Source organism: Streptomyces noursei (genome assembly GCF_001646665.1).
GTDB lineage: Bacteria > Actinomycetota > Actinomycetes > Streptomycetales > Streptomycetaceae > Streptomyces > Streptomyces lavendulocolor.
Genome location: NZ_LWBU01000405.1, coordinates 112,789 through 169,490, shown reverse-complemented (window position 1 = coordinate 169,490; position 56,702 = coordinate 112,789). Strand labels below are relative to the sequence as shown.

Below are 56,702 nucleotides of genomic sequence, written 5' to 3'. Positions count from 1 at the left end.
CCCAGTCGGAGATCGGCGAGGAGCTCAACATCTCGCAGATGCACGTCTCCCGTCTGCTCTCGCGCACCCTGGCCAAGCTCCGCAAGGGCCTGACCCTGGACGAATGACCGGCCGCGCCACCGCCCGCCGAAGGGCCCGTCCCATGAGGGGACGGGCCCTTCGGGCATCCGGGGCCGGCCGGGGGCGAAGGGGGCGGCTCCCTGCCGGGTACGGGGGCGGGGCGGGCCGCCGACCGGGGCAGGGCGGGGCGGGGCTTGGGCGCCGGGCCGGGGTACGGGGCGGGTCGTCATGCCGCCAGCCGGACGCGGGGGCGGGCGAAGGGGGGTGGTGCCGCGCCGGGGTACGGGGGCGGGGGCACCGGAGCCGCTCGTACCGCTCCCCCGGCCGCACCCGGCGACGCGTACGGCACGCGACTCCCGCACCCCGGCGCCCCGTTGCGCCGCCGCGCGCGTCAGCCGGCGGCCAGCGCGGCCGTGACGGCGGCCTCGGCGTGCAGCCGGGTGGTGGGGAACACCGGCACGGGGCTGTCCTCCTGGCCGATCAGCAGCTCGATCTCGGTGCAGCCCAGCACGACGCCCTCCGCGCCGTCCGCCACCAACTGGTCGACGACCCGCTGGTAGACGGCGCGGGAGCCGTCGTCGACGATCCCGAGGCACAGCTCCTCGTAGATGATCCGGTGCACCTCCGCACGCCCCTCCGCCTCGGGGACCAGGACGGTCAGACCGTGCCCGGCGAGCCGGTCCCGGTAGAAGTCCTGCTCCATGGTGAACGCGGTGCCGAGCAGCCCGACCGTGCGCAGGCCCGCCGCGCGGACGGCGTCGGCGGTGGCGTCGCCGAGGTGCAGCAGCGGCACGGGCACCGCGTCCTGCACCTGGCCCGCGACCTTGTGCATGGTGTTGGTGCAGATCAGCAGCAGGTCCGCCCCGGCGGCCGCCAGTCCCCGCCCCGCCTCGGCGAGCACCTCACCGGCCTGCTCCCACTCGCCGGAGACCTGGAGCCGCTCGATCTCCGCGAAGTCGACCGAGTGCAGGATGCACCGCGCGGAGTGCAGCCCGCCGAGACGCTCGCGTACGAGTTCGTTGAGGAGCCGGTAGTACTCCGCGCTGGATTCCCAGCTCATGCCGCCGATCAGCCCGATGGTCTTCATCGGGACAGGTTGCCATGATCGTCCCGGCGCCGCCCCCGCCCGGGGTCCCGCTCCGGGGCGATCAGGGCCGCGTGCCCCGCGCTCCACAGGTCCTCCTCGCCCTCCGGGAGGAGCAGCACCCGTCCGGGCCGCAGCGCCTCGACGGCTCCGGCGTCGTGGGTGACCATCACGATGGCGCCCGGGTAGCCGGACACCGCGGCGAGGACCTCGTCGCGGGAGGCGGGGTCGAGGTTGTTCGTCGGCTCGTCCAGGAGCAGGACGTTGGCGCCGGAGTGGACCAGGCGGGCGAGGGCGAGCCGGGTCTTCTCGCCGCCGGAGAGCACGCCGGCCGGTTTGTCGGCGTCGTCGCCGCCGAACAGGAAGGCCCCGAGGACCCGGCGCACCTCGCCGTCCGTCAGGTGCGGTGCGGCGGCCGCCAGGTTCTCGCGGACCGTGCGGGTGCGGTCCAGGGTCTCGTGCTCCTGGTCGAAGTAGCCGAGGCGCAGCCCGTGTCCGCGCACCACCCGTCCCGCGTCGGGCGTCTCCCGCCCGGCGAGGATCCTCATGAGGGTGGACTTGCCCGCGCCGTTGTGGCCGAGGACCACCAGGCGGCTGCCCCGGTCGACGGCCAGGTCGACGCCGGTGAGGACCTGATGGGTGCCGTACGCCTTGGTGAGGGAGATCGCGCCGAGCGGCGTCCGCCCGCAGGGCGCCGGTTCGGGCAGCCGGATGCGGGCGACCCTGCCGGTGCGGCGGCCGGGTTCGGTGCCTGCCAGCATCCGGTCGGCGCGCCGCGCCATGTTCCTGGCGGCCGTGGCGGTGGCGACGTTGGCGCGCATCCGGTCGGCCTGGGTGCGCAGCGCGGCCGCCTTGCGTTCGGCGTTGGCCCGCTCGCGGGCGCGGCGCCGGTCGTCGGCGGCGCGCTGGGCGAGATAGGCGTGCCAGCCGGTGTTGTGCACGTCGAGGGCGGCGCGGTGCGGGTCGAGGTGGAAGACCCGGTTGACGGTGGCGGCGAGCAGGTCGGTGTCGTGGCTGATGAGGACGAGGCCGCCCGGGTGACCGGCCAGGAAGCCGCGCAGCCAGCCGACGGAGTCGGCGTCGAGGTGGTTGGTCGGCTCGTCGAGGAGCAGGGTGTCGTGGCGGGAGAAGAGGATGCGGGCGAGTTCGACCCGGCGCCGCTGCCCGCCGGACAGTTCGCCGACCGGCCGGTCCAGCACCCGGCCGGGCAGCCCGAGTCCGGCGGCGACCCGCGCGGCCTCGGCCTCGGCGGCGTAACCGCCGCGGGTCTGGAACGCGGCCTCGGCGCGGGCGTAGGCGGCCATGGCGCGGTCCAGTCGCCGGGCCGGGGCCTCGGCCATGGCGGCCTCGGCGGCCCGCAGGTCCCGCACCGCCCGGTCCAGGCCGCGGGCGGCCAGGATGCGGTCGGTGACGGTGGTGGCGGGGTCGGCGGCGCGCGGGTCCTGGGCGAGGTGGCCGACCGAGCCGGTGACGGTCCAGGTCCCGGCGGCCGGGCGCTCCTGGCCGGCCAGGACCTTCATGAGGGTGGACTTTCCGGCGCCGTTGCGGCCGACCAGGCCGATACGGTCGCCGGGGGCGATGTGGAAGGAGATGCCGGCCAGCAGCAGCCGGGCGCCGACGCGCACATCGGCACCACGAACGGTAAGCATGGGTTGACGCTCCGGATAAGCGAGAGGGCACACGGGTGGCGTGGGGCGTGTGTCCTGAGCTAGGAGATCCGGGGCGTCGACATACCGGCCAGGGTACGAACCGCCCCGGCCGGCCGCACCTCAATATGTGCCACGTACCTGCCGGGCCAGCTCCGCGAGGTGGGTCAGGGAGGCGTCGGTGGACGGGTCGGGCATGGCGACGATGACGTGGTCGATGCCCTGTTCCGCGAGTTCGCCGCAGAGCTGGACGCTCTCGTCCACCGACCGGCCGTCGGGCACGCGCATGTGGAGTGTCTTCTCGATCGCCTCGTAGGGCCGCCGTTCCGCCTCGCAGTGCGCGCGCAGCACGGCGAGCTTGTGGCGGACGTCGGCGCCGTGGAAGAGGTTGCAGGCGTCGCCGTACCGGGCGACGAGCCGCAGGGTCCTCTTCTCGCCGCTGCCGCCGATGAGGATGGGCGGGTGGGGCCGGGTCAGGGACTGCGGGGAGTTGAGGGTGCGGGCCAGGCGGTAGTGCTTCCCCTCGTACGGGGTGTCCTCGGCGCTCCACATCCGCTTGGCGATCCGCAGCGTCTCCTCCAGCCGTTCGAACCGCTCGGCGACCGGCGGCAGCCGGAACCCGAGCCCCCGGTGCTCCTCCTCGTGGAACCCGGCGCCGATCCCGAGCACAGCCCGGCCGCCCGAGAGGACGTCCAGGGTGGTCACCTGCTTCAGCAGCAGGCCCGGCTGACGGTACGTCACGCACGTCACGAGCGTCCCGAGGGTCACGCGCCGGGTGAGGGCGGCCGCGTAGGACAGGACGCTGTACGCCTCCGGCATCGGGTCCTCGGCGGCGCCGAAGTTCGGTATCTGGAAGAGGTGGTCCATCACCCAGAAGCTGTCCACCCCGGCGTCCTCCGCGCCGCGTACGACGTCGGCGAACCGTGCCGCGATGGCGGCGTCGCCGCCGGGCCAGACGAACCGGGGGCAGGTGAGACCGAGCTTCATGAACGCCTCCAGGGCAGACGAAAACAGCCTGCCGGGGGCCGGCAGGCTGTGGGTGTGTGCGGGATCAGCGGGAGTCTACGACGAGCGCGCCGTCGGGAGCGAGGCCGACACGCGTGCCGAAGCGGCGGCTGACGCGGTCCAGGGTGCCGCGCAGCCACTCGCGGTCGTCGTGCGAGGCGTGGTGCAGGCGCATGCGGCGGGCCCGCATGGGGACGATCCGTACGTCCGGGGGCCGGCCGGCTCCCGGTTCGACCGTGACGAGGTACAGCGGCCGGAGGTCGTCCCGGAAGTGCTCGTAGCCGGTGATGCCCTCGTAGTCGTCGACGAGGTCGCCGCAGCCGTGGAGGACGAGCCCGTGCCGGTACAGCTCCAGGGGGCGGGGGTGGTGCGAGGAGTGGCCGTGCACGACGTCGACGCCGCCGTCGACCAGCGCGTGCGCGAACCGGACCTGGTCGCGCCCGACGGCGTACCCCCAGTTGGAGCCCCAGTGGACGCTGGCGACCACCGTGTCACCGGGCCGCCGGACCTCCCGTACCCGCCCGATGATCGCGTCGGCGGCCTCGTCCGTCGGCTCCGGTACGAAGGCGACTCCGGGGCGGTCGCCGGTGGCGGCCCAGTCGGGCGGGATGCCGCTGGACTCCGTCCCGAAGGCGATCACCACGACCCGGCGGGCGCCCAGGTCGACGATCGCGGGCCGCCACGCCTCGTCCGCGCTCCGCCCCGCCCCCGCGGCCCGCAGTCCCGCCCCGGCGAGGGCGTCGAGGGTCTCCTCCAGTCCGCGGCGGCCGAAGTCCAGCACGTGGTTGTTGGCGAGCACGCACACGTCGGGGCGGGCGGCGGCCAGGCAGGGCAGGTTCGCCGGATGCATCCGGTAGTGCACTTCCTTCCCGGTCGCGAACTCCCCGTCGCCCGTGACGCTCGTCTCCAGGTTCACCACCCGCACGTCGGGCCGCACCGCGTCGAGCAGCGGCAGGGCGTCCCCCCACGGCCACTCGGGCCCCACCGGCCTCGGCACGGCCCCGTTCACCGCCTCGGCCAACTCCACGTACGCCCGCGCGTCCCGGATGTACGACTCCCGGAGGGCCGGGTCCCCGGGGTGCGGCAGGATCTGGTCGACCCCGCGGCCGAGCATCACGTCGCCGCAGAGGAACAGCGTCACCGCGTTCCCGGTCATACCTCCAGGCTAGGGCGGGAGTGGCGTGATTGCAGATTGCATCCGTGACGACCGGCTTGATAGGCATGTCGTACACATGATCCATTCGTCAGGCGTGTCGTGACCTGCCGAAGGGCCGCGGGGGGATGAAGAGTTGAGCAACGACGCACCGGTCGACCCGGCCGAAGTACCGGAGTTCACCGGCGACGAAGCGGTACTCGCCGAGAAGGTGAAGGCGCTGTCCGGAGCCGGGGTGAAGATCTCCACCGCCGCCGGTGACGTCCACACCTCCTTCGGCGGCCTGCGCGCCTTCTACAGGGCGCCGGAGGCGGAACAGCTTTTCGCCACGACCCGGCCCGTCCAGGACAGGGCGCTCGAGGTCGGCTCGGACCTGTGCGTCATCGCGGGTGCGCTCGGGACGTACGCCCACGACATCGGCCCGCTGGTGAAGCGGCTGGACGAACTCCGCCGAGCCGCCGCCGACTTCCGCGCGAAGGTCGCCGACGACGACAAGTGGCGCGAGGACGGCGACCTGACGGACGAGAACCTCGCCCGGCGCAACGAGATAGCGGAGGTCTGGGCCCGGTTCCAGGAAGCGGAGCGGACCTGCCACGACAAGATCGTCGCCTTGGTCGGCGGCTCTCCGCTCACGGTCGACGACGGATCCCACAAGCCGGGCATGTACGGCTACGACGCCGAGATGCTCAAGCAGGCCGAGAGCCTGCCCTGGGGGGACGCGGTCGCCGAGTCGACCCCGGCATGGCAGATCTGGGAACACGGCGCCGACTTCGCCACGGGCTTCTTCGTCGACGGCGTCGTCGGCACGGTCAAGAGTCTGGGAATCCTCGTAGGCACGGACGGCTGGGACGCGGCCGGGGAGGCGTGGAAGGGGCTTGGCCTGCTGTCGACCGGCGTGTTGATCAGTACCACCCCGGCGGCGGCATTGTTCTGGGCTCCCGACGACAAGGACATGCCGCCGTTGCTGCGGGACTCCCGTACGGCGATGAAAGAGACCGGCAAGGCGCTGATCGCCTACGACAAGTGGGACGAGAACCCCGCCCGCGCCGGCGGCCTCACCACCTTCAACGTGCTCAGCATCCTCGCCACGCGGGGTGCCGGGAGCGCGGCGTCCGGCGCGGGCAGGTCGGGCGCGGCCGCCAAGGCGCTCTCCTTCGCCGGCAAGGCGGGCCAAGCCGTCGACCCGACGACGTACCTCCTCACGGGTGCCACGGCGAGCATGCGGAAGATCGGTGACGTCATGACCGGCCTGCGGGGCATGGGCCATGTCGACGTCAGCCTCCCGGTCGGCACTATCGAACTTCCGCCCGGCGCCTCAGTGCTCCCGGACGGCACCCTGCACCTCCCCAACGGCGCGGCGGTCCCGCCGGGCGTCGTCGAGCTCCCTCCGGGCACGGTCCGCCTCCCTGACGGCACCCCCGCCCCGCCGGGCTCCATCGACTTCGGCGACGGCGTGGTCCACCTGCCCGCCGACGCCTCTCCCCCGTCCGGGGCGATACCCGTCCCGGAAGGCACCCTCAAGGTCACCGACGGCACCATCGCCCTCCCGCAGGGCACCGTCAGGCTCACCGACCCGACGGGCGCAACGGTCTACGCCGACCCCAAGGGCAATCTCTACAACGCCGACGGCACCCTCCTCCAGCGCGCCGAGGACGCCAAGAAGGAAACGCCCCCTCCCGCGGCGACGGGCGCCGACAACCCTCGGGTGGGCACCCCGGCCAAGCAGCCCGCCCTGGTCGGCGCGGACGCCACAGCTTCGGACGACGTGCTGCGGGTGGGCGACAGCCTGAACGGCAGCCCGGGCGACCTGGGCCGCCTCAACGGCAACCCGTCCTGGTCCGGCTCGGCCACCGTGGACAGCGCCTCAGGCGGTACCGGTAGAGGTGACCACTCCCTGAACAACAGCCTGGACCGCCCCTCGGCAGGCGGCGACCACACGTCCGGTGCCGGCGGGCACGGTGACACCGCACCCGGCGGCGTGCATCAGGCGGACAGTTCAGCGTCCTACGAGGGAAGCAGCCGGGCCGATGGAGAGGCACGGCCGCCACATGGCAGTCACGGCGACACCTCCGGGGGGAGCGGTGGCTCCGCTCATGACGGCATCCCGCCCAGCAACAAGTCACGCAAGCCCGAGGAGAGTTGGCCCGCAGGAGAAGAGATCCGGGGGAGCGCCAGAGGGAAGAACCTGCTGTACCCCCACGCCCGGCACAACCTCTCCGGCGTGAAGCACGGGGAGCCGGACACCGACAACACCATCATCCTGCCCGAGGTGAAGGACGCGGTACGGGCGGACATCGCAGAAATCGCCGCCGGAAGGGCTGAATTCGATGCTCACACTCAGCGATACACTGTGAACGGGCGAAGCTATGCGATTGAACCAAACGGTCGCACCTTCCCTGTTTCAGGGCCCGGATTCATCAACCTGAATCGGGTTGAATATGCGGCACTCAAAGCCATCATGAAGGCCGGCGGGGACATGACCAAGGTGCAAGTCATGTTCACAAGGGCACCGAAATTCGCGGAGAACCCGCACTACGTCCGGCGGGCGATCGATCTGTATCGGGAGTACTACTCGTGATGTACAACTTCTTGGTGGCTGGGAACGCGAATCCTCGAACTCTCAGCGCCTTCCTGGCCCGGGCGTTCGCCGTGAGCCCCGATCACGTGGACGTCTCCCCCGAGGACGAACTGGAAGCTCGCAACTGGGACGCCACGGTCACCTGCGAGTATCAGGCCCTGACAGGCGACCTCAACCATGCTCTGACCGTGTACGGCGCTGCGGAGGTCCAGAGCCAGCCTGCCGATGACGAACTCGCGGAGTCTCTTGCCCGGGCTTTGGACGCGCCCGTTCTCACGCCATGGGGAACGTTGCCGTGGATCCGTAAGGTGTACACACCGCGAGGAACGGCGACTTTCGCACGGGTTGAGCAACTCGAAGGTGATGTCGCCGGATTTACCGTGTACGGCCTGGAAATCCCGATGACGGAGTTTCCTCACGCACGGGTCGAACCTTTCCCTGAGGTCGCCCGAGATTATCCCTTGCCCACACCGGAGACTGATCGCGCATTTTCATCCGAGTCCGGTGTAACGCACTCCGGCACCCAGGCCCTTCTGCGGGAATGGGAGAAGCTTTGTTCCCGGATGGCTGCCCATTGGCCACCTTCGCATTGGTATTCGGCAGAGATGTACCAGGAAGACCTGGAGAATCGCAGTCGGCTCAGCGATGCCATCGAGTTCCTGACCAGCGAAGAGCGGGAAAGGGTGGGCGACGCACTCACTGCGGTGGACGCCCGGTTCCGTGCCCTCACGGTGGACGACGGCGGCCAGGCCCTGACGTCCGCCCTGAGGACGGAGAAGGAGGACACCCGGTCACTGCCCTGGTACTGGCAACGCCGCCCCATCAAGCTGCCGTGGGAACAGACCACGAACTGACCGGCCCCGGAGCCGAATAGACGACCGTCCCTGCGCGTCCGGCGGACTTCCCCCGGTGCGGGAAGCCTGCGAGGGAGGGGGTGGTACGAGGGGTGGAAGGAGGGCTCGGGCAGTGAACACAGCAGCGTCCGCAATGGCGCGGCGGTTGACAGAGGTCAGGTGGGCGGACCGGGGTGCCGCCGACGACCACGCGGGGTCGCGTGCCGCGCTCCTGCGTGAGTTTCTGCGCCGTTCTGCTGTCTGGGCACGGGAGCTGAAGGTGCCCGGCCTGTGGCCCTTCTTCGACATCGGCGCTCACATAGATGCCTCCGTGAGAGCGCCGTCCCGTCTTGTCGACGAACTCGACCAGTTCGCCGCCGAGCACGTACCCGTCCTGCGCGCACGGAGCCTCTGCCGGTTCGCACTGCACTGGGCGGCCCTGCACGATGCGGACGTCGAGGCCGCCCGGCGTCATGCGGACCCCTTTCAGCCCCTGCTCCTGCTCTTCGAGCGGGGTGGTGCGTTTCCTGTCGAGAACGGGGTCGTGGACCTGGTTGTGTTCGGGATCCCGCTCGGCACCTGGCAGTCCCATGTGGACGGGCATCCGTTGGCACACCTGGACCCGATGACCCTCGACAGCCTCGACAGCCGGGGGACGAAGTCCGAACCGCCGGCGAGGTCCGTGGTACGGATCGACATCGATGATCCGGATGTCGACATGGATGTCAGCGGTTGCTTGTTCTACGGCGGTACTCCTTTCACCGGAGAAGTGGCCGAGTACCGGAACGGATACCTGATCAGCCTGGACGAGTACGCGGATGGCCTCCTCCACGGACTGTCCCGTGAGTGGTACCAGGACGGGACCCCGCGATCCGAGGGAGTGGCCCGGGGCGGCTGCGCGGTGGGCGAGTGGAAGGAGTGGCACCCCAACGGCACGCTCATGCAGCGGCAGTTGTTCGACAGCTCCGGTTACTCGCTCCACGAGCGGGACACGTGGGACGAGAACGGCGACCAGTTGACCTCGTGGCGCCGCGGCGACGGTGAACGGAGCGGATCATGACCAGCGGCACCTCGGGTCCACCGGCGTATGACCAGCCGCCGTCCGTCGTGCGATGGCGGCACGTGAGCCGGTGCGGATGTGCGTGCGCTGTGCCCGCGCAGGCTCGGCGCACTGGACCTTCTCAGGTCCGAGACCGTACAACCGGAGTCGCCGGCTGTACGGCCTCGGGCCGGGCTGCATCGGTCGGCTAGGGAAGTTGCTTCTTCTCGGCGTAGTAGGCGTAGGCGAATCCGCCGTCGGCAGAGCCACCGACGGCGGCTTGGAAGCCAAGGGGACCCCGCTTGGGCACATCGACGCTGCGCTGGAAAATGGTGCCGTCACACACCTGGCTGCCCGCAGCTGTCGGCACCTCCTTGCCGCCGACGGTGAACTTCAGCGAGACCTCCCCCTTGCCCGTGCACGTGAACGCGAATGTCACGCTGAGCACGCCCTCAGGGGTGGCGGGATGAGTGTTTCCGAACTGGGGGTCCAGTCGGCCGGATCCGCCGCCGAGCGATTCCCTGGCGACGAAAGCTCGTTCCAGTACAGCCTTGAGGTCAGCGGCATCGTCCGGTGTCGCGGCGGTGGGCGCCCCGGTCGCGCTGGGGCTCTGTGCAGATGGGCCGGACCGTTCGCTCGGGGTGCACGCCGCCGCGGAGAGCACCGCGGTGGTCACGAGGCAGAGCGCTGCCCTCCGGTTCGCCCGCCTGCCCCGACTCATGAATTCTGCCGTCCGATCGACATGTCCCCTTTGCGCGGAGCCAGGACGACAATGGTCTTCTTCTTGAGCGTGCAAGGCGGAGCGATCCACGTCTTCGTACCCGTGAGCTTCCACCCGACCTGGCCGAGTACGGCCCGGTAGCCCTTGGACGTGGTGTTGGTGTCGGTGACGGTCTGGGTCCCGGTCCACGTCCAGGCGTTGCTGATCTTGGTGTCGACGCTGACCTTGGCCTTGGCCAGGATGGCGCCCGCTTCCGCCTCGGCGCTGGCACCGATGTCCCACGTGAAGGTGTGGCTGCCGGTCACCGTCCACGACACCGTCTGGCGCGGCAGCAGCCACGTCGATTGCGGCTTCTTCTTGTCCGGCAGGAAGTGGGGGGAGCCCTTGACGGTGTATTTCGGCCGGTCGTTCACCTCTGGGCAGGCCATGGCGCTCATGTCGCCCTTGGCGGGCTTCGGTTCCACCGCCTTCTCGTCCCCCTCGAACGAGAAATCGACCGTGTCATTGACGCCGATGATGCGCCCGTCATTCATGACGATCTTCGCGTCATCGGCCGGAAGCGGCTCCTCCGCCGGAGAAGCGACACTGACACCCGCCCCTGAAAGCAGCAAGGCGCCGGTAACGAAAAGAGGTATTGCAGTGCGCACGACAGCGCGATCCATTGTGCCCCGTTTCGATGCAGTTGTGAGGTGACTCTTGGTCAAGGAGTCACAAGCAGGCCACCTTGGACTTATCCATTGGGTGGCGCGTGCACGACATATCTATCGGAGTGCGAGCATGCGCCACAACAGGGGGTGACGTGGATCACAGGGAATGAATTGATTTCCCATCACCAGGGGCCCAATTACTCAAAGAAAGCTCAAATTCCGAGCAGGGGCGGGAGACCGGCGCGGTAGTGGTCGGTCGAAAATTCCTTACGAGGTACGGCTGTTGGCCGGTGCGGAGCCCGCGGGCCACGCCCCCGGGGCTCCGCGGAGGCGGGCCGCTCAGAGGACGCGCTCGCCGCGCTGCCAGACCGCCGTCACCAGGGGGACGCCCGGGCGGTAGGCGAGGTGGACGTGGGAGGGGGCGTCCAGGAGGGTCAGGTCGGCGCGGGCGCCGGGGGTGAGGCGGCCGATGTCGGTGCGGCGGAGGGCGGCGGCGCCGCCGGCCGTGGCGGACCAGACGGCCTCGTCGGGGGTCATGCCCATGTCGCGGACCGCGAGCGCGATGCAGAACGGCATGGAGGACGTGAACGAGGAGCCCGGGTTGCAGTCGGTGGAGAGGGCCACGGTGACCCCGGCGTCGAGGAGGCGGCGGGCGTCCGGCCACTCGGCGCGGGTGGAGAACTCGGCGCCGGGCAGGAGCGTGGCGACGGTGCGGCCGGCGGCGAGGGCGTCCACGTCGGCCTGGGTGAGGTGCGTGCAGTGGTCGGCCGACGCCGCGTCCAGTTCGACGGCGAGCAGGACGCCGGGGCCGTACGAGAGCTGGTTGGCGTGGATGCGCGGGTGGAGGCCGCGCGCCTTGCCGGCCGTGAGGATCGCGCGGGCCTGGTCGCCGTCGAAGGCGCCCTTCTCGCAGAACACGTCGATCCAGCGGGCGTGCGGGGCGCAGGCGTCGAGCATCTCGCCGGTGACCAGGGCGACGTAGGAGGCCGGGTCACCGGCGAAGTCGGGGGAGACGATGTGCGCGCCGAGGTAGGTGACCTCGTCGGTGTGGCGGGCGGCGATCCGCAGCGCGCGGGACTCGTCCTCGACGGTGAGGCCGTAGCCGGACTTGGTCTCGAAGGTGGTGGTGCCCTGGCGCAGCGCCTCGCGCAGGTAGCGGGTGACGTTGGCTTCGAGGGCCTCGTCGGTGGCGGCGCGGGTCGCGGCGACGGTGGTGCGGATGCCGCCGGCGGCGTACGGCTGCCCGGACATCCGGGCGTTGAACTCGGCGGTGCGGTCGCCCGCGAAGACGAGGTGGGAGTGGGAGTCGACGAAGCCGGGGACGACGGCCCGGCCGTCCGCGTCGACCTGGTTGTCAGTGGCGGGTGCTTTGCTTGATTCACCGATCCAGACCACGCGGTCGCCGTCGATGACGACGGCCGCGTCCCGGATCAGGCCGAGGGGGGATCCATCACCGAGAAGGGGGTCGTTGGTGACCAGGCTGGCGATGTTGGTGATGACGGTGGCCGTCGCCGCGACCGCGCTGTTCGCGGTCGCGGGGGCGGCAGTCGCCGGGGGGTTGTTCGTCGTGTCGGGGCCGCTGTTCATGCTGTTCATGGTCAGGGGTGTCTCCTTCAGCGGTGCAGCGCGGCGATCGAGTCCGTCAGGGCCCGGGGCACATCGTGGACCAGGGCGTGGGCCCCGTCCCGTACGACATGACGGCCGCCCACGACCGTGTGGCGCACGTCCGCTGCCGACGCGGCGAATACCGCTGTCTCAGCTGCCAGACGCGGTACCGGTCCCGCTGTCCTGACGGTGTCGAGGGCGATCGTCGTGAAGTCGGCGAGTGCCCCGGTCTCGAGGCGGCCGGCGTCGGGCCATCCGAGGGCGGCGTGCCCTTCGGCGGTGGCGGCGTGGAGCAGCGCGGCGGCCGTCCAGTGGCCGCGGGTGCGGGAGCGGAGGCGCTCGTCGAGCTCCATCGCCCGCGCCTCCTCCAGGAGGTCGATGACCGCGTGGCTGTCGCTGCCCAGGGACAGGGGCGATCCGGCCCGCTGGAGGGCGCCGGCCGGGCCGATGCCGTCGGCGAGGTCGCGTTCCGTCGTGGGGCACATGCAGGTGCCGGTGCCGGTCCCACCGAGCAGGGCGATGTCCTCGTCGGTGAGGTGGGTGTTGTGGACGCCCGTGGTGCGGGGGCCGAGCACGCCGTGGTCGGCGAGCAGCCGGGTCGGGGTGCAGCCGTGGGCGGCCAGGCAGGCGTCGTTCTCCGCGGTCTGCTCGGAGAGGTGGACGTGGAGCGGGGCCCCGCGGTCGGCGGCCCACCGGGCGACCGTGGAGAGCTGGTCGGCGGGGACGGCGCGTACGGAGTGGATGGCCGCGCCGATGCGGACGCCGTCCCGGTCCTTGAGGAAGGAGGCCCGCTCGGCCCACGCGTCCGCCGTGCCGTCGGAGAAGCGCTGCTGGTGCCGGTCGGGGGCGGCGCCGAAGCCGGAGGAGAGGTAGGCCGTGTCGAGCAGGGTGATGCGGATGCCCGCCTCGCCGGCCGCCGCGATCAGCGCCTCGCCCATGGCGTTGGGGTCGGCGTACGGGGTCCCTCCGGGCGCGTGGTGGAGGTAGTGGAACTCGCCGACGACCGTGATGCCGGCCAGTGCCATCTCCGCGTACACGGCGCGGGCCAGTGCGAAGTAGCTGTCGGGCGTGAGGCGGGAGGCGACCTGGTACATGACCTCGCGCCAGGTCCAGAAGGTGCCGGAGCCGACCTGGACGGTGCCGCGCAGCGCCCGGTGGAAGGCGTGGCTGTGGGCGTTGGCCAGGCCGGGGAGGGTCAGGCCGCGCAGGGTGACGGCGCCGGGCGGCGGGGTGTCGGTGCCGGTGCGTACGGCGGTGAGGCGGCCGTCGGTCACCTCGAGGGTGACGCCCGGCTCGACGTGGGTGCCGAGCCAGGCGTGTTCGCACCAGTAGGTCAGCGGCACGCCAGTCCCTCCAGTACGTCGGCGAGGGCGAGGACGCCGGCCACGCAGTCGTCCTCGGCCGCGTGTTCGGCCGGGGAGTGGGAGATGCCCGTGGGGTTGCGGACGAACAGCATGGCGGTGGGGACGGACTCGGACAGGATGCCGGCGTCGTGTCCGGCTCCGGTGCCGAGGACCGGGACCCGGCCGCCGAGGATCTTGGCGAGTTCGTCCCGGAGGGCGTGCTCGAACTCGACGACGGGGGTGAAGGACTCGCGGACGACCGTGAGGTCGACGCCCTGGCGGGCGGCGGCCTCGTGGGCGGCCGCCTCGATGCCCGAGACCACCGTGTCGAGCGTGGCCTGGTCGGCCGCGCGGGAGTCGAGCCAGCCGCGTACGAGGGAGGGGATGGCGTTGACGCCGTTGGGTTCGACCGCGATCTTGCCGAAGGTGGCGACGGCGCCGGCCAGCTCGGCCTCGCGGCGGGCCGCCAGGACGGTCTCGGCGTACGTGAGCATCGGGTCGCGCCGGTCGGCGAGCCGGGTGGTGCCGGCGTGGTTGGCCTCGCCGTGGAAGTCGTACCGCCAGCGGCCGTGCGGCCAGATCGCGGAGGCGATGCCGACCGCGTCGCCGGTCAGGTCGAGGGCGCGGCCCTGCTCGACGTGGAGTTCGACGAACGCGCCGATCCGGGCGAGGCGTCCGGGGTCGGGGCCGATGGCCTCCGGGTCGTATCCGGCGGCCTCCATGGCCTGCGGGAGGGTGATGCCGTCGGCGTCGCGCAGCGCGTACGCGGCCTCCTTCGTCAGCCGGCCGGCCGTGAGGCGGGAACCGACGCAGGCGAGGCCGAAGCGGGCGCCTTCCTCGTCGCCGAAGTTGGTGATGGCCACCGGGCGGCGGAACTGGGCGCCTCTGCGGCGGAGTTCGTCGAGCGCGGCGAAGGAGGAGACGACGCCCAGCGGGCCGTCGAAGGCGCCGCCGTCGGGGACGGAGTCGAGGTGGGAGCCGGTGACGACGGCGTCCTCGCCGAGGGGGTCGCCGAGCCAGGCCCACTGGTTGCCGTTGTGGTCGGTCTCGTAGGTGAGTCCGCGGGCCTCGGCCTGCTCCTGGAACCAGGTGCGGCAGTCGGCGTCGGCGCCGGTCCAGGCGTGGCGGCGGTAGCCGCCGCTCGCGGCGTGGCGACCGATGGGGGCGAGGTCGGCCCACATGGTGTGGAAGGAGGGGGGTCGCCCGCCGGGGGGCGGGGTGGTGCCCGCCCCCGGCGTCACGGTGGGGGCGGGGCCGTCGGTGGTGCCGGTCATGCTCCGTCGCCCTCCCGCATGGGGACGCGGACGCCACGCTCGTCGGCGATCTCGTCGGCGCGGTCGTAACCGGCGTCGACGTGGCGGATGACGCCCATGCCCGGGTCGTTGGTGAGGACGCGGCGGATCTTCTCGCCGGCGAGCGGGGTGCCGTCGGCGACGGTGACCTGGCCGGCGTGGATGGAGCGGCCCATGCCGACGCCGCCGCCGTGGTGGATGGAGACCCAGGAGGCGCCGGAGGCGACGTTCACCATGGCGTTGAGGAGCGGCCAGTCGGCGATGGCGTCGGAGCCGTCCAGCATGGCCTCGGTCTCCCGGTAGGGGGAGGCGACGGAGCCACAGTCGAGGTGGTCGCGGCCGATGGCGAGGGGGGCGGACAGCTCGCCGGCGGCCACCATGTCGTTGAAGCGCTCGCCGGCGCGGTCGCGTTCGCCGTAACCCAGCCAGCAGATGCGGGCGGGCAGGCCCTGGAAGTGGACGCGTTCGCCGGCCATCTTGATCCAGCGGGCCAGCGACTCGTTCTCGGGGAAGAGGTCGAGGATGGCCTTGTCGGTCTTGTGGATGTCGGCGGCGTCGCCGGACAGGGCGGCCCAGCGGAAGGGGCCCTTGCCCTCGCAGAACAGGGGGCGGATGTAGGCGGGGACGAAGCCGGGGAAGGCGAACGCCCGGTCGTAGCCGGCGAGCCGGGCCTCGCCGCGGATGGAGTTGCCGTAGTCGAAGACCTCGGCGCCCGCGTCCATGAAGCCGACCATGGCTTCGACGTGCCGGGCCATGGACTCGCGGGCGCGGGTGGTGAACCCGGCCGGGTCCTTGGCCGCGTAGGCGGCCATGTCGTCGAAGTCGACGCCGACCGGCAGGTAGGAGAGCGGGTCGTGGGCGGAGGTCTGGTCGGTGACGATGTCGACGGGGGCGCCCTCGGCGAGCATGCGGGGCAGCAGTTCGGCGGCGTTGCCGAGGAGGCCGATGGAGAGCGGGCGGCGGGCGTCGCGCGCCTCGACGGCGAGCTGGAGGGCGTGCTCCAGGGAGTCGGCCCGCACGTCGAGGTAGCGGTGCTCGATGCGGCGCTCGATGGCGCGCGGGTCGCAGTCGATGCAGATGGCGACGCCGTCGTTCATGGTGACGGCGAGCGGCTGGGCGCCGCCCATGCCGCCGAGGCCGGCGGTGAGGGTGATCGTCCCGGCGAGGGTGCCGCCGAACTTCTTGGCGGCGACGGCGGCGAAGGTCTCGTAGGTGCCCTGGAGGATGCCCTGGGTGCCGATGTAGATCCACGACCCGGCGGTCATCTGGCCGTACATGGTCAGGCCGAGCTGCTCCAGGCGCCGGAACTCCTCCCAGTTGGCCCAGTCGCCGACCAGGTTGGAGTTGGCGATGAGGACGCGGGGCGCCCATTCGTGGGTCTGCATGACGCCGACGGGGCGGCCGGACTGGACGAGCATCGTCTCGTCCTGCTTGAGCGTCCGCAGCGTGCGGACCATCGCGTCGAAGGAGCGCCAGTCGCGGGCGGCCTTGCCGGTGCCGCCGTAGACGACGAGCTTGTCGGGGTGCTCGGCGACCTCGGGGTCGAGGTTGTTCTGCAGCATCCGCAGGGCGGCCTCCTGCTGCCATCCCAGGGCGCTCAGTTCCGTACCGCGCGGGGCCCGTACGGGGCGGGGTCCTGACATGGGGATGCCTCCTCGGTCGCAGATGGACGGCTGCGGTTGCAGAATCAGTTATTCACATCTTGTCTTGATGAATAGATGTAGTCAACGGCTGCGGTGCGCGGCACCGGATGATTGGCTGGGGAACATGCGGAACATGGCCCCGGACCGTCGCGATCGAGCCGTACGGGCAGCGGTCGACCAAGCCCTCCTCACCCCGGCCGCCCCGGTCGCCGCCCTCCTCGACGTCTCCGGGGTGCGCGCCTCCGCCGCGGCCCTGCGCGCCGCCTTCGCGGCCGTGACCGACGCGCCCGTCCTGCACGCCTTCGCCGTCAAGGCCTCCCCCCTGGTCCCGGTCCTGCGCCTGCTGCACGAGGAGGGGCTCGGCGCCGAGGTCGCCAGCCCCGGCGAGCTGGCCCTGGCCCGCGCGGCGGGCGTCACGGCGGACCGGATCGTCCTGGACTCCCCCGCCAAGACCCCGGCCGAGCTGCGGGAGGCCCTGGACCTCGGCATCGCCGTCAACGCCGACAACCCGCAGGAGCTGGCCCGGCTCGACGCCCTCGTCCGGGAGGCGCCCACCCGCTCCCCGCTCGGGCTGCGCGTCAACCCGCAGATCGGCGGCGGCGCCATCGACGCCCTGTCCACCGCCACGGCCACCTCCAAGTTCGGCATCGCCCTGCGCGACGAGGGCGCGCGCGCCGGTGTCGTACGGGCGTACCTCGACCGGCCCTGGCTGACCCGGCTGCACACCCACTCCGGCTCGCAGGGGCTGCCGCTGTCCCTCCTCGTCACCGGCGTCCGGGAGGTGTACGAACTGGCCGAGGAGATCAACGCGGCCGCCGGGTGCCGCCGCGTCGACACCATCGACATCGGCGGCGGCCTGCCGGTGAACTTCACCTCCGACGAGGAGACGCCGACGTACGCCGAGTACGCCGCGCTGCTCGCCCGCGAGGTGCCGGGGCTGTTCGACGGGCGCTACGGCCTGGTCACGGAGTTCGGCCGGTCGCTGCTGGCCAAGCACGGCACGGTCCTCGCCCGCGTCGAGTACACCAAGACGTCCGGATCCCGTCCCATCGCCGTCACGCACGCGGGCGTGCAGGTCGCCACCAGGACCGTGTACGACCCCGTCTCCTGGCCGCTGCGGATCACCGTGTACGACGCCGGGGGACGGCCCAGGACGGGCGGCCCGTTCGTCGAGCAGGACGTGGCGGGACCGGCCTGCTTCGCCGGTGACCTGCTCGCCGTGCAGCGCGCGCTGCCGCGCATCGGACCGGGCGACATCGTGGCCGCGCTGGACACCGGGGCGTACTACTTCGCCCACCACTACGCGTACAACTCCCTCACCCGGCCGGGGGTGTACGGCTACGTCACGGGGGAGGACGGGGCCGTCCGCTTCGCGACCGTGCGCCCGCCGCAGACCGTCGCCGAGATCGTCGCGGAGGGAGGCGGCGGCCACGCGGACGCGCTGCTCGCGCGGTGACGGGAATCCCGCCGCGGCCGGAGGGCAGAACCTTCCCATGACCACCACCGAACAGGCCGTGGGCGCCCACGAGGAGCCGGCCCTCAAACGGGTCATCGGACCGAAACTGCTCATCCTCTTCGTCATCGGCGACATCCTGGGCACCGGCATCTACGCCACCACCGGCAAGGTGGCGGGCAAGGTCGGGGGCGCCCTCTGGCTCCCCTTCCTCATCGGCTTCGCCGTCGCGATCCTGACGGCTGCGTCGTACGTCGAACTCGTCGGCAAGTACCCCAAGGCGGCCGGCGCCGCCCTGTACACCCAGAAGGCGTTCAAGGTCCCCTTCCTGACCTTCATCGTCGCCTTCATGGTCATGTGCTCGGGACTGTCCTCGGCGAGCGCGGCGGCCCGCGCCTTCAGCGGCGACTACCTCACCGAGTTCACCCGGGGCGCGGTGCCGCCCACCCTGGTCGCGATCCTCTTCCTCCTCGCCCTCGCCGCGCTCAACCTGCGGGGCGTGTCGGAGTCCGTGAAGACCAACGTCGTCCTCACCCTGGTGGAGCTGACCGGCCTGGCGGTCATCCTCGCCGTCGGCGCGTGGGCGGTGCTCACGGGCGGCGGGGAGCCCTCCCGGCTCGGCGAGTTCCAGGCGACCGGCACCGGGTACGCCCTCCTCACCAGCGTGCTGGGGGCCACCGCGCTCGGCTTCTTCGCGTTCGTCGGCTTCGAGGACTCCGTCAACATGGCCGAGGAGACGCGCGACCCGGTCCGCACCTTCCCGCGGGCGATCTTCACCGGCGTCGTGGTCACCGGCACCGTCTACGTGCTGGTGGCGCTGATCTCGTCGCTCCTGGTCGACCACCGCACCCTGGAGCAGTCCAGCGGACCGCTCCTGGAGGTCGTCAAGGCCGGCGGCCTCGACTTCCCGCCCAAGGCGTTCGCGCTGATCGCCCTGTTCGCCGTCACCAACTCGGCGCTCATCAACATCATGATGGCCTCGCGGCTCTGCTACGGCATGGCCAACGAGCGCATCCTGCCCCGCGCCATGGGCCGCGTCCTGCCGAAGCGCCGCACTCCGGTGGTCGGCATCGTCTTCGTGTCCCTTCTGGCCATCGGCCTGGTGACGACCGGTGAGATCGAGGGCCTCGGCGACACGACGGCCTTCCTGCTGCTGTGCGTCTTCGCCGTGGTCAACATCGCGGTCCTGGTACTGCGCCGCGACCCGGTCGATCACCCGCACTTCCGTACGCCGACGGTGCTGCCGGTCCTCGGCGCGATCACCGCGCTCGTCCTCGCGAGCCCCCTCGCCGACCGGGACGCGGACGTGTACATCCGGGCCGGTGTGCTGGTCGCCATCGGTGTGGCGCTGTGGGCGCTCAACAGGGTGGTGATGCGGGCGCGCGGAGAAGCGTAAACCGGCGACCCTACCCCCTCACGGGCACGTTCCTTCGGAAAATGCCAGAACTCCCACCAGGGGGGCGAACGTTGCGTAGCGTCGTCGTCACAGCCTTGATGCGCAACGGGGAACTGGGAGGGGAGCCCGCGTGCCCGGAATCGACGAGTGCCTGCGCGAAGTGATGAGCCTGCCGGGCGCGCTGGGTGCGGCACTCGTCGACTGGACCAGTGGGCTCGCACTCGGCACGGCCGGCCGGTCACCGGTGGGTGACCACGAGACGACGGCGGCGGAGACGGCGGAGCTCGCCCGGGCCGCCGCGGAGTACGAGTCGTTCGCCCCCGACGCGGCACCGGCGGCCCTGCCCCCGGCACCGGGCCCCGCGGCCGACCCGGCCGGCGGCCCCCCGCCCGACGCGGGGACGGTCGTGGCGGGCGGGGCCGGGAGCCTCGTACCCGGGGCGGTCGCGGGCTCCCGCCTCATACCCCGCGCGGGTGCCGGGGTCGGCGCGGGCTCCGGCCTCATACCCGACCTGACACCGGTACCGGCCCCCGGTCTGACGGCGCGGCCCGCGCACGGTTCCGCGGCCCCGGAGACGCGCGGCCGGCCGGGCGGCGCACCCGCCGGGACGCACGCCGCGGGCCCGCCCGCCCCGTCGCCGCAGGGCGCAGTGCCCACGGGCTCCCCGGCCTCCACGGCCGCCGCGGCGCTCCCCGCGCCCGGGACGCTGCCGGTCGGCGTGGACCCCAAGGCGCCGCCCGTCGAGGACGTCATCGTGACCACCCGTACCGGCTACCACGTCCTGCGGTTCGTCGAGACGACCTTCGACAGCAGCGTCTTCCTGCACCTGTGGCTGGACCGCTCCACCGGCAACCTGGCGCTGGCCCGGCTGCGCATGCGCGAACTGGCCGAGCGGCTGGTGCTGGTATGAGCACGCGGACCGCCCAGGCGGTGGTGTCGCCGATGCTGCTGCGGCTGGCCAAGGAGCGGGCCACCGGGGCACTGGTACGGGACCACGGGACGCTGTACCTGGTCGACGGGCGGGTCGCCCACGCGGAGAGCCCGGTCGCGCCCGGCCCGGACGTCCTGCTGTCGGCGGGCGGCCGGCAGCCGCGGCAGGGCCGGGTGTCGGCCGGCGAGCTGGAGATATGCCACCTGGGCGCCCTGTTCGACGCGGCGTTCTTCGCCCTCGCCCCCGGGCGCGGCCCGGCCCGCTTCCAGTACGGCACCCTCCACGGCACCCACGCCGCGCGCGCGGCCCGCCCCGTACCGGCGATCGACATCGAGCGGGAGACGCTGCGCCGCCGGGAACTGCTCGACCACGTGTGGCCCTACCCGGCGGTCGACGCCGCGCCGGTCGTGCCCCGGACCGCCGCTCCCGGCCAGACGGTCACCCCCCGCCAGCGCGCCCTGCTGGCCCAGGCCGACGGTCACCGCACGCCCGCACAACTCGCCTGGGCACTGGGCCGGCCGGCGTTCCACATCCTGCTGGAGATCAGGCGGCTGGCCGCGGCCGGGCTCGTGACGACGCCGCCGGAACCGGCCGTGCCCGACCCGGTCCCGCACGAGTCGCACGCGTACGCGCACCCCTGCGCCCAGCCGTACGCGCATCCGTACGCACGCGAGCCGATCCCCTACGACGGCCTTCCGTACGAGTCCGCCCCCTACGACCCCGCTGGCTTCGCATCCGAACCGGACATCGCCCTGCTCCGCCGGCTCCGTGACGCCCTGGAGGCCCATCTGTGACCGCCCGTACGCCCGGGACGCGCTCATGAGGCGCGCCTTGCGACAGCGCGCCGAGAGAAGCGAGAGGAGTGGAAGGAGTGAGAGGAGACAGTTGATGACGGCGGCCGAAGCCGAGGTGCTCGGCGAGCTCAGGCGCCTGCGGGCCCGGATCCCCCAGGTGACCGGGGCGCTCGCGGCCAGCACCGACGGCCTGGTCCTGGCCCGTGACACGGCGGACGCCGACGCCGCCGAGGGTGTCGCCGCCCTCACGGCGGCCGCGCTCGGCGTCGCGCTGCGGCTCACCGACGCCACCGGGCAGGGCGGTTTCCGCGAGCTGCTGGTCCGCGGCGAGCACGGCTACGTCGCGACGTACGCGGCGGGCGGCTCCGCCGTGCTGACGCTCCTCGCCGAGCCCCGCATCAACGTGGGCCGGCTCCACCTGGAAGCCCGCCGGTCCAGCGCCCGCATCGGCGAACTGGTCGACGGCGCCCTGCACCGGCGTACCCCGCAGAGCGAGCCGCGACCGGCGCCGGCGCCGTCCACGACGGCCGCGTCCCTGCCCACCCGACAAGCCATCCCGCCCCTGCCGTCCCACAAACCGAAGGAAGCGTGACACCCCATGGCCAACACCGAAACCGCCCTCAAGGAAGCCACCACCGTCATCGACGGTGCCCTGGGCGCCGCTCTCGTCGACTACAGCAGCGGCATGGCGCTCGGCACCATCGGCGGCGGCAAGGACCTGGACCTGACGGTCGCCGCCGCCGGCAACACCGACGTGGTGCGCGCCAAGGTGCGCACGATGGAGATGCTCGGGCTGAAGGAGGAGATCGAGGACATCCTCATCACCCTGGGCACGCAGTACCACCTGATCCGGCTCCTCAAGAGCCGGGGCTCCAACGGCCTGTTCCTCTACCTGGCGCTGGACAAGCAGCGGGCGAATCTGGCGATGGCCCGCCACCAGCTGAGGAAGATCGAGGCCGAGCTGGACGTCTGACGCGGGATCAGCGGCGCCGCGCCCCGCCCGGCGCGGCGTCGCCCGCCGCGACACCCGTCGACCGGTACGCCTCGACGGGCCCGCCGGCCGGCCCCTTGGCGAGCCGGTCGACGCGCACCCAGTACAGGGTCTCCCGGTCACGTTCCCGGCGCCCCAGCCACCGGGCCTTCAGCCACAGCCCGGCCCCCGCGCCGGCCAGGCAGAGCCCGCCCGCGCCCGGCACCGCGAAGGAGGAGGCCAGCGCGGCGACGAACGCGCCCGCCAGCCACCAACGGTGGGTGCGCCGCCGGAGCCGCACGGTCACAGCGCGGTCCTGGAGGAAGTCCCCCCGGGCCGCCCGGACGGCCCCCTCGGCCAGCAGCGTGTAGCGCCCGCGCCGCGCCAGGACCACCGCGGCGGCGGTCACCAGGAACAGCGCGGCGCCGGCCCACAGCCCGACGCGCCGCCCGGTGAGCCCCGCCGGCCACGCCCCGGCGCCGGCGGCCACGAGCCCCGCCCACCACAAGGGCGCGGCATTCGCCCGTACGACCACGGCGACCCGCGCCAGCGCGGCGGCCCGCCGCGCTCCCCCTGCCTTCTTCGGGGGGACCCCCATGTCCGCCTCCTCGTCCGCATGACCGATGGGTGCGGCGGGAGGGTAACTCCCGTTCCTTAACGTCTTCTGAGAGCGCCCGGCCGCGCGCGACGGCGTCCGCGCCCCCCGGCCGCGAAGGGCGGCAGGAGGGCGCGGAGACGGTCGGGCAGGAGGCCCGGGGGCCTTTCCCGGTGTCCGGCGGGGCCCGGTTACTTCGGGTCGCGGTTGAAGACGGACTTCGACCAGAAGTAGCCGAGGACGGTGAGGGCGAGGCACCAGGCGACCGCGATCCATCCGTTGTGGCCGATCTCGGTGCCCAGCAGCAGTCCGCGGAGGGTCTCGATGGCCGGGGTGAAGGGCTGGTACCGGGCGAAGGGCTGGAACCAGCCCGGCATGGCGTCGACCGGGACGAACGCGCTGGAGATCAGCGGCAGGATGACCAGCGGCAGCGCGTTGTTGCTGGCCGCCTCGGCGTTGGGGCTGACCATGCCCATGCCGACCGCGATCCAGGTCAGGGCCAGGGCGACCAGGGCCATCAGCCCGAACGCCGCCAGCCACTCCAGGGCGGTGGCGTCGGTGGCCCGGAACCCGATGGCCACCGCCACCGCGCCGACGAGGGTGACGCTGGCGACCGACTGCAGCACGCTGCCGGTGACGTGTCCGACGAGCACGGAGCCGCGGTGGATGGCCATCGTGCGGAACCGGGCGATGATGCCCTCGGTCATGTCGTTGGAGACCGACACCGCGGTCCCGACCACGGTGCCCCCGATCGTCATCATCAGGATGCCGGGCACCACGTAGGCGATGTAGGCGGCGCGGTCGGCTGCGCCGCCCATGCCCGCGCTCATCACGTCGCCGAAGACGTAGACGAACAGCAGCAGCATGATGATCGGGGTCAGCAGGAGGTTGAGGGTCAGGGACGGGTAGCGGCGCGCGTGCAGGAGGTTGCGGCGCAGCATCGTGGAGGAGTCGCGCAGGGCGAGGGACAGGGAGCTCATCGGAGCGTCTCCTTGGGCTGGTCGGTGCCGCCGGTCAGGGCGAAGAACACGTCGTCGAGGTCGGGGGTGTGGACGGTCAGTTCGTCGGCCTCGATGTCGGCCGCGTCCAGCCGGTCGAGGACCGAACGCAGGTCGCGCTGGCTGCCGTCGCTGGCGATCCGGAGCACCAGTGCCTCGTCGTCGGCGGTGGCCGCGGGCAGAGCGGCGGCCGCGCCGCGGTAGGCGGAGGGGTCGGCGAAGCGGAGCCTGACGTGGCCGCCGGGGATCATCCGCTTCAGCTGCTCGGCGGTGCCCTCGGCCGCGATCCGGCCGTCGTTGAGGACGGCGATGCGGTCGGCGAGCTGGTCGGCCTCCTCCAGGTACTGGGTGGTGAGGAAGACGGTGACGCCGCCGGTGACCAGTTCGCGGATGATCTGCCACATGTTGTGGCGCGACCGCGGGTCCAGACCGGTGGTCGGTTCGTCGAGGAAGATGATCCGCGGGCCGCCGACCAGCGTCATGGCGATGTCGAGGCGGCGCTTCATGCCGCCGGAGTACGTGGAGGCCGGCTTCTTCGCCGCGTCGACGAGGTCGAACCGCTCCAGCAGCTCCGCCGCGGTACGGCGGCCCTCCCGCTTGGAGAGGTGGTGCAGGTCCGCCATCAGCAGCATGTTCTCCTCGCCGGTGATCAGCCCGTCGACGGCCGAGAACTGTCCCGTCACCCCGATCGCGGCGCGCACCCCGTCCGGCGACGTGGTGATGTCGTGGCCCGCCACCTGCGCCTGGCCGCCGTCGGCGGAGATGAGGGTGGACAGGATCTTCACGGCGGTGGTCTTGCCGGCGCCGTTCGGCCCGAGCAGCGCGAACACGGATCCGGCCGGGATGTGCAGGTCGACGCCGTCGAGCACGGTCTTGTCGCCGTAGGACTTGCGCAGGCCGATGGCGGAGACGGCGGGGGGCGCCTGCGGACCGCTTCCCTGCTTGGACGTGGACATGACAGACGAAGGCATGGAGCCCTCCTGTTCGAGGGGTGATGGAGTGACGGGGGTGGGGGTGACGCGGCTGAGGTGCGCGGTGGCGCCGGAACGGGACCGGGCGCGGGGCGCGCGGAAGGCGTGCGGTGGTGCGGGGGGGCGGTGCGGGCAGGGGGCCCGGTGCGGGGGCCCGCGGGAGGTCAGACCCGGGCGCGGCGGACGTCGATGTTGCCGTACCGGGTGCGGGCGCGGACCTTGACGGTGTCCTCGACCTCCCCGGGGGCCCCGGACGCGGTGAGGGTGTTGCGCACCTGGCCGGAACCGGAGCTGACGTCGAGCCAGGCGGCCACGCCCTCGCGGACGCCGACCTCGATCGCGCCGTACGAGGTCTCCAGCTGGACCGTGCCGCGCGCCACTTCCCCGACGCGCAGGGTGCCGTGCGCGGTCGTGGCCGTCACCGAGTCCTCGGCGCGCCGGATCTCGATGTCACCGTTGGCGCCGCTCACCCGCAGTTCGCCGGTCGCGGCCCCGACGGTCGTGGTGCCGTGCGTGTTCTTCAGGACGACGGGGCCGTCCACCACGCCGACGCGCAGACTGCCGGAGCTGGTGGTGATCTCGGCCGGACCCTCGACCCGGTCCACGGTGATCGACCCGTGCGCCGCGGTCAGGTTCAGCGGGCCGGTCGTGTCGAACCGCACGTCGCCGGACGAGGTCTTCACCCGGACCTCGCCGAGCCGGCCCTCGCCGAGCACCTGGGCCCAGGCGCCGGTCACCTCCAGGCGGGAGCCGGCGGGGAGTTCGACGGTGACGTCGACCGTGCCGGTGCGGCCGAGGCCGAGCAGCGGGCCCTTGGGCGTTCTGACCGTCAGGGCGCCGTTGGCGTACGCGACCTCGGTCTGGCCCGTCGCCCGCACGTCCTGGTCCCGCTTGGGGTCGCGGGGCCGCACCTCGACGACGGTGTCGGGGCGGTCGCCCGCCGTGAACTGGATGGAACCGGCCTCCACATGGGCGGTGACCGAGATCGGTGCGGGAGTGTCGAAAGAAGGCATGGCTGTCCCGTCCTCTTGGGTCTACAGGGCGTCCCCGCTGGTGGGACGTGGTGTGAGGTGAAGTGGATGGGGCGGGCGCGGTCAGCGCACCCAGCCCGTGAAGCTCTGTCCGTGGGTCTGGGTCTTCTCCGCGGTACGGGGCCGGGCACCGCCCTCGACGGCGGACGCCACCGCGCGCACCAGCCACGCGTTGACCGACAGGCCCTCGCGGCCCGCGGCCTCCTCGGCACGCGCCTTGAGGTGGGCCGGCAGGCGCAGGTTGACCCGGGCGGTGCCGCCCTCCTCGCCCTCGGCGGGGACCGGGCTCCCGAGCGGCTCGACCCGGGCGGACGGTTCCGCCGTGGCACCACTGTCGGAGGGCGGTGGCGTCACCACGAAGTCGGGGTCGAGGCCGCGCAGCCGTACGTCGACCGAGCCGGGGGCGAGTTCGCGGGTGATCTCGGCCATGGCGGCGGAGAGCACGTTCAGCATGGTCAGCCGGGTCGCGGACTCCAGCGGAGCGGTGAGGCGCTCGGCCAGCGCGCGGGCTTCGTCGCCGCCGGCCTCGGCGGCCACCGCGAGTTCGCGGCGGAGGGTGTCGACGTAGGGGGTGAGGTCCATGACGTCATCATGGCACCACTATGGCGCCACGCGCAACCACCTATGGCGCCGCCGATGCCACTCCGACCGGCCACACGGCGGTGACCTGCGACAACGCTGGGAAATCCGTCCGCTCCGGGGTGGCGCCACCCGTATGACCGAGCCCGGCGGCACGGTTCCTGGTGCCGCGATGGCGCCATGTGGCGCCACCTGGCACCAAGGGGACGTCGCGTGGCGCCACCCGTGTCCGGCGGCACCCGCGTACCGCTACTCCACGAACAGGCCCCGCGCGGCCGCGGCCGTGTCGAACTGCTCCAGCCGCGCCTGCGCGTCCGGCAGCCCGTCGCACATCGCCTCCAGCAGCACCCGCCCCAGCAGCATCGGCGCGCACGCCGTGTCGAAGGCGAGACCGGTGCCGACCGCCGCCGGGATCAGCAGGTCGCTGTGCTTGGCCACCGGGGCGAACGCGGAGTCGGCGACCGTGACGACGGTCAGCCCCGCGTCGCGCGCGTACGCGAGGGCGTCCACGACCTCCCGGGGGTGCCGGGGCAGCGCGAAGCACAGCAGCACGGTCGCGCCCGCGCGCACGGCGGCGTCGATCCGGTCGGTGAGCATCGTGCCGCCCTCGTCGAGCAGCCGTACGTCCGGATGCACCTTGGCGGCGAAGTACGCGAAGCCCCGCGCCTGCGAGGAGGCGGCGCGCAGCCCCAGCACCGGCAGCGGCCGGGAGGAGGCGAGCAGGCGCCCGGCACGCTCCACCGGCTCGGGGTCGGCGAGCAGTTCGGCGAGGTGCCTCAGGTTCTCGATCTCGCCGAGCACCGCCTGCTGGTACTCGTTGTACGCGGACTCGTCCCGCGCCCCGGCGGCCGGCTCGGCGGGGGCCACCTCACGCAGGTGCTTGCGCAGCGCCGGGTAGCCGTCGAACCCGAGCGCCACGGCGAAGCGCGTCACGGACGGCTGGCTGACGCCGGCCAGTTCGGCCAGCTCCACGCTCGACAGGAACGGTACGTCGGCGGCGCGCCGCACCATCGAGTGGGCGATCCGGCGCTGCGTGGGCGTCAGCCGGTGCCCCTCGAAGAGCGCCTGCAACCGTGCGGCAGGGCTGTCGCTCATCCCGTCCCCCTCGTTCCCGACCTGGATATTCAGTCATCCATGACTCTGCATGACGATATGCAGCCGGGCAAGCGGCAGCGGTGATGTGGGGGTGTCCAGGGGGTCGAAGAGGGGGGTTAACCCCAGCGACGCGGCCGCGGCCGCTGCGTACCGTAAGGGCCATGGAAGCCCGTGACACGGAGCTCGCGAAGGAGCTCGACGCCACCCTCCACGCCCGCCGCGAACTGGGGACGGAGTACGAGCCGGCGCTCGTCGAGTCGTTCCTGGAGAAGCTGGAGCAGCGCCTGGACGCCACGGTCGACCGCCGCGTCCGCCGTCAGGTCGCCGAGCAGCGGATGGTCGTCGCCCGCGGCGGCCGGCCCGCCGCCGGTCCGGCCACGGGGGAGCACTTCGGCGAGCGCTTCGGCTTCGCCGTCATCTCACTGGTCCTCGCGATACCGCTCTCCGCGATCGGTGTGGCCAACGCGGGCCTCAAGGGCCTGGTCGTCACCTGGGCGGGCATCGTCGGCGTCAACGCGTTCCAAGCCGCGCGCAGCGCGCCCTGGCGTCACACCCGGCGCGCGGACGACGAGGACCGATAGGCGCCCGGCTTCTGCACGAGACTCTCACAACCCTCAATCCCCGGTGGAAATAGCCCCGCTATTCCGGCGTTTCCGGCGCAGGCGCGGGATGCGGCCGGTCCCCTCCCGTGGGACGCCGACATAGGATGCCGACACGAAATCGTGATCACCAGCATCGGGGGTTGGCGCCATGGGATTCGATGAGGAATGGGCCCAGTTGCGGGCCGAGGCCGCGAGCCGCCAGGAGACGTCCATGCGGCTCAACCAGTTGCCCGCCGAGCCGGGCGGCGGCGGTGCCGGTGGCGGCAAGGGCCTCGTGTCCACCCCCACCGAGAAGCGCGCGGCGGCCAACACCATCGAGACCGTCATCGTGCCGGACACGAAGAAGGCCACCGACTGGGCGGACGAGGCCACGACGGGCGCCGTCGGAGCGCTCAAGGGCTGGGAGACCGCCGCCGGCCTCAAGACGGTGCAGACGACGTGGGAGAAGCAGGTCAAGACCCTCACCGCCCGGCTGAACCGGGAGAAGGGCGCCCTGAGGGCCACCGTCACCACCCTGACCGGCGTCGACGTGGGCCGCGGCCAGGCCATCGCGAGCATCCCGTCGAACCTCAGCAAGTACTGAGCGCTCGCCGACCGCTGAGCGAGGACCGCCGAACGCCGACCGCCGTCGGCGCGTACGAGTCGCTGCCGATGCCCCGTCGCCCCTAGGGAAACAGAATGCTGACGTACCACGAAGTCATGTCCACCGACTTCGGGCCTCTCAACACCGCTGCCGACAAATGGCAGAAGATGGCCGACGAAATACACAAGGTGGAAGTCACCTACCGGGACAACGTCCAGAAGATAACCATGGGTCCGACGTGGCTCGGTGAGAGCGCGACCGCGGCACACACCAACTTCGCCGCTACGCGTTACGAGTACCAGGCCGCTCAGACCCAGGCCAAGGCGACCGCCACTCTGCTGCGCAACGCCCACCAGCAGTTCGTCGAGCTGAAGAAGCAGCTGGAGACCGCCCGCACGGACGCCATCGCGGCCGGCATGAAGGTCTCCGAACAGGGCAACGTCGCCTACGACTGGGACAAGCTGACCCCGGCCGAGCGCCAGGCGGCCCGCCACGACCCCGACCACGCCAGGACCGTGCGGGAGAGCGAGCAGTCCTGGGCCGAGTACATCAAGGCCTGCGTCAAGGCCGTCGACGACGCCGACAAGGACCTGAAGAAGGACCTGGAAGCGGTCGTCAAGGACGGCCAGGGCGGCAAGAACGACGAAACCCTGGGCACCGGGTTCAACGGTGACGCCGGGAAGGTCTCCGCCGCGGACGACCAGAAGAAGCAGGAGCGCATGGAGCTCAACGCGCTCAAGATGCGTGACGACGAGACCCTGGACGACTACCTGAAGCGCCTGCAGAAGGCGGGCATCGAGAACGTCACCGGCAGCAAGAGGGCCGCCGAACTGTTCGCCGCCGTGCAGAAGGGCACCCTCACCGCCGCCGCGTTCGCCACCGCGACGGGGACGACGCTGAAGGGCTCGTACAAGCTGTACAAGGCCCTCAAGCACGGCAAGGCGGTCACGGCGCCCGGCACCATGCTCGCGAACTTCATCAACAACCGGCTGCCCGGGGCACCGGGCAGCATGCTGAGCCGCGTTCCCCCCGGCCTGGTCACCGCCGTCACCGGCTCCGACGAAGCGGCGATGTTCGGCGGGTTCATGAAGAACAACGTCTTCCACATGCCGGCGGCCACGGAGGCCAACCTCATCAAGGTCGCCCAGAACGGCGGACTGGCGAACGCCGCCAAGGCCGCGGGCTGGATGCGCGGCGTGGGCGTGGTCGGAGGCGTGGCGGCGACGGGGTACGGCTTGGCGAACCTCGCCACGTACGACACGGAAATGATCAAGGCCAATCCCTCGAAGTTCGCCACCGACCTCACCGGCACGGCGTTCAGCGCGTCCATGACCGCCCTCACCGTGGCTCCCACCCCGGTGACGCTGGGCCTGGCCATCGGCACGGGCATCGCGTACGGCGGCGCGGTGATCTGGGAGAACCGCGAGGCCATCGGCGACGGACTCGAGAAGGCCGGAGACTGGGTCGGCGACAAGGCCTCGGACCTCGGGGACGGAATCGCCAGCGGGGCGAAGAAGCTGGGCAGCGCCCTCAACCCGTTCGACTAGCGAGGGAATCCATGCACACCATCATCAGCCCGTTCACGCTCACCCACTGGAGGGAGCGGAAGAAGGGCGAGCGGACCCAGTGGGGCTGGCAGGGCACCTCCCCGGAATTCGGCGACATCCGTGTGGTCTACCCGGCGCAGCCGCATCTCCAGGAGAAGGTCGTCACCGAGGTGAGCGGCGGCCTGATCCCCACGGCGACCTTCGAGGCGCGCGGGATCCACACGGAGGGCATGACCCGGCCCTCCCTGAACCGCGCGGTCCTCCGCCTGGGGGACGGGCACGTCCGGATGAGCCGGAACCGGTGGGGCATGACCCACCGGGGCCGGTCCCTGCACATGACCTACCTCGGGGACGGCTACCGGCTGACCGCCGTCGACCGCAACGCGTACACGCTGTCCCGGGCCGCCGACGCCGAGGACCCCGGTGTCGTCATCAGCGTGCGGCAGTCGGGCTGGGGCAAGGGCAAGCGCATGACGGTGCAGGCCGAGGGCCGGGTGCTGCACGCCGACATCGCCCTCGCGGCGCTCTTCTGCGGAGTCGACCGGTCCGTGCTCACCCGGCGGGGGGCCGTGCGGGCGGGCTTCGCCCGGGTCTTCAACCTCTGGGCCGAGTCCCAGTACTGACCGCCCGACGGCTCATGACCGGGCCCGGGGTGGGCTGCGGTGACTGACTACCAAGTGAGTGAGATATGCCTTCGTTCGACGTTTCCAGGTCACGTTTCCGGCTGGCCGACGAACACGTGGTCGTGCTGTCCGAGATGGCCGCCGGCCAGGAGGTGCCCGAGGAGTACGCGACGGCCCACAAGGAACTGGTCGAGTGCGGGCTGGTCCACCGGGACGGGAAGCTGTCCCAGCTGCTGCTGCCGCTGATGGAGACGATCCTGTCCCCCGTCGTGGTCATATCCCTGGAGGCGGGCGGGCGGCAGGGCAAGCTGCACCACGGGATGATGATCGGCCAGGACGACGTCGTCGCCCACGAGGCCTGGCCCGGACAGCCCGAGGCGGAGTACTCCCTCGTGGAGCCGAAGATGCTGGTCTGGAAGCTCGCCGACATGGTGAACCTCAAGCAGTCCCCCGCTGCCCGCGAGTCGGCGCTCCCGGCCGTCGGGACCACCGTCGGCACCGTCGAGGCGGGGCTCACCGGCCTGGAGAACCTGCCGCACGGCAGCACCGCCGAGCAGGAGCGCGAGCTCGTCGCCCGGGGCCTGGCAGCAGGCGGCGCCCTCGCCGGGCCGGAGCTGGCGCTGCTCACCGAGCTGATCTCCGAGCTGCGGTCGAGCTGGCGGATGACCGCCGCCTGGCAGTCCACGCGCGACGGCAGCCCGGGCGTCGCGGGGCGCGGCTTCGCCGTGTGGGACTGCGGGTCGCTGGGCTACTGGTTGCGGGAGCTGCCGGAGGAGCCGCTGCCCGCGGACCGGATCACGCCGGCGACCCCCTTCCGGCTCGTCCGCACGGACGCGAAGACCATCTGGACGAGGATCACCGCCCTCCTGCCCGGAGACGGCGAGATCCAGCACGCGGAAGCCCGCTAGCCGCCGGGCGACGGGCCCCCGCACCGCCCGGGGCCCCGCGGATGCCGGCACCTCGGCCCGCCCGGCTGCCCCGGGCTCAACAGGCCCGGCGGGGCGCATGCGTCCGCCCCGGCCCCGGCGGGCACAAGAGCCCGGCGGGCGGGTGGCGAGACACGGGCGCCCGCGTCTCGGGGCGGCGCGGCACGGGCGCCGCCCCGGCACAAAGGCCGGGCACCGGGAGCCGGGCACGCGGGCCCGGCGGGAGATGTGGCGCGGGGACCGCCGCACCCCCGTAGCCGGGGGGCGGGACGACGGCGGTCCCCGCGAGGGACACGGGCCCGGGTCAGGGCCGGTCTCCGCGTCCGCGGCGTAGCAGGAGGTCCGGGAGCCGCTCCGGAAGTCCGTGACGCCGACAGGGATGACAATGCCCGACGCGTGTTAAGCGCGTGCTGCCACCACATGTCGCGCTCGTACCGATTGCGCGAAGCGGCGTTCCCTCGTGGCTACTTGCCGTCCTTGGCCAGGAAGGCGAGCAGGTCCTGACGGCTCACCACACCGGTCGGCTTGCCCTCGACCAGCACGATCGCGGCGTCGGCCGAGCCCAGTACGGACATGAGGTCGGCGACCGGCTCGCCCGAGCCGACCTGGGGCAGCGGCGGGCTCATGTGCTTGTCGAGCGGGTCGTCGAGGGAGGCCCGCTTGGTGAACAGGGCGTCCAGCAGCTCGCGTTCGACGACCGAGCCGACGACCTCGGCGGCCATGACGTCGGGGTGGCCGGCGCCGGGCTTGACGATGGGCATCTGGGAGACGCCGTACTCGCGCAGGACGTCGATGGCCTCGCCGACCGTCTCCTCCGGGTGCATGTGGACGAGCTTGGGGATGTCGCCCTCCTTGTGGCGCAGGACGTCGCCCACGCTGGCGGACGGGCCGGCCTCCTCCAGGAAGCCGTAGTCCGCCATCCACTCGTCGTTGAAGATCTTCGACAGATAGCCCTTGCCGCTGTCCGGGAGGAGCACGACCACGACGTCGTCGGGGCCGAGTCCCTCGGCGACCCGGAGGGCCGCGACGACGGCCATGCCGCAGGAGCCGCCGACGAGGAGGCCCTCCTCCTTGGCGAGGCGGCGGGTCATCTGGAAGGAGTCCTTGTCCGACACGGCGACGATCTCGTCGGTGACGGTCCGGTCGTAGGCGCTGGGCCAGAAGTCCTCGCCGACGCCCTCGACCAGATAGGGGCGGCCGGAGCCGCCGGAGTAGACCGAGCCCTCGGGGTCGGCGCCGACGACGCGGACCTTGCCGCCGCTGACCTCCTTCAGGTAGCGGCCGGTGCCGGTGATGGTGCCGCCGGTGCCGACGCCCGCCACGAAGTGGGTGATCTTCCCGTCCGTCTGGTCCCACAGCTCGGGACCGGTGGTCTCGTAGTGCGAACGGGGGTTGTTCGGGTTGGAGTACTGGTCGGGCTTCCAGGCGCCCGGCGTCTCACGCACGAGGCGGTCGGAGACGTTGTAGTACGAGTCCGGGTGCTCCGGGTCCACGGCCGTGGGGCAGACGACGACCTCGGCGCCGTACGCGCGCAGCACGTTGATCTTGTCGGTCGACACCTTGTCGGGGCAGACGAAGATGCACTTGTAGCCCTTCTGCTGGGCCACGATGGCGAGGCCGACGCCCGTGTTGCCGGACGTGGGCTCGACGATCGTGCCGCCGGGCTTCAGGGCGCCGCTCTCCTCGGCCGCCTCGATCATGCGCAGGGCGATGCGGTCCTTGACCGAACCGCCGGGGTTGAAGTACTCGACCTTGGCCAGGACGGTGGCCTGCAGGCCCTCGGTCACACTGTTGAGCTTCACCAGCGGGGTATTGCCGACGAGGCTGATCATCGAGTCGTGGTATTGCACCGTAGTCTCCGGGGTCTCCGTAATGGTCCCGCCAGCGTATGCGTAGTCGGAGTCGAGTTCGGGGCAGTTAGCTCTTGTACCGAATCGAGGAGGTGGCTGTCCCTATGTCGAGGGCGAGGGTGGCCCGGCGGATTGCCGCCGGCGCGGCGTACGGGGGCGGCGGCATCGGCCTGCTGGGGGCAGCGACGGTCGGGGTGCTGCTGGCCGAGGTGCGGCTGGCGAAACGTTCGGTGGGCGGTGGGGTGGCGCCCCTCCCACCGGCGGCGGACGGGCTGTACGGCCGGGGGTACGGCGGCGGCGCCGAGGCCCTGCGGCTGGCCCTGCTGGGTGATTCGACGGCGGCGGGCCAGGGCGTGCGGCGGGCGGGCCAGACACCGGGCGCGCTGCTCGCCTCGGGGCTGGCCGCGGTCGCGGAGCGCCCGGTGGAGCTCCGGAACGTCGCGCTGCCCGGCGCCCGGTCGGACGACCTGGAGCGGCAGGTCACGCTGCTGCTGACCCATCCGGGGCGGATTCCCGACGTGTGCGTGATCATGATCGGGGCGAACGACGTGACGCACCGCATGTCCGCGACGCAGTCGGTGCGGTACCTGGCGACCGCCGTGCGCCGGCTCCGTACGGCGGGTGCGGAGGTGGTCGTGGGCACCTGCCCGGACCTGGGCACGATCGAGCCGGTGTACCAGCCGCTGCGGTGGCTGGCGCGGCGGGTGTCGCGGCAGCTGGCCGCCGCGCAGACGATCGTGGTCGTCGAGCAGGGCGGCCGGACGGTGTCGCTGGGCGACCTCCTGGGGCCGGAGTTCGCGGCGAACCCGCGGGAGATGTTCGGCGCCGACAACTACCACCCGTCGGCCGAGGGGTACGCGACGGCGGCGATGGCGGTGCTCCCGACCCTGTGCGCCGTCCTGGACCTGTGGCCGGAGCAGGACCGGCTGGAGGCGGACCGCCGGGAGGGCATGCTGCCGGTGGCCAAGGCGGCGGCCGAGGCGGTGGAGGAGGCCGGTACGGAGGTCACGGGCGCCCGCGCCCCGTGGGCGCTGCTCAAGCACCGGCGCCGTCGCCGGCTGCCCGCCGTGCAGGACCCGGCGCCCCTCCCGGACGGCCGTCCCTGACGGCCCCGCGCGGCCCCGCCGGTCCGTGGCGCCCGACGGGGTGCCCCGGGCCGGTACGCGGCCACGGGGGCGGGTCCCGGGGGCCGCGTACCGGCCCGGGGCCCGGCGGTGCCGCTGAAGCCGGCGGAGCGCCCTGTGCCGGCCCCGCGCGAGGCCGGAGGGGAGGGGTGAAACACCCCGCACCGGGAAGGAGCCGGGTGCGGGCCGGGGCCCGAGGCTGAGCGAGCGCTTAGAAATGCGGTCCGCATCACACGCCCGTCCCGATGACCTACGCGGTACGTAGGGGTAACTTCCCTCTCAGTCCTGCCCCTCGCCCCTCTGGAGCCGTGATGCCCGAAGCCGTGATCGTCTCAGCCGCCCGATCCCCCATCGGCCGGGCCTTCAAGGGCTCGCTGAAGGACCTGCGGCCGGACGACCTGACCGCCACGATCATTCAGGCCGCGCTCGCGAAGGTGCCCGAGCTCGACCCGCGCGACATCGACGACCTGATGCTCGGCTGCGGTCTGCCCGGCGGCGAGCAGGGCCACAACCTGGGCCGGATCGTCGCCGTGCAGATGGGCATGGACCACCTGCCCGGCTGCACCATCACCCGGTACTGCTCCTCGTCGCTCCAGACGTCCCGCATGGCGCTGCACGCCATCAAGGCGGGCGAGGGCGACGTCTTCATCTCCGCCGGTGTCGAGATGGTCTCCCGCTCCGTGAAGGGCACCAGCGACGGCCTGCCCGACACCCACAACCCGCTCTTCGCCGAGGCGGAGGCCCGCACCGCCGCCCGCGCGGAGCAGGAGGGCTCGGACTGGCACGACCCGCGCGAGGACGGGCAGATCCCGGACGCGTACATCGCCATGGGCCAGACCGCCGAGAACCTGGCGCGCCTCAAGGGCGTGACCCGCCAGGACATGGACGAGTTCGGCGTCCGGTCGCAGAACCTCGCCGAGGAGGCCATCAAGAACGGCTTCTGGGAGCGGGAGATCACCCCCGTCACCACGCCGGACGGCACCGTGGTGTCCAAGGACGACGGCCCGCGCGCGGGCGTGACGCTGGACGGCGTGCAGGGCCTGAAGCCGGTCTTCCGCCCCGACGGCCTGGTGACCGCCGCCAACTGCTGCCCGCTCAACGACGGCGCCGCCGCGCTGGTCATCATGAGCGACACCAAGGCGCGGGAGCTGGGTCTGACCCCGCTCGCGCGCATCGTGTCCACCGGCGTCTCGGGCCTGTCGCCCGAGATCATGGGCTACGGCCCGGTCGAGGCCAGCAAGCAGGCGCTCCGGCGCGCGGGCCTGACCATCGGCGACATCGACCTGGTCGAGATCAACGAGGCGTTCGCCGCCCAGGTCATCCCGTCCTACCGCGACCTGGACATCCCGCTGGAGAAGCTGAACGTCAACGGTGGCGCGATCGCCGTCGGCCACCCCTTCGGCATGACCGGTGCCCGCATCACCGGCACACTGATCAACAGCCTCCAGTTCCACGACAAGCAGTTCGGCCTGGAGACCATGTGCGTCGGCGGCGGCCAGGGCATGGCCATGGTCATCGAGCGGCTGAGCTGAGCCGCGCCTGCCCGCCGCGGTGGCGAAGCGGAACGCGAGCGACAGAGCGAGCGGCCGAGCTGAGCCGTAGCGGAACGTGAGCAGCAGGGGCGCGCGGCGGAGGCGAACCGTTCCGCGTCCCGGCCGTGACCGAATCTCCCCCAGGATGTGACCTATCTCCCGGGGGAGATTCGTTTTTGCAGGTCAGCCCGGAGATGGCGGTGCACCACGTGAAAAAAGACCTGTCCAATTCGTGACGTAATGCACTGACAGGGGGCGCGGGGGCACGACAAGCTGATGTAGGAAGTGCGGGGGATCGATTGAAACCGGGAGTAAGTCAGTGAGCGCCATGTCTCTCGCCCTGCTGCTGACCACGGCCACCGCCACGGCCGTGGGCGCCGCTGCCCTGCACGCCGCCCACGGGCTGCGCAAGCAGGTCACCGCGCTGCGCACGGAGCTCGCCGCGAACACCGCCGGACGCACGCCGTCCGTGCCCCATGCCCGCACCACCGAGGACATACGCACGGCCGTGGCCGAAGCCCTCGCCGAGGAGCGGGAGCGCGAGCTGGCCGAGGCGCGGGCCTTCTGGGCCGCGCAGGAGGCACGGGACGCCGGCGACGGCCCCGGCACCCTCCTCGGCGGACTCGGCGGGCTGTCCGGCCACCCGGCGCCCGGCACCGGTGAGGACGGGCCGTTCTTCGTGCCGCGCCAGGCGGACTTCGCGGGCCTGGAGGCGATGGACGCGATGGAGCTGGGCGCCGAGTACGCGGAGTACGGCGACGGGCTGGACGACCTCGACGCCCTCGCCGAGCTGCCCGACATTCCCGGCATCACCGACAACGCCCACCCCGAGGACTCCCCCGAGCTGGCCGCCGCCCGCCGCCGGCACCCCTCGCACCCCGACTTCGTCCCGGTCCAGACGCCCGTCGTCACCGACCACGAGCGCACCGTGGCCCGCCTGGAGGAGCTCGCCGAGACGCGCACGGCGCTCACCGACGTACGGCCCGGCCCCCTGGGCACGCTGGACGTGTACGTCTTCGCCGACGGCACCACCCTGTGCATGACCCCCGGCCACCGGGAGACCGCCGAGCGCCTCGCGGACGCGCTGCGCGACGGCAGGACCCCCGTCCTGCTGGGCGGTTCCGGGGTCTCCGGCGCGTACGCGCTGACGTTCTCGTGCGACAGCGGCGCCGACGCCGAGAACGTCTACATCCTGGCGGACCGCGTCATAGCGTCGCTGTAGCCGCCGCCCGCCGCACCGCCGCCACGGCCTCGTCCAGTTCCCGCTCCGGCAGGGAGCCGGCCGGGGCCGTCCGCAGGATCTCCGCCAAATCGTTGCCGGCCACCATCAGCTGGTCCGCGACCGAGAACACCCCGGCGTCCGGCATGGTCCGCGGCGGCGCGTCCGGGGCCTCCAGGCGCTGCGCCCGCACCGCCAAGTCCCTGGCCAGGGCCAGTCCCGCGGCCGCCGCACCCCGTTGCAGCCGGCTCTGCGGCGCGGCCCGCAGCCGGTCGGCGAGGCGGTCGACGGCGGCGGTCAGTTCTGTCGTATCGAGCACGCCGCGACCCTATGCGCCGGGGCGGGACTGTTGCCAACGGGCGAACGCTCAGGCACGGTGACGTGAAGCAGCACACGCGCAAAGCGTCCGGAGGCGCCGATGTCCCAAGTCTTCTCCGAAGAGACCCATCGCAACCTGCTCTCCCGCATTCCCCACTGCACGGGCCGGCAAGTGTCCGAGTGGCTCCGCACCGTCGAGGAAGGCCCCTCCCTCCTCCGCTTCGAGGAGAAGGTCAGCTGGCTCCGGGGCGAGCACGACCTCAGCTACGGACACGCCAAGGCGATCATCCACGAGTACGACCTGCGGCGGGCCGCCCGCAAGCTGCTCTGACCGCACCGGCGGGCCACGCCGAAGGGCCCGTCCGGCGGTCGCCGGACGGGCCCTTCGTACGCTCACGGCCGTGGGCTCGCGCCCGGGCGGCCGACGCGTCAGTCGTCGCCCTGGAGGATCGACAGCAGCCGCAGGAACTCCAGGTAGATCCACACCAGCGTCATGGTGAGACCGAAGGCCGCCAGCCACGACTCCTCGCGCGGAGCGCCGTAGGCGATGCCGTCCTCGACCTGCTTGAAGTCCAGGGCCAGGAAGCACGCGCCGAGGATGATGCCGATGACACCGAACAGGATGCCGAGGCCACCGCTGCGGAAGCCGAGGCCGTCACCGCCGCCGAACAGGGCGAACAGCGCGTTCACCGCCATCAGCAGGATGAAGCCCAGGGCGGCCGCCATCACGAAGCCGTAGAAACGGCGGGTGACGCGGATCCAGCGCATCTTGTAGGCGATCAGCACGCCGGCGAAGACCGCCATGGTGCCCAGCACCGCCTGCGGGACGACGCCGGGAGAGACGTACGTCGAGACGGCGTTGGAGATCACGCCGAGGAAGACGCCCTCGAACGCCGCGTACAGCAGGATCAGCGCCGGGGACGCCTTGCGCTTGAAGCTCTGGATCATGGCGAAGACGAAGGCCACGAGGGCCGCGCCGATGCCGATGCCGTACGACTTGTTGAGGTTCTCGGGGTCGACCGGCAGCAGGAACCAGGCGAGCGCGGCGGTGACGAAGACCGTGCCGAGCGTCATCGCGGTGCGGGACACCACGTCGTCGATGGTCATCGCGCCCGCGCGCACCGGGGCCTGCGTGGGCGCGCCGAGCTGTGCGTCCTGCGCGTACGGGTTGGTCGCGTACGGGTTCGTCGCGTACGGGGTGGTTCCAGCGGCGGGGCCCCCGGCCTGCGGCTGCTGCGCGTTGAAGCCCGCATAGCCGTTGTCGCGGCTGAACCCCCGTCGCGAGAAGACCGGGTTGCTGCTCCTCATCTCACTCCTCCATGGCCGCCGTGCGCGGCCTTGAGAACAAGAGTAATGGGCAAGCAAAAGAAACACCCTAGTGCTCGGGGAGGATCTTTCCCTCCTGTCACACTGGTCCGTGGCTGAATCCTGCCGGTCGTCCGGTTTTTTGTGGGACCGCTCCCGTGATGGGGGTCGGGAGTGCCCGGAACCGGACTCGAACCGGTACGGCCCGAAGGCCAGCGAGGTTTAAGCTCGCCGTGTCTGCATTCCACCATCCGGGCGTTACCCCGCGGCTCCGCGTTGGCACATGAGCCTATCGGGGCGCGTCCCCCGAACAGCGGAACGGTGGCCCGATGTTGTCTTATTTTATTGACGTCTGAGGGTGCGTCAGTGCTGGTGGGCGGTGTTCCCCGGCAGACTGCCGGGGGTCGCAGCCGCAAAAACGTACGCAAAGGAATGACGGAAAGTCGCTGCCCCGTGTCACCCGGTCGGTGACCCCGGGGCGGGAGTCAGGGGTCCCGTCATACCTCAGGAGGAGCCGGAGGCCTCCCGGTCCGACTCCAGGCGGCCCCGGGAACGGGCACCCGGAGGGACGCCCGGCGGGGTGGCGGGCCGTGACGATGGAGGGGTCCTCGAAGAACAGTCCTCGACAGGAGCCCCCTCGTGACCACCACCCCCACCGCTTACCGCTCCACCGCGGTAGCCGCTCGCGCCATGGATCTGTCCAAGGTCTACGGACAGGGCGAGACCCAGGTGGTCGCCCTCGACCAGGTCACCGTGGACTTCCACCAGGGAGAGTTCACGGCGATCATGGGCCCCTCGGGCTCCGGCAAGTCGACGCTGATGCACTGCGTCGCCGGGCTCGACACCTTCAGCGGCGGTTCGGTCCGCATCGGCGACACCGAGCTGGGCTCCCTCAAGGACAAGCAGCTCACCCAGCTGCGGCGGGACAAGATCGGGTTCATATTCCAGGCGTTCAACCTGCTCCCCACGCTGACCGCCCAGGAGAACATCACCCTCCCCATGGACATCGCGGGCCGCAAGCCCGACAAGGAGTGGGTGCGCAGGGTCATCGACATGGTGGGCCTGTCCGGCCGGCTGGGCCACCGGCCCGCGCAGCTCTCCGGCGGCCAGCAGCAGCGCGTCGCCGTGGCCCGCGCGCTGGCCTCCCGGCCCGAGATCATCTTCGGTGACGAGCCCACCGGGAACCTCGACTCCCGCTCCGGCGCCGAGGTGCTGGGCTTCCTGCGCAATTCCGTGCGCGAACTGGGCCAGACCGTCGTCATGGTCACCCACGACCCGGTGGCCGCCTCCTACGCCGACCGGGTGATCTTCCTGGCGGACGGCCGCATCGTCGACGAGATGCTGCGCCCGACGGCGGACGGCGTGCTCGACCGCATGAAGGAGTTCGACGCCAAGGGCCGCACGAGCTGACGCCCGCCGGGGCGGCCGCCCCGGCCCGACCCGGACTCCCCGGCCCGACCCGGACGCGCTCCGGCCCCCGCCGATCCCTCTTCACCCCAGGACTCACACCTCATGTTCCGTACCGCCTTGCGCAATGTGCTCGCGCACAAGGCCAGGCTGCTGATGACCGTGCTCGCCGTCATGCTCGGCGTCGCGTTCGTCTCCGGCACCCTGGTCTTCACCGACACCCTGTCCAGCGCCTTCCGCAACCAGTCGGCCAAGAGCTACGACAACGTCGCGGTCGCCGTCACCTCCTACGCCGACGCCGACGACGCCGAGCAGGAGCCCGGCCTCTCCCAGCGGACCGTCGACAGGATCGGGAAGCTGGACGGGGTCGCCTCCGTCACCGGACGGGTGGACGGCTTCGCCGGGGTCGCCGACCCCGACGGCAAGCTGATCGGCGTCGGCTGGTCCAACAAGGGCGCCAACTTCGCGCCCGGCAAGGACGGCAAGGACCCGGCCTACGTCTTCACCGAGGGCTCAGGCCCGGTGCGGGACGACCAGATCGCCCTCGACAAGGACACCGCCGCCAAGGGCCGGTACGAGGTCGGCGAGAAGGTCCGCGTCGCCACCAACGGGCCGGTCCGGGAGTTCACCCTGGCCGGTGTCTTCACCACCGACGACGGCGCCGTCAGCGCGGGCGGCAGCCTGGTGCTGTTCGACACCTCCGTCGCCCAGGCGCTGTACCTGAAGCCCGGGTACTACACGAACGTGACCGTCACCGCCGCGCCCGGCGCCGACGACACCCGGATCCTGGCCGCGGTGAAGCCGCTGATCCCGGAGAGCGCCCAGGCCCAGACCGGTGCCGCCCTCGCCGACGAGCAGGCGAAGTCGATCGAGGAGGCGATGAGCGGCCTCAACCAGATGCTGCTGGGCTTCGCCGGCATCGCGCTCTTCGTCGGCGTCTTCCTGATCTCCAACACCTTCACCATGCTGGTCGCCCAGCGCACCAAGGAACTCGCGCTGATGCGCGCCGTCGGCGCCTCCCGCAAGCAGATCACCCGCTCGGTGCTCGCCGAGGCCGGTGTGGTCGGCCTGATCGCCTCCGTGGTCGGCTTCGCCCTCGGCATCGGCCTGGCGGCCGGCCTGCGCTCCGGCATGGCGGCGTTCGGCATGAAGGTCCCCGAGGGGTCGCTCGTCATCGGCACGACCCCGCTGCTGGCCGCCCTGGGCGTCGGCGTCCTGATCACGATGTTCGCCGCCTGGCTGCCCGGCCGCCGCGCCGCGAAGATCCCGCCGGTCGCCGCGATGAGCAGCGTCCACGCGATCGCCACGACCAAGTCCCTGGTGGTCCGCAACTCCATCGGCGGCTTCCTCACCGCCGCCGGCGCCGCGCTGATCGTGGCCGGTGCCGCGGCCGGCTCCGACGGCCGGTGGACCATCGCCGGCGGCGCGTTCCTGGCCCTGGTCGGCGTGATCGTGCTGATCCCGCTGCTGTCCCGCCCGGTCATCGCCCTGGTGCGGCCACTGATCGTCCGTGCCTTCGGGGTCTCCGGCAAGCTGGCCGCCCAGAACGCGGTCCGCAACCCGCGCCGCACCGGCGCCACCGCCTCCGCGCTGGCCATCGGCCTGACGCTGGTCACCGGCCTGTCGGTGCTGGGCGTCACGGTCGGCACGGCGCTGGACAAGATGACCACCGACCAGATCAAGGCCGACTACATGGTCGTCATGGCCAGCGGCGGCGACCTCGACAAGTCCGCGCTGACCGCGCTGGAGAAGGCCCCGGGCGTCGCGGCGGTCTCGCCGCAGCAGGCCGCCTATTTCCAGCTCAAGGGCGAGTACGTCTCCGCCTCGGCCATCACGCCCGGCGACATCGAGCGGGTCCTCAAGGTCGAGGTGGTCAACGGCTCCCTGGACACGCTCGGCAAGGGGCGGATCGCCGTCGCCGAGAAGACCGCCGACAAGCAGGGCTGGAAGGTCGGGGACACCCTGCCGGTCGTCTTCGGTGACGAGAAGAAGGGCTCGCTGACGGTCGGCGCGGTCTACAAGGACACCGAGTTCCTCTCGCCGGTGCTGGTGGACACCGAGGTGGTCGCCCCGCACCAGGCGAAGCCGTTCATCCCGCAGATCTTCGTGACCATGGACGGCGGCCAGACCGCGGCCAACGAGAAGGCGCTGGTCGACGCCCTGGGCGACAACCCGGCGATCAACGTCATGGACAAGCAGGACATCCGCGACGAGTTCGGCGGCATGATCAACATGATGTTGAACATCATGTACGGCCTGCTGGCGATGGCCCTGATCATCGCGGTGCTCGGTGTCGTCAACACCCTGGCGATGTCGGTCTTCGAGCGGCAGCAGGAGATCGGCATGCTGCGGGCGATCGGCCTGGACCGGCGCCGGGTGAAGCGGATGGTGCGGCTGGAGGCCGTGGTCATCTCGGTCTTCGGCGCGGTGGTCGGCATCGGCCTCGGCTCGTTCCTGGGCTGGGCGATCGGCCAGACCATCAAGTCGGAGCTGCCCGGCTACGCGCTGGTCATCCCCTGGGACCGGATCGGGATCTTCCTGGTGCTCGCCGCCCTGGTGGGCGTCCTGGCCGCGATGTGGCCGGCGCGCAGCGCGGCGCGGCTGAACATGCTGAACGCCATCAAGGCCGAGTAGCCCCCCACGGAAGCGACAGGGCCGGGTTCCCGTACACCGGGAGCCCGGCCCCGTCGTGTCAGCCTTCGCCGCGCTCGTGCCACACCCTCGGCCGCAGCGGCAGGCCAGAGGCGCCGTCGTCGGGCGTCCGCACGGCGAGGACCTGGTTGACGCCGATGCGGTTGCGCTCGAAGGAGACGGCGGAGGCGGCCATGTACAGGCGCCACACCCTGACCCGGCCGGGGGAGGTGAGCCGCTCGGCCTCGGCCCGGTGGTCCTCCAGGTTGGCCACCCACCGCCGCAGGGTGAGGGCGTAGTGCTCGCGGATGGCCTCGACGTCGCGCACCTCGAACCCGGCGTCCTCCAGGGTGCCGACGGTGCGGCCGAGGGGCGCGAGCTCACCGTCGGGGAAGACGTACCGGTCGATGAAGTCGTCGACCCGGTAGGCGGCCTCGTCCTTCTCGGGGCGGCGGGAGATCTGGTGGTTCAGGAGCCGGCCGCCGGGCCCGAGCAGGGCGTGCAGGTGGTCGGCGTACTCGCGGTAGCGGACCCGGCCGACGTGCTCGGCCATCCCGACCGACGAAACGGCGTCGTACGGACCGTCCCTGACGTCCCGGTAGTCCTGGACCCGGATCTCGACCAGGTCGGTCAGGCCCTCGTCGGCGACCCGCTTGCGGGCGTAGGCGGCCTGCTCGGTGGAGAGGGTGACGCCGACGACCCGGGCGCCGTACGCGCGGGCGGCGTGGACGGCGAGGGAGCCCCAGCCGCAGCCCACGTCGAGCAGCCGGTCGCCCGCCCTCAGGGCGAGCTTGCGGCAGATGAGGTCGAGCTTGGCGGTCTGGGCCTCTTCGAGGGTGCCGTCCTCGGTCCAGTAGGCGCACGAGTAGACCATGGACGGCCCGAGGACCAGCTCGTAGAAGTCGTTGCCGACGTCGTAGTGGTGGCTGACGGCCGCCCTGTCGCGCCGCTTGGTGTGCAGCGGGCCGGTGCGGAGCCGGACCTCCTCGGCGGGCGGGCGGGGCGGCGGGAGGGGGCCGGCGAGCCGGAGCAGGGTGCGGGCGGCGGACCGCAGCCGCGGGTCGCCCGCGGCACGGGCGGCCCGCACGGCACGGGCCGCGGGCGTCGCGGCACCGTCGCCGCCCCGTTCCCAGAGGAGGCCGGCGAGCCGGTCGAGGGCGTCGTACAGGTCGCCCTCCACGTCGAGCTCCCCGGCGACCCACGCCCGGGCGAGCCCCAGCTCCCCCGGCTTCCACAGCAGCCGCCGCAGCGCCCTGCGGCTGCGCAGGACGAGGACGGGCGCACCCGGCGGCCCCGCCTCGCTGCCGTCCCAGGCGCGGATCGCGACCGGCAGCGGAACGCCCAGCAGGTCCTCGGCGAGCGCGGTGAGCCGCGACGCGGTGTCGGCCATGGTGCACACCTCCGTTATGAGGAGTACCGGAAAGGCTCAGCACCACGAAAACACCGGGAGCCGGTGGATGCAGTCCCGGGGCGGGGCAAGCCACGGCAAAAAACGCGCCGTCCCCCCGCGACGCGTCCTCTGACGCCCCGTCAGTCCGCCGGAGCCTCCCCGCCCCGCGGCCGCCCGGGCACGCGGAAGGGGCCGCCTGCACCACGGATGGCAGGCGGCCCCTCCACGAGGTGACCTCGAGGACGTGCCCGGGTCAGGAGGCCTTGGCCTTCTCCGGCTTCGACGCCGCGGGCGCGGCCGGGGCCGGCTTGGCGGCCTCGTAGAACTCCTCGCGCGGCGACTCGATGGCGCCGAGCGAGACGACCTCGCGCTTGAGGAACATCGCGAGCGTCCAGTCCGCGAAGACGCGGATCTTGCGGTTCCAGGTCGGCATCGCCATGCCGTGGTAGCCGCGGTGCATGTACCAGGCGAGACGGCCCTTGAGCTTGATCTTCACCTTGCCCATGACGATCATCGCGACGCCCTTGTGCAGGCCGAGACCGGCGACCGCACCCTTGTTGGCGTGGCTGTACTCCTTCTGCGGGAAGCCCCGCATGCCGGAGATCACGTTGTCGCCGAGGACCTTGGCCTGGCGCAGCGCGTGCTGGGCGTTCGGCGGGCACCAGGCGTTCGGGTTGCCGGCCTTGCGGCCGACCATGTCCGGGACCTGGGCGTTGTCGCCGGCGGCCCAGATGTAGTCGGTGCCGGTCACCTGGAGGGTGGCGTCACAGTCCACGTGGCCGCGCGGGCCCAGCGGCAGCCCGAAGCGGGCGAGCGCCGGGTTCGGCTTGACGCCGGCGGTCCAGACGATGGTGTTGGAGTCGACCTCGAGGCCGTTCTTCAGCACCACGTGGCCGTCGACGCAGGAGTCCATGGACGTCGAGAGGTAGACCTCGACCCCGCGGCCCTCCAGGTGCTCCTTGCCGTACTTGCCGAGCTTGGGGCCGACCTCGGGGAGGATCTTGTCCGCGGCGTCCACCAGGATGAAGCGCATGTCCTCGCGCTTCACGTTCTTGTAGTACTTGGCGGCGTCCCGGGCCAGGTCCTCGACCTCGCCGATGGTCTCCGCGCCGGCGAAGCCGCCGCCCACGAAGACGAAGGTCAGCGCCTTGCGGCGGACCTCCTCATCGGTCGTCGAGTCGGCCTTGTCGAGCTGCTCGAGGACGTGGTTGCGCAGGCCGATGGCCTCCTCGATGCCCTTCATGCCGATGCCCTGCTCGGCGAGGCCGGGGATCGGGAAGGTGCGGGAGACCGCGCCCATCGCGATGACCAGGTAGTCGAAGGGCAGCTCGTACGACTCGCCGACGAGCGGCGCGATCGTGGCGACCTTGCGGTCCTGGTCGATGGTGGTGACCCGGCCGGTGAGTACCTCGGCCTTGGGCAGCACGCGTCGCAGCGGGACGACGACGTGCCGGGGCGAGATGCTGCCGGCGGCGGCTTCGGGCAGGAAGGGCTGGTAGGTCATGTACGACCGGGGGTCGACGACCGTGACGGTCGCCTCGCCGTAGCGCATCTTCTTGAGGATGCGCCGAGCTGCGTACAGGCCTACGTACCCACCGCCTACTACGAGGATCCTGGGACGCTCCGTGGTGCTCATGCCATCGAGTATCCACCCGGTCGAGGGGGGTCGCTCGTGCGCCCCTTCACAAGCTCCTGGGAGACCTCTGCTACACTGCGCGGCCCGCGTGACCGAGGTCATGGCGCCGGAGGGGAACCACGGTGTAACGGAAGACGTTGTTCACCCCCGTTGAACTGCGACAGCGAGCACCTTTTAACCGTGGACCGCCATCCGAGTTCACACCTGCGAAACATAGACGGGGGTGGCTTCCCGGCCTGCGAAAGGGCCCCGAAGGGGGCTTCGGAGGCCCTCGGGCGGCTCCGTGACCCCCCTCAGGGCCCTTTTCCTTGTGAAGAACTTCACGAACTTTTCCGACCGGCCGTCCGGCGGCACCGGATCCGGCAGTCGATCAGACGAGCGAGAGGGCGATTCCGTCCAGAATGTCGTGCTCGGAGACGACCACCTCGCGGGCCCCGACCCGGTCCATCACGGCCAGCAGCACCAGGGCGCCGGAGACGATGACGTCCACCCGGCCCGGGTGCATCACGGAGATCCGCGACCGCTCCTCGTGCGTCGCCGCCAGCAGCCGCGCGGTGACGTCGGCGACCTGCTCGTAGGAGATCCGGGAGCGGTGGATGGCCTCGGAGTCGTACGCCGGCAGCCCCAGGGCGATCGCCGCGACCGTCGTGACGGATCCGGCCAGCCCGACGAGCGTCCGCGCCTCCCGCAGCGGGACCGTCTCCTCCGCCAGGTCCAGTGCCGCCTCGATGTCGGCCCGGATCGCCGCCACCTCCGCCTGCGACGGCGGGTCGCTGCGGACGTGACGCTCGGTCAGGCGCACGCAGCCGATGTCGACCGACCGGGCCGCACGCGCGTGCGCGGCGCCGACCACGAACTCGGTGGACCCGCCGCCGATGTCCACGACCAGGTACTCGCCCGCGCCGCCGCCCGCCAGCTCCTTGGTCGCCCCGGTGAAGGAGAACTCGGCCTCCTGGTCGCCGCTGACGACCTCGGGCTCGACGCCCAGGATGTCCAGGACGCCCCGGACGAAGTCGTCGCGGTTCTCGGCGTCGCGCGAGGCCGACGTGGCCACGAAGCGCAGCTTCTCGGCGCCGTACTCCTTGATGACGGCGGCGTACTCGCGGCAGGCCGCGAAGGTCCGCTCCAGCGCCTCGGGGGCGAGCCGGCCGGTCCTGTCGACGCCCTGGCCGAGCCGCACGATCGTCATCCTGCGGTCCAGGTCGGTGACTTCGCCGGTCGACGGGTCGACGTCGGCGACGAGCAGCCGGATGGAGTTCGTACCGCAGTCGACGGCGGCGACGCGGGTCATTCGCCGGCCTCCGCGTCCCGGTGGGCCGTCACGCAGGGGCCCTTGGCCCACCACTCCGGCAGCATCGCGAGGGCCTCGTCACCCAGCGGGTTCACGCCCGGCCCGGCGGCCAGCGAGTGGCCGACGAGCACGTGCAGGCACTTCACCCGGTCCGGCATGCCGCCGGCGCTCGGGAAGCCCTCCAGCACCTCGATGGCGTCGCGGCGGGCGATGTAGTCCTCGTGCGCCGCGCGGTAGGCGGCGGCCAGCTCCGGGTCGCGCTCGAGCCGCTCGGTCATCTCCTTCATGACGCCGTTCGCCTCCAGCGTGCCGATCGCGGAGGCCGCGCGCGGGCAGGTGAGGTAGTACGTCGTCGGGAAGGGCGTGCCGTCCGGGAGCCGGGGCGCGGTCTCCACCACGTCCGGGTTGCCGCACGGGCAGCGGTGCGCGATGGCGCGCAGGCCGCGCGGCGGGCGGCCGAGCTGTTCCTCGAACGCCGCGACGTCCGCCTCGGTGGGCTCGGTGCGTTCGGTCTGCGGAGGGGGCGTTTCCATGCCTGCCTTGGGTTCTACTTGCGGTCGGTGCGGTCGGCGGTGTCCACGCCGTCCCAGAGGTTGGAGTACCAGGGGCGGTCGGCCGCGCCCTGGTCGGTGCGGCGCTCGCGCACCGCGTCGGGGTCGATGACCGTGTAGCCGGTCTCCCCCGGGAGTACGTAGTGCAGGTGCTCGCGCGCCAGGCGCCTGACGTACGCGTCGTCCTGGAGCCGTGCCTTCTCGTCGCGCAGCCGCTCGACGCGCTCGCCCGCCTCCGCCGCCAGCCGTTCCTGCTCGGCGATCTCGGCGCGCTGGGACACCCATTGGCGCATCGGGTAGGCCAGGGCCACCACGAGCGAGCAGACGACCAGCGCGAGGAACGCCGCCCGGCCGGTGAGCCGGGAACGGCGGGCCTGCCGGCGGGTCTGCGAGCGGTAGACACGGGCGGCGGTCTGCTCGCCGAGCAGCCGCAGTCTGGTCGCGGTGGAGAACCGGTCCCGGGCCATGTCTACCCGCCTCCCCTTGCCCGTCACGTACGTACGTCCCCGGACACGGTACGGGACCGCGGCCGGGGACGTACGTAGCCCGGGCTGGGGAACGATCAGCCCTTGAAGCGCGGGAAGGCCGAGCGGCCCGCGTACACGGCGGCGTCGTCGAGGATCTCCTCGATGCGCAGCAGCTGGTTGTACTTGGCGACGCGCTCGGAGCGGGCCGGGGCGCCGGTCTTGATCTGGCCGCAGTTGGTGGCGACGGCCAGGTCGGCGATGGTGACGTCCTCGGTCTCGCCGGAGCGGTGCGACATCATGCACTTGAAGCCGTTGCGCTGGGCCAGCTCGACGGCGTCGAGGGTCTCGGTCAGCGAACCGATCTGGTTGACCTTGACGAGCAGCGCGTTGGCGGCGCCCTCGTCGATGCCGCGGGCCAGGCGCTCCGGGTTGGTGACGAACAGGTCGTCACCGACGAGCTGCACCTTGGTGCCCAGCTTCTCGGTGATGGTCTTCCAGCCGTCCCAGTCGTCCTCGAACAGCGGGTCCTCGATGGAGACCAGCGGGTACGCGTCGACCAGCTCGGCGTAGTAGTCCGTCATCTCGGCGGCCGAACGGGACTTGCCCTCGAACTCGTAGGCGCCGTCCTTGTAGAACTCGGACGCGGCGACGTCGAGCGCCAGGGCGATGTCCTTGCCCGGGGCGTAGCCGGCCTGCTTGATGGCCTCGAGGATGAGGTCGAGGGCGGCGCGGTTGGAGTCGAGGTTCGGCGCGAAGCCGCCCTCGTCGCCCAGACCCGTGGAGAGGCCCTTCTCCTTCAGGACCTTCTTCAGGGTGTGGTAGACCTCGGCGCCCCAGCGCAGGGCCTCGGAGAAGGACTCCGCACCGATCGGAGCGATCATGAACTCCTGGATGTCCACGTTGGAGTCGGCGTGCGAGCCGCCGTTCAGGATGTTCATCATCGGAACGGGCAGCAGGTGCGCGTTCGGGCCGCCCAGGTAGCGGAAGAGCGGCAGGTCGGACGCCTCGGAGGCGGCGTGCGCGACGGCGAGGGAGACGCCGAGGATGGCGTTGGCGCCGAGCGACGACTTGTCCGGGGTGGCGTCCAGGTCGAACATCGCCTGGTCGATCAGCCGCTGCTCGGTGGCGTCGTAGCCGACGAGCTCCGGGCCGATCTGCTCGATGACGGCGAGGACGGCCTTCTCGACACCCTTGCCGAGGTAGCGGTCCTTGTCACCGTCGCGGAGCTCGAGGGCCTCGAACGCTCCGGTGGAGGCACCGGACGGAACGGCAGCACGGCCGGTGCTGCCGTCGTCGAGGCCGACCTCGACCTCGACCGTGGGGTTGCCTCGGGAGTCCAGGATTTCCCGGGCTACGACGACGTCGATGGACGGCACGAGCATCTCCTTCTGGGATGTGACGCTAGATGTGACGCATGAGGTGCAGGGTCCGTTCGGCCTTGCGGCAAGAGCCTAACCGGCCGGGGCGCCGGAGCCCGCCGACGCCCGCCTCCTGGGACGAAAAAGGGCGCATGGAGCGGCATAACGGGCAGAAGGCCACGAAAGTTACCGGGCAGTAGTCGAGGTGTGCGGAGCACCGCTCAGAGGCGCACGCCGCTCACCGGGTGGCCGGGGCGCTCCGGGCTCCGGGCAGGCGAGCGGCGGGGCCGGGAGGCCACCGGCTCCGGGAAGCGGCGAACCCCGGCCCCGGGGCCCCTCCCGCGCGCGCAGGGGCGCGGGGGAAGGACGCACCGGGCCGGGGCCGGTCGCGCCGGGGTCGGTCAGCTCAGGTGGAGCTGCTGGCCCACGTAGATCAGGTCGGCGTCGTCGACGATGTCCTTGTTCAGCTCGAACAGCTTCGCCCAGCCGCCCGCGACCTTCTTCTCGGCGGCGATGGTGCTCAGCGTGTCGCCGGCCTTCACCTTGTACTCGCCGTCGCCCTTCTCGACCTTCTTGCCGGTCGGGGTGGTGACGGTCTTCTTCGACTCGGCCTTCGGCGCGGCCTCGGCCTTGGGCGCGGTGCGCTGCTCGCTGCGCGTGGTGGGCTGCTCGGCCTCGCGCTCCTGCTGCGGCTGGGCCTGCTCGGCGGCGCCGCCGTCGTACGAGGCGTTGGACAGGCCGACGCCGCAGCTGGGCCAGGCGCCCTTGCCCTGACCGGCGAGGACCTTCTCGGCGATCTCGATCTGCTGCGACTTGGAGGCCTGGTCGGCCGTCTGGGCGTAGGCGGTGCCGCCGTACGCGGCCCAGGTGGAGGCCGAGAACTGCAGGCCGCCGTAGTAGCCGTTGCCGGTGTTGATGGACCAGTTGCCGCCGGACTCGCACTGGGCGACCTTGTCCCACTCGGCGGTGGTGGCGGCCGAGGCGGTCGTGGCGCCCATCAGCGGGGCGGCGACGGCGGCACCGGTGATACCGGCGAACGCGACGAATCGGGCGGCCTTGGAGGGGCGACGGTGCTTGGACTTGCCGGAGAACAGCATGGGACATCTCCTCACCGACGCCTGCGAGGTGAGCTGTCGGGTTCGGGCGAGTGAGTGGCCCGGCCGCGCGGCACCGTGGTGCGCGCGGCTTCACCCCAAGCCGGTCCCGTGCCATGTCTCCATGGCCGGGCCCGGCACTTACCTGGGTCCCCCGCTCCTGCCTTCGGCGCATGACGCGACGACTGTTCCCGTCGACCGGCGGCAGGATTCGGCGTTCCGGTCGAAAGGGCCCGCGGTGGCGAGCGGTCACGACCGTAGACACAGACCTCCCCGAAGTTCAAAGACGGACATCAGGGTCAATCCGCCCTTATGCGCCTGCCCTTGACGGGCGTTTACGCAGGTGAAGGGCGGATTGTGCGGTTCGGACGGTCAGGAGGTCGCGAGACGTGTGAAGAGATTCATGTCTCACTTACCCAGAAGCGGACATACAGTCCTATTTCTTGGGCTGATCGGCCGTCAGTTCCAGGCTCTGGCCAGGGAGGATGAGGTCCGGATCGGCGCCGACGGTGTCCTGGTTGGCCTCGTAGAGGGCCGACCAGCCGCCGGGCACCTCGTGCTCGTCCGCGATGACCGACAGGCTGTCGCCGGGCCGGACCGTGTACGCGCCCGGCGCGACGCTCCCCGGGTCGCGCGTCGCCCCGTCGCCCCGGGAGGCGTGTGCGTCCTTTTCGCGATCGGTGACCGAATTGCCGGTATCGGCCGGACCGGTGGGCTCCAGGGTGCCCCCGCCCTCCGGGGCGCCGGGCGTGAGCGGCGCGGTGGGGTCGGCCGGGGCGGCCGGTGCGGTGGGGTCGGCGGGGGCCGCGGGGTCGGTCACCGCGGCCTCCTCCTTGGCGGGCTCGCCGCGGTGCTTGCCGGTGCCGGGCGCGGGGCTCTGCGACGCGCCGGGCGACGCCGTCGCCGGGTCGGTGGGCCGCGGCGTCCCGGTCGGGTCCGCGGGGCTCGCCGGGTCGGACGCCGCGGGCGTACCCGGGTCCTCCAGGACCTCGGCCGGGTCCGTCGCCGCCGGAGCGGTGCCGGTCGGGTCGGCGCCGGGGGCGGAAGTGGTGCCGCCGAGGCCGGCGACCGGGGCGCAGGTCTCCCACGCCTCCACGCCGGTGGCCGCGTAGACCTTGTCGGCGACGGCCATCTGCTCGGCGCGGCTGGCGAGGTCGGGCCGCGGGGCGTGGGCGAGGCCCCCGTACGACTCCCAGGTCTCCTGCGACATCTGCAGGCCGCCGTAGAAGCCGTTGCCGAGGTCCGCGCTCCACAGGCCGCCGGACTCGCACTCGGCCACCCGGTCCCACGTGGTGGCGTCGGCCGCCGACGCGGAACCCGCGCCGAGCAGCGGGAGCGCGATGGCGGATCCGGTCACCCCTGCCGCGACGACGATGGCGGGGGCTTGGCGGGGTCGTCGGTGCCGACCGTTCCCGGAGCGCATGCGGTACTGCCTTTCGCGTGACTGCTGAGGTGACGGTGAACGTAGCGGCATTCGAACGCTAGTCACAAGTCGATGCAGCGGAGATTACGCGAAGATCACAGAAATGACGGAGCGTCAGTTTCCAAGGGGCGCAAACGGGGTGAACTCGACCGGGAGCGTGCGCAGTCCCCGCATAATGAGCCCGCCACGCCACCGCAAATCGGCCGGATCCACCGCGAGCCGGAGATCGGGCAGTCGCGTCAGCAGCGTCGCGAGCGCGGTCTGCCCCTCCAGCCGCGCGAGCGGCGCGCCGAGGCAGTAGTGGATGCCGTGCCCGTACCCCAGGTGCTGGTTGTCCCGGCGCGACAGGTCGAGCACGTCCGGGTCGGCGAACCGCTCCGGGTCCCGGTCGGCCGCCGCGAGGACGACGAGGACCGGGTCGCCGGCCGCGATCCGCTCGCCGCCGATGGTGAGCGGCTCGGTCGCGAACCGCCAGGTCGCCAGCTCCACCGGCCCGTCGTGGCGCAGCAGTTCCTCCACACCGGTCTCCAGCAGGCCCCGCTCGCCGGCGGCGAGGGAGGCCTGGAGGCGCTCGCGCTGGCCGGGGTTGCGCAGCAGGGAGTGGACGCCGTTGCCGATCAGGTTCACGGTCGTCTCGAACCCCGCGAAGAGGAGGATGAACGCCATGGCGGCGGCCTCGTTCTCGGTGAGGTGCTCGCCGTGGTCGGAGGCCTTGATGAGCCCCGAGATGAGGTCGTCGCCGGGCTCCTGCCGCTTGCGGTGGATCAGCTCGGCGAGGTAGCCGCGCATCTTCTTGACCGACCGCGCCACCCCGCCGCGCGGGCCGCCGCCGTGCCGGATCATCATCCCGGCCCAGTCGCGGAAGTCGTCCTGGTCCTCGGCGGGCACGCCGAGCAGGTCGCAAATGGCATAGATGGGGAGCGGGAAGGCGAACTCGTGGATGAGGTCGGCGCTCCCCTTCGCGGCGAAGTCGTCGATGAGCCGGTCCGTGAGCTCCTGCACGCGCGGGGCGAACTCGGCCACGCGGCGGGGCGTGAACGCCTTCGACACCAGCCGGCGCAGCCGGGTGTGGTCCGGCGGGTCGATGTTGAGCAGGTGCGTCATCAGCTCGGCCTTGCGCTCACCGGGGATGCCGGTCCTGCCCCTGGCGTGGGCGGGCTCGTCGTGGTGGGCCGGGTTCTTGCTGAGCCGCTGGTCGGCCAGGGCCTGCCGGGCGTCGGCGTACCGCGTCACGAGCCACGCCTCGACCCCGCTGGGCAGCGTGGTGCGGTGCACGGGCGCGTGCTCCCGCAGCCAGGCGTAGGCGGGATACGGGTCGGTGGCGAACTCCCAGGTGAACAGCTCGGGTCCGGCACCGGGGGGTACGCCGGGCCCGGACCGCGGGGCGCCCCCCGAGTCCGCCGGGGCGGCAGGGGCGGCCGGCGGGGGCGGGGCGCCCGGCGCGCCGGTGCCGGGGGCGTCGCGGGTGCCGGGGCGGTTGTCGTTCCCGGGGCCGTTTCCGGTGCCGGGGCAGCGGGGGGTGTCCTGCGGGGTGTCGTGCGGGGCGTTCACCCCTCGACGGTATCCGGCGCCCCCTGGCCCTCCGCCGCGCGGATGGCGTCGCGGTAGGCGCGGCCCGCCGCGCGGAGGGCGGCTTCCGGGTCGACGCCCTCCGCCTCGGCGCGCGCGGCGAGCGCCAGCAGTTCGTAGCCGATGCCGTCACCGGACGGGAGGTCGACGTCCAGGCCCGCGGTGCGGACCCGGCTCGCGAGCTTGGCCGCCAGCGCCAGACCGGGCTGTCCGAGCGGGACGCCGTCGGTCACCGAGGAGCGCCGCTTCTCGACGGCCTTGGTGCGCAGCCAGTGCGCCTTGACCTCCTCCGGCGTCTCGGCCCGCTCGTCGCCGAACACATGGGGGTGGCGGTGGATGAGCTTCTCGACGATCGTGCCCGCCACGTCGTCGACCGAGAACGGCTCCTCCTCGTGCTCCTCGGCGATCCGCGCGTGGAAGACGACCTGGAGCAGTACGTCCCCCAGCTCCTCGCGCAGCTCGTCGCGGTCGCCGTCCTCGATGGCCTCGACCAGCTCGTACGCCTCCTCGATGCCGTACTTGGCCAGGCCCTCGTGCGTCTGCCGCGACGACCAGGGGCATTCGCGGCGGATGCGGTTCATGACCTCGACGAGGTCCAGCAGCCGGGCCCCCGGCAGGTCGTACGAGCCCGGCAGCAGCTCCAGGTCCGGCATGGCGACCCGGCCGGAGCCCGCCATCCTGGCCAGCCCGTCCGTCAGGGCGCCGTCGCCCTCGCCGGCCGCCACGACGACCACGGTGCGGCCGCCCGCGCAGGCGTCCACCAGCTCCCGCGCGGTGGGCGCGGCGATCTCCACGGCGACGCCCGCCTCGCGCAGGTACGGCAGTTGCGGGTGCGCCTCGTCGGCGCACAGCACCAGGTCGGCGGCGTGCAGCGTCCGCCATGCGGGCCAGGACAGCAGTCCGGGCGCGACGCGGTGGCTGGCGGTGAGCAGGACGACGCGGCCGGGCGTGTCGGAGGTGTCGGTACCGGGGGTGTCGGGGGTGTCGGCGTTCACCCCTCGAACCTACATCTGCCGCTGCTCGGGCGACTGACGGAGCCAGGGCGCGCGGTACTCGCCGAGCTGGATCTTGTCGTTGTCCCAGGTGCCGTACCGGGGGTTCACGTCGATGTCGAGCGCCTTGGAGGCGGCGGCGAAGACCTCGGTGAGCTTCTGCTGCCCCTCCGGGGTGTTCCCGGCGCCCAGCTTGGCGGCGATCTTGTTCATGAGGACGTTCCGCCGCACCACGTCGTCGATCTCGTCGGGCGCCACGCCCTGCTGCTGGAGCAGCATCGCGGCGAGCTGCTCCTCGCCGCCGCTCTGGGCGGCCGCTGCCCGCCGGGTCTCCTGGACCTCTTTGCGGCTGGCGGTGATCCCCTGGTCGGCGGCGACCTTCCGCACCACCCGGTCGAAGATCATGCCGTTCAGCTTCTCGCGGTTCAGGTCCCCGGTGGCCTCGATCAGCTGCTTCGCCTGCGGGGAGGCCTCCTGGGCGCTGCGGACGTCCCTGACCTGCGCCTGGAGCGCGGCCACCTCGATGCGGTCGCCGTCCACGACGGCCGCCGCGCCGGGGTGGGCGTCGCTTCCGCAGGCGGCCAGGAGCGGGGTCGCGGCGAGGAGCGCGACGGAGACGGAGAGCGCGGTGCGACGGCGGCGATGCAGGCGGTGCAAAGGAGCCTCCCGGCGTGGGTCGTGCGTCAGTGGGAACGACCTTGCGGTGATCGATGGTAGGCAGTGAATGTGGCTCAGGCCACTACTTCGAGGCCACTGCTTCGGTCAACGAGTCACGGGTCCGGGGGGTCTCGGGCCGCAGCATGATCGTCCGCGAGACCACGAAGGTGATCGGGATGGCCGCCGCGGCGGCGAGCAGCGGGGCCCAGCGGCTGGAGAAGCCCGCCACGTCGACCAGCAGCCAGACCCCGCTCGTGGTGATCACGAAGTTCGCGGCGTTCGTCAGCGGGAAGAGGAGGAACTTCCGCCACGTGGGGCGGGTCCGGTAGGTGAACCGGCAGTTCAGGAAGAAGGACCCGGTCATCGCCGGCAGGAAGGCGAGGACGTGGGCGGCCACATAGGGCAGGCCCAGCGCCAGGAACGACAGGTAGAAGCCGTAGTAGGTGGCGGTGTTCACCGCGCCCACCAGCGCGAACCTGACCATCTGGCCGCGGACGGTCATCGGCGTACGAGCTCCCCACGGGGTCGGCGGTGCGGTACGGGCGCGTCGGTCGCCTTCACCGGCAGGTGCGGGCGCCTTCTCACCTCGTCATGGATACGGCCCACCTGCTCGCCGACGGGTCCCACGCCATCCGGACCCCGGCGAGTGCCGTGACCGTCACCAGCAGGGTGACATATCCGCGGGTGCCGACCCCCTTCACCGGGGCGACACCCTCGATCGGGGCTGATGGCCCTTCCCCCACCGCCCGGGCTGCGCGCTGGGACGGCCGCCGGGGGCGTGGCGCTCAGCGTCCTGGTGGCGGTGGCCGCGACGGGTCGCCTGCGCGCCACCAAGACTTCACCCGCGCACCACCGGGCTGTGACCGGGACGGCAGGTGGGGCGGCGTAGCTTGCCCCGCATGCCCCCTCTTCTGAGCAACCGGCTGGCGAAGCGGGTCATGCGCCCCGCGTTCGCCCTGGTCGAGCAGCGCATGGAGCGTGCGACGAACGCGCTCCAGACCGACCTCGACGCCCTGCACCACGCGGTGGCCGACCTGCGCCGCCAGAGCTACGGCCTCGGGCTGCTGCTCGACCAGGCCGGGCGGGACGGGCACCGGATGCCCACCGCCGCCCAGGTCGACACCCTCGTGCGGGAGGTGCGCGCC

52 protein-coding genes, 1 tRNA gene, 1 pseudogene and 1 riboswitch (2 of these 55 only partly in view) are annotated in these 56,702 nt (G+C 72.2%); of the genes and pseudogenes, 22 read left to right on the top strand and 32 right to left on the bottom strand.

All coding sequences use genetic code 11. The annotated features are described in order from the left end of the window. Positions 1-107: the end of an RNA polymerase sigma factor SigF gene (locus A4V12_RS33765; RefSeq protein ID WP_064073371.1), read on the top strand. It extends 790 nt beyond the left edge of the window; the window shows 107 of its 897 coding nt (coding positions 791-897); the start codon falls outside the window, past its left edge; it ends in the stop codon at positions 105-107. Positions 108-451: 344 nt separating this feature from the next. Here the strand turns inward: A4V12_RS33765 and A4V12_RS33760 are convergent, their stop codons facing one another. The 4 genes from A4V12_RS33760 to A4V12_RS33745 form a co-directional block, all read right to left on the bottom strand. Then, positions 452-1,147 carry an aspartate/glutamate racemase family protein gene (locus A4V12_RS33760; RefSeq protein ID WP_064073310.1) on the bottom strand — a complete coding sequence of 232 codons (696 nt, stop codon included), beginning with the start codon at positions 1,145-1,147 and terminating at the stop codon, positions 452-454. After that, positions 1,144-2,793, bottom strand: a complete 1,650-nt coding sequence (locus A4V12_RS33755) for an ABC-F family ATP-binding cassette domain-containing protein (protein WP_064073309.1) — start codon at positions 2,791-2,793, stop codon at positions 1,144-1,146. Before A4V12_RS33755 ends, A4V12_RS33760 begins: the two co-directional genes overlap by 4 nt. Before the next feature lie 120 nt (positions 2,794-2,913). Further along, positions 2,914-3,777: an LLM class F420-dependent oxidoreductase gene (locus tag A4V12_RS33750; protein WP_064073308.1), complete on the bottom strand. Its 864-nt coding sequence runs from the start codon at positions 3,775-3,777 to the stop codon at positions 2,914-2,916. Positions 3,778-3,841: 64 nt separating this feature from the next. Then, complete coding sequence (locus A4V12_RS33745) at positions 3,842-4,951, bottom strand: CapA family protein (protein ID WP_064073307.1); 1,110 nt, start codon at positions 4,949-4,951, stop codon at positions 3,842-3,844. Between the two features lie 133 nt (positions 4,952-5,084). Here A4V12_RS33745 and A4V12_RS33740 point away from each other — a divergent pair, with 133 nt between their 5' ends. The 3 genes from A4V12_RS33740 to A4V12_RS39395 all read left to right on the top strand — a co-directional run bounded on the left by A4V12_RS33740 (position 5,085) and on the right by A4V12_RS39395 (position 9,419). After that, on the top strand, positions 5,085-7,526 hold the full coding sequence (locus A4V12_RS33740) for a hypothetical protein (protein ID WP_064073306.1): 2,442 nt from the start codon (positions 5,085-5,087) through the stop codon (positions 7,524-7,526). Further along, positions 7,523-8,380 carry a hypothetical protein gene (locus A4V12_RS33735; protein WP_064073305.1) on the top strand — a complete coding sequence of 286 codons (858 nt, stop codon included), beginning with the start codon at positions 7,523-7,525 and terminating at the stop codon, positions 8,378-8,380. The genes A4V12_RS33740 and A4V12_RS33735 overlap by 4 nt, the downstream gene beginning before the upstream one ends. Positions 8,381-8,690: 310 nt before the next feature. After that, entirely contained in the window at positions 8,691-9,419 is a 729-nt protein-coding gene (locus A4V12_RS39395) for a toxin-antitoxin system YwqK family antitoxin (RefSeq protein WP_234372441.1), read from the top strand. 187 nt (positions 9,420-9,606) lie between these two features. On the opposite strand, the gene A4V12_RS37880 is transcribed toward A4V12_RS39395, so the two are convergent. From A4V12_RS37880 to hutU, 6 genes are all read right to left on the bottom strand, one after another. After that, positions 9,607-10,074 (bottom strand): hypothetical protein, encoded by a 468-nt coding sequence (locus A4V12_RS37880; RefSeq protein ID WP_159028991.1) that lies wholly within the window; start codon positions 10,072-10,074, stop codon positions 9,607-9,609. A gap of 41 nt (positions 10,075-10,115) precedes the next feature. Continuing rightward, positions 10,116-10,766, bottom strand: coding sequence for a hypothetical protein (locus tag A4V12_RS33720; protein ID WP_234372440.1), 651 nt, complete (start codon positions 10,764-10,766; stop codon positions 10,116-10,118). Positions 10,767-11,105: 339 nt separating this feature from the next. Next, a complete protein-coding gene (hutI, locus tag A4V12_RS33715) occupies positions 11,106-12,353 on the bottom strand; it encodes an imidazolonepropionase (RefSeq protein ID WP_107415576.1) in 1,248 nt (415 codons plus the stop codon). 26 nt (positions 12,354-12,379) lie between these two features. After that, a complete protein-coding gene (locus A4V12_RS33710; protein ID WP_064073302.1) occupies positions 12,380-13,714 on the bottom strand; it encodes a formimidoylglutamate deiminase in 1,335 nt (444 codons plus the stop codon). Next, positions 13,705-14,988, bottom strand: coding sequence for an allantoate amidohydrolase (locus tag A4V12_RS33705; protein WP_079137568.1), 1,284 nt, complete (start codon positions 14,986-14,988; stop codon positions 13,705-13,707). The genes A4V12_RS33710 and A4V12_RS33705 overlap by 10 nt, the downstream gene beginning before the upstream one ends. Beyond that, complete coding sequence (hutU, locus tag A4V12_RS33700) at positions 14,985-16,649, bottom strand: urocanate hydratase (RefSeq protein ID WP_064073301.1); 1,665 nt, start codon at positions 16,647-16,649, stop codon at positions 14,985-14,987. Before hutU ends, A4V12_RS33705 begins: the two co-directional genes overlap by 4 nt. Before the next feature lie 133 nt (positions 16,650-16,782). Between hutU and A4V12_RS33695 the strand changes: the two genes are divergently transcribed. The 6 genes and pseudogenes from A4V12_RS33695 (at position 16,783) to A4V12_RS33665 (ending at position 22,196) form a co-directional block, all read left to right on the top strand. Further along, complete coding sequence (locus A4V12_RS33695) at positions 16,783-18,105, top strand: diaminopimelate decarboxylase (protein ID WP_423564098.1); 1,323 nt, start codon at positions 16,783-16,785, stop codon at positions 18,103-18,105. Between the two features lie 37 nt (positions 18,106-18,142). Further along, on the top strand, positions 18,143-19,498 hold the full coding sequence (locus tag A4V12_RS33690) for an APC family permease (protein ID WP_064073299.1): 1,356 nt from the start codon (positions 18,143-18,145) through the stop codon (positions 19,496-19,498). 724 nt (positions 19,499-20,222) lie between these two features. After that, positions 20,223-20,408: pseudogene (locus A4V12_RS40070) on the top strand (hypothetical protein); the annotation flags it as partial. Then, positions 20,405-21,223, top strand: coding sequence for a hypothetical protein (locus A4V12_RS33675; protein WP_064073298.1), 819 nt, complete (start codon positions 20,405-20,407; stop codon positions 21,221-21,223). The pseudogene A4V12_RS40070 and the gene A4V12_RS33675, both read left to right, overlap by 4 nt. A 94-nt stretch (positions 21,224-21,317) precedes the next feature. Beyond that, complete coding sequence (locus tag A4V12_RS33670; RefSeq protein WP_064073297.1) at positions 21,318-21,815, top strand: roadblock/LC7 domain-containing protein; 498 nt, start codon at positions 21,318-21,320, stop codon at positions 21,813-21,815. Positions 21,816-21,821: 6 nt separating this feature from the next. Further along, positions 21,822-22,196, top strand: a complete 375-nt coding sequence (locus A4V12_RS33665; RefSeq protein ID WP_064073296.1) for a hypothetical protein — start codon at positions 21,822-21,824, stop codon at positions 22,194-22,196. Positions 22,197-22,203: 7 nt separating this feature from the next. Here the strand turns inward: A4V12_RS33665 and A4V12_RS33660 are convergent, their stop codons facing one another. The 6 genes from A4V12_RS33660 to A4V12_RS33635 all read right to left on the bottom strand — a co-directional run bounded on the left by A4V12_RS33660 (position 22,204) and on the right by A4V12_RS33635 (position 27,462). Continuing rightward, entirely contained in the window at positions 22,204-22,791 is a 588-nt protein-coding gene (locus tag A4V12_RS33660) for a hypothetical protein (protein ID WP_064073295.1), read from the bottom strand. 188 nt (positions 22,792-22,979) lie between these two features. Next, complete coding sequence (locus A4V12_RS33655; RefSeq protein WP_064073294.1) at positions 22,980-23,768, bottom strand: ABC transporter permease; 789 nt, start codon at positions 23,766-23,768, stop codon at positions 22,980-22,982. Next, positions 23,765-24,757 carry an ATP-binding cassette domain-containing protein gene (locus tag A4V12_RS33650; protein WP_234372438.1) on the bottom strand — a complete coding sequence of 331 codons (993 nt, stop codon included), beginning with the start codon at positions 24,755-24,757 and terminating at the stop codon, positions 23,765-23,767. Before A4V12_RS33650 ends, A4V12_RS33655 begins: the two co-directional genes overlap by 4 nt. A gap of 164 nt (positions 24,758-24,921) precedes the next feature. Beyond that, on the bottom strand, positions 24,922-25,770 hold the full coding sequence (locus tag A4V12_RS33645; protein WP_064073292.1) for a DUF4097 family beta strand repeat-containing protein: 849 nt from the start codon (positions 25,768-25,770) through the stop codon (positions 24,922-24,924). Positions 25,771-25,851: 81 nt separating this feature from the next. Next, positions 25,852-26,370: a hypothetical protein gene (locus A4V12_RS33640; RefSeq protein WP_064073291.1), complete on the bottom strand. Its 519-nt coding sequence runs from the start codon at positions 26,368-26,370 to the stop codon at positions 25,852-25,854. A 246-nt stretch (positions 26,371-26,616) separates the two neighbouring features. After that, positions 26,617-27,462 carry a MurR/RpiR family transcriptional regulator gene (locus A4V12_RS33635; protein WP_064073290.1) on the bottom strand — a complete coding sequence of 282 codons (846 nt, stop codon included), beginning with the start codon at positions 27,460-27,462 and terminating at the stop codon, positions 26,617-26,619. Positions 27,463-27,623: 161 nt separating this feature from the next. On the opposite strand from A4V12_RS33635, the gene A4V12_RS33630 reads away from it, so the two are divergent. From A4V12_RS33630 to A4V12_RS33610, 5 genes are all read left to right on the top strand, one after another. Then, entirely contained in the window at positions 27,624-28,043 is a 420-nt protein-coding gene (locus A4V12_RS33630; protein WP_064073289.1) for a hypothetical protein, read from the top strand. A 169-nt stretch (positions 28,044-28,212) separates the two neighbouring features. Next, the gene (locus A4V12_RS33625; RefSeq protein ID WP_159028990.1) at positions 28,213-28,647 is read left to right on the top strand and encodes a hypothetical protein; all 435 of its coding nucleotides are present in this window, start codon (positions 28,213-28,215) and stop codon (positions 28,645-28,647) included. Positions 28,648-28,742: 95 nt separating this feature from the next. Beyond that, positions 28,743-30,194: a hypothetical protein gene (locus tag A4V12_RS33620; protein ID WP_064073288.1), complete on the top strand. Its 1,452-nt coding sequence runs from the start codon at positions 28,743-28,745 to the stop codon at positions 30,192-30,194. 11 nt (positions 30,195-30,205) lie between these two features. Further along, the gene (locus A4V12_RS33615) at positions 30,206-30,817 is read left to right on the top strand and encodes a hypothetical protein (RefSeq protein ID WP_064073287.1); all 612 of its coding nucleotides are present in this window, start codon (positions 30,206-30,208) and stop codon (positions 30,815-30,817) included. A 65-nt stretch (positions 30,818-30,882) separates the two neighbouring features. Further along, the gene (locus A4V12_RS33610) at positions 30,883-31,725 is read left to right on the top strand and encodes a hypothetical protein (RefSeq protein ID WP_064073286.1); all 843 of its coding nucleotides are present in this window, start codon (positions 30,883-30,885) and stop codon (positions 31,723-31,725) included. A 482-nt stretch (positions 31,726-32,207) separates the two neighbouring features. Here A4V12_RS33610 and A4V12_RS33605 read toward each other — a convergent pair whose 3' ends face one another. Next, a complete protein-coding gene (locus A4V12_RS33605; RefSeq protein WP_064073285.1) occupies positions 32,208-33,593 on the bottom strand; it encodes a cystathionine beta-synthase in 1,386 nt (461 codons plus the stop codon). 119 nt (positions 33,594-33,712) lie between these two features. Between A4V12_RS33605 and A4V12_RS33600 the strand changes: the two genes are divergently transcribed. The 3 genes from A4V12_RS33600 to A4V12_RS33590 all read left to right on the top strand — a co-directional run bounded on the left by A4V12_RS33600 (position 33,713) and on the right by A4V12_RS33590 (position 37,471). After that, positions 33,713-34,699 carry an SGNH/GDSL hydrolase family protein gene (locus tag A4V12_RS33600; RefSeq protein ID WP_064073284.1) on the top strand — a complete coding sequence of 329 codons (987 nt, stop codon included), beginning with the start codon at positions 33,713-33,715 and terminating at the stop codon, positions 34,697-34,699. Positions 34,700-35,028: 329 nt separating this feature from the next. Next, positions 35,029-36,249, top strand: coding sequence for an acetyl-CoA C-acetyltransferase (locus A4V12_RS33595; RefSeq protein WP_064073283.1), 1,221 nt, complete (start codon positions 35,029-35,031; stop codon positions 36,247-36,249). Between the two features lie 328 nt (positions 36,250-36,577). Next, positions 36,578-37,471 carry a hypothetical protein gene (locus A4V12_RS33590; RefSeq protein ID WP_079137576.1) on the top strand — a complete coding sequence of 298 codons (894 nt, stop codon included), beginning with the start codon at positions 36,578-36,580 and terminating at the stop codon, positions 37,469-37,471. On the opposite strand, the gene A4V12_RS33585 is transcribed toward A4V12_RS33590, so the two are convergent. Further along, on the bottom strand, positions 37,455-37,787 hold the full coding sequence (locus A4V12_RS33585; protein WP_064073281.1) for a hypothetical protein: 333 nt from the start codon (positions 37,785-37,787) through the stop codon (positions 37,455-37,457). The genes A4V12_RS33590 and A4V12_RS33585 overlap by 17 nt on opposite strands. Before the next feature lie 99 nt (positions 37,788-37,886). Between A4V12_RS33585 and A4V12_RS33580 the strand changes: the two genes are divergently transcribed. Beyond that, complete coding sequence (locus A4V12_RS33580) at positions 37,887-38,117, top strand: DUF4287 domain-containing protein (RefSeq protein ID WP_064073280.1); 231 nt, start codon at positions 37,887-37,889, stop codon at positions 38,115-38,117. Between the two features lie 98 nt (positions 38,118-38,215). Here the strand turns inward: A4V12_RS33580 and A4V12_RS33575 are convergent, their stop codons facing one another. Beyond that, on the bottom strand, positions 38,216-39,094 hold the full coding sequence (locus tag A4V12_RS33575; protein WP_064073279.1) for a Bax inhibitor-1/YccA family protein: 879 nt from the start codon (positions 39,092-39,094) through the stop codon (positions 38,216-38,218). 172 nt (positions 39,095-39,266) lie between these two features. Then, positions 39,267-39,348: transfer RNA gene (locus A4V12_RS33570), tRNA-Leu, on the bottom strand. A gap of 382 nt (positions 39,349-39,730) precedes the next feature. Here A4V12_RS33570 and A4V12_RS33565 point away from each other — a divergent pair. Next, positions 39,731-40,501, top strand: a complete 771-nt coding sequence (locus tag A4V12_RS33565) for an ABC transporter ATP-binding protein (protein ID WP_064073278.1) — start codon at positions 39,731-39,733, stop codon at positions 40,499-40,501. A 102-nt stretch (positions 40,502-40,603) separates the two neighbouring features. Then, entirely contained in the window at positions 40,604-43,132 is a 2,529-nt protein-coding gene (locus A4V12_RS33560; RefSeq protein ID WP_064073277.1) for an ABC transporter permease, read from the top strand. Between the two features lie 58 nt (positions 43,133-43,190). Here A4V12_RS33560 and A4V12_RS33555 read toward each other — a convergent pair whose 3' ends face one another. From A4V12_RS33555 to A4V12_RS33500, 12 genes are all read right to left on the bottom strand, one after another. Continuing rightward, positions 43,191-44,519 (bottom strand): SAM-dependent methyltransferase, encoded by a 1,329-nt coding sequence (locus A4V12_RS33555; RefSeq protein WP_064073276.1) that lies wholly within the window; start codon positions 44,517-44,519, stop codon positions 43,191-43,193. 253 nt (positions 44,520-44,772) lie between these two features. Next, positions 44,773-46,155, bottom strand: a complete 1,383-nt coding sequence (locus A4V12_RS33550; RefSeq protein WP_079137564.1) for an NAD(P)/FAD-dependent oxidoreductase — start codon at positions 46,153-46,155, stop codon at positions 44,773-44,775. A gap of 370 nt (positions 46,156-46,525) precedes the next feature. Continuing rightward, on the bottom strand, positions 46,526-47,446 hold the full coding sequence (locus A4V12_RS33545; RefSeq protein WP_064073274.1) for a Ppx/GppA phosphatase family protein: 921 nt from the start codon (positions 47,444-47,446) through the stop codon (positions 46,526-46,528). Further along, entirely contained in the window at positions 47,443-47,979 is a 537-nt protein-coding gene (locus A4V12_RS33540) for a DUF501 domain-containing protein (protein WP_064073273.1), read from the bottom strand. Before A4V12_RS33540 ends, A4V12_RS33545 begins: the two co-directional genes overlap by 4 nt. A gap of 14 nt (positions 47,980-47,993) precedes the next feature. Then, positions 47,994-48,464, bottom strand: coding sequence for an FtsB family cell division protein (locus A4V12_RS33535; RefSeq protein WP_064073272.1), 471 nt, complete (start codon positions 48,462-48,464; stop codon positions 47,994-47,996). 95 nt (positions 48,465-48,559) lie between these two features. Then, positions 48,560-49,840 (bottom strand): phosphopyruvate hydratase, encoded by a 1,281-nt coding sequence (eno, locus tag A4V12_RS33530; RefSeq protein WP_418962921.1) that lies wholly within the window; start codon positions 49,838-49,840, stop codon positions 48,560-48,562. A gap of 383 nt (positions 49,841-50,223) precedes the next feature. Further along, positions 50,224-50,919 (bottom strand): transglycosylase family protein, encoded by a 696-nt coding sequence (locus A4V12_RS33525; protein ID WP_064073270.1) that lies wholly within the window; start codon positions 50,917-50,919, stop codon positions 50,224-50,226. Positions 50,920-50,922: 3 nt separating this feature from the next. Beyond that, positions 50,923-51,098, bottom strand: a riboswitch (cyclic di-AMP (ydaO/yuaA leader). A 254-nt stretch (positions 51,099-51,352) separates the two neighbouring features. Beyond that, positions 51,353-52,273 carry a transglycosylase family protein gene (locus A4V12_RS39865; protein ID WP_350498038.1) on the bottom strand — a complete coding sequence of 307 codons (921 nt, stop codon included), beginning with the start codon at positions 52,271-52,273 and terminating at the stop codon, positions 51,353-51,355. Positions 52,274-52,453: 180 nt separating this feature from the next. Further along, entirely contained in the window at positions 52,454-53,680 is a 1,227-nt protein-coding gene (locus A4V12_RS33515; RefSeq protein ID WP_064073366.1) for a cytochrome P450 family protein, read from the bottom strand. Positions 53,681-53,886: 206 nt separating this feature from the next. Continuing rightward, the gene (locus A4V12_RS33510; protein ID WP_064073268.1) at positions 53,887-54,903 is read right to left on the bottom strand and encodes a nucleoside triphosphate pyrophosphohydrolase; all 1,017 of its coding nucleotides are present in this window, start codon (positions 54,901-54,903) and stop codon (positions 53,887-53,889) included. 9 nt (positions 54,904-54,912) lie between these two features. After that, positions 54,913-55,548 carry a SurA N-terminal domain-containing protein gene (locus tag A4V12_RS33505; protein ID WP_064073365.1) on the bottom strand — a complete coding sequence of 212 codons (636 nt, stop codon included), beginning with the start codon at positions 55,546-55,548 and terminating at the stop codon, positions 54,913-54,915. Between the two features lie 91 nt (positions 55,549-55,639). After that, positions 55,640-56,059, bottom strand: a complete 420-nt coding sequence (locus tag A4V12_RS33500; RefSeq protein WP_064073267.1) for a GtrA family protein — start codon at positions 56,057-56,059, stop codon at positions 55,640-55,642. 397 nt (positions 56,060-56,456) lie between these two features. Between A4V12_RS33500 and A4V12_RS33495 the strand changes: the two genes are divergently transcribed. After that, positions 56,457-56,702, top strand: partial view of a class I SAM-dependent methyltransferase gene (locus A4V12_RS33495; RefSeq protein ID WP_064073266.1) — the start only. Its footprint extends 558 nt past the window's final position; only the first 246 of its 804 coding nucleotides appear in the window; the start codon lies at positions 56,457-56,459; the stop codon falls past the right edge of the window.

Coding starts and splice junctions, on each gene's coding strand:
- A4V12_RS33760 (WP_064073310.1), bottom strand. CDS start 1,147: ATGAAGACCATCGGGCTGATCGGCGGCATGAGCTGGGAATCCAGCGCG.
- A4V12_RS33755 (WP_064073309.1), bottom strand. CDS start 2,793: ATGCTTACCGTTCGTGGTGCCGATGTGCGCGTCGGCGCCCGGCTGCTG.
- A4V12_RS33750 (WP_064073308.1), bottom strand. CDS start 3,777: ATGAAGCTCGGTCTCACCTGCCCCCGGTTCGTCTGGCCCGGCGGCGAC.
- A4V12_RS33745 (WP_064073307.1), bottom strand. CDS start 4,951: ATGACCGGGAACGCGGTGACGCTGTTCCTCTGCGGCGACGTGATGCTC.
- hutI (WP_107415576.1), bottom strand. CDS start 12,353: ATGAACAGCGGCCCCGACACGACGAACAACCCCCCGGCGACTGCCGCC.
- A4V12_RS33705 (WP_079137568.1), bottom strand. CDS start 14,988: ATGACCGGCACCACCGACGGCCCCGCCCCCACCGTGACGCCGGGGGCG.
- hutU (WP_064073301.1), bottom strand. CDS start 16,649: ATGTCAGGACCCCGCCCCGTACGGGCCCCGCGCGGTACGGAACTGAGC.
- A4V12_RS33695 (WP_423564098.1), top strand. CDS start 16,783: ATGGCCCCGGACCGTCGCGATCGAGCCGTACGGGCAGCGGTCGACCAA.
- A4V12_RS33690 (WP_064073299.1), top strand. CDS start 18,143: ATGACCACCACCGAACAGGCCGTGGGCGCCCACGAGGAGCCGGCCCTC.
- A4V12_RS33675 (WP_064073298.1), top strand. CDS start 20,405: ATGAGCACGCGGACCGCCCAGGCGGTGGTGTCGCCGATGCTGCTGCGG.
- A4V12_RS33670 (WP_064073297.1), top strand. CDS start 21,318: ATGACGGCGGCCGAAGCCGAGGTGCTCGGCGAGCTCAGGCGCCTGCGG.
- A4V12_RS33665 (WP_064073296.1), top strand. CDS start 21,822: ATGGCCAACACCGAAACCGCCCTCAAGGAAGCCACCACCGTCATCGAC.
- A4V12_RS33660 (WP_064073295.1), bottom strand. CDS start 22,791: ATGGGGGTCCCCCCGAAGAAGGCAGGGGGAGCGCGGCGGGCCGCCGCG.
- A4V12_RS33655 (WP_064073294.1), bottom strand. CDS start 23,768: ATGAGCTCCCTGTCCCTCGCCCTGCGCGACTCCTCCACGATGCTGCGC.
- A4V12_RS33650 (WP_234372438.1), bottom strand. CDS start 24,757: ATGCCTTCGTCTGTCATGTCCACGTCCAAGCAGGGAAGCGGTCCGCAG.
- A4V12_RS33645 (WP_064073292.1), bottom strand. CDS start 25,770: ATGCCTTCTTTCGACACTCCCGCACCGATCTCGGTCACCGCCCATGTG.
- A4V12_RS33640 (WP_064073291.1), bottom strand. CDS start 26,370: ATGGACCTCACCCCCTACGTCGACACCCTCCGCCGCGAACTCGCGGTG.
- A4V12_RS33635 (WP_064073290.1), bottom strand. CDS start 27,462: ATGAGCGACAGCCCTGCCGCACGGTTGCAGGCGCTCTTCGAGGGGCAC.
- A4V12_RS33630 (WP_064073289.1), top strand. CDS start 27,624: ATGGAAGCCCGTGACACGGAGCTCGCGAAGGAGCTCGACGCCACCCTC.
- A4V12_RS33625 (WP_159028990.1), top strand. CDS start 28,213: ATGGGATTCGATGAGGAATGGGCCCAGTTGCGGGCCGAGGCCGCGAGC.
- A4V12_RS33620 (WP_064073288.1), top strand. CDS start 28,743: ATGCTGACGTACCACGAAGTCATGTCCACCGACTTCGGGCCTCTCAAC.
- A4V12_RS33615 (WP_064073287.1), top strand. CDS start 30,206: ATGCACACCATCATCAGCCCGTTCACGCTCACCCACTGGAGGGAGCGG.
- A4V12_RS33610 (WP_064073286.1), top strand. CDS start 30,883: ATGCCTTCGTTCGACGTTTCCAGGTCACGTTTCCGGCTGGCCGACGAA.
- A4V12_RS33595 (WP_064073283.1), top strand. CDS start 35,029: ATGCCCGAAGCCGTGATCGTCTCAGCCGCCCGATCCCCCATCGGCCGG.
- A4V12_RS33590 (WP_079137576.1), top strand. CDS start 36,578: ATGTCTCTCGCCCTGCTGCTGACCACGGCCACCGCCACGGCCGTGGGC.
- A4V12_RS33580 (WP_064073280.1), top strand. CDS start 37,887: ATGTCCCAAGTCTTCTCCGAAGAGACCCATCGCAACCTGCTCTCCCGC.
- A4V12_RS33575 (WP_064073279.1), bottom strand. CDS start 39,094: ATGAGGAGCAGCAACCCGGTCTTCTCGCGACGGGGGTTCAGCCGCGAC.
- A4V12_RS33560 (WP_064073277.1), top strand. CDS start 40,604: ATGTTCCGTACCGCCTTGCGCAATGTGCTCGCGCACAAGGCCAGGCTG.
- A4V12_RS33555 (WP_064073276.1), bottom strand. CDS start 44,519: ATGGCCGACACCGCGTCGCGGCTCACCGCGCTCGCCGAGGACCTGCTG.
- A4V12_RS33550 (WP_079137564.1), bottom strand. CDS start 46,155: ATGAGCACCACGGAGCGTCCCAGGATCCTCGTAGTAGGCGGTGGGTAC.
- A4V12_RS33545 (WP_064073274.1), bottom strand. CDS start 47,446: ATGACCCGCGTCGCCGCCGTCGACTGCGGTACGAACTCCATCCGGCTG.
- A4V12_RS33540 (WP_064073273.1), bottom strand. CDS start 47,979: ATGGAAACGCCCCCTCCGCAGACCGAACGCACCGAGCCCACCGAGGCG.
- A4V12_RS33535 (WP_064073272.1), bottom strand. CDS start 48,464: ATGGCCCGGGACCGGTTCTCCACCGCGACCAGACTGCGGCTGCTCGGC.
- A4V12_RS33525 (WP_064073270.1), bottom strand. CDS start 50,919: ATGCTGTTCTCCGGCAAGTCCAAGCACCGTCGCCCCTCCAAGGCCGCC.
- A4V12_RS33500 (WP_064073267.1), bottom strand. CDS start 56,059: ATGACCGTCCGCGGCCAGATGGTCAGGTTCGCGCTGGTGGGCGCGGTG.